This window comes from Thalassospira sp. ABL2_045 (assembly GCF_056161285.1).
On record NZ_JBSWYV010000001.1, the window covers coordinates 57672 to 115342 of the forward strand.

The 57671-nt window shown below is 51.8% G+C and carries 53 protein-coding genes (2 of these 53 cut by a window edge); 19 read left to right on the forward strand and 34 right to left on the reverse strand.

The window, feature by feature from the left end; genetic code table 11:
- From ACXAIA_RS00255 to ACXAIA_RS00275, 5 genes are all read right to left on the reverse strand, one after another.
- Positions 1-207, reverse strand: partial view of an ABC transporter ATP-binding protein gene (locus tag ACXAIA_RS00255; RefSeq protein WP_475347571.1) — the start only. It extends 1413 nt beyond the left edge of the window; only the first 207 of its 1620 coding nucleotides appear in the window; it begins with the start codon at positions 205-207; its stop codon lies beyond the left edge, outside the window.
- A complete protein-coding gene (locus ACXAIA_RS00260; protein WP_475343605.1) occupies positions 204-1037 on the reverse strand; it encodes an ABC transporter permease in 834 nt (277 codons plus the stop codon). Before ACXAIA_RS00260 ends, ACXAIA_RS00255 begins: the two co-directional genes overlap by 4 nt.
- A 1-nt stretch (position 1038) precedes the next feature.
- Positions 1039-2016: an ABC transporter permease gene (locus ACXAIA_RS00265; protein ID WP_475347572.1), complete on the reverse strand. Its 978-nt coding sequence runs from the start codon at positions 2014-2016 to the stop codon at positions 1039-1041.
- 88 nt (positions 2017-2104) lie between these two features.
- A complete protein-coding gene (locus ACXAIA_RS00270; RefSeq protein ID WP_475347573.1) occupies positions 2105-3658 on the reverse strand; it encodes an ABC transporter substrate-binding protein in 1554 nt (517 codons plus the stop codon).
- 108 nt (positions 3659-3766) lie between these two features.
- Positions 3767-4537 (reverse strand): class II aldolase/adducin family protein, encoded by a 771-nt coding sequence (locus ACXAIA_RS00275; protein WP_475347574.1) that lies wholly within the window; start codon positions 4535-4537, stop codon positions 3767-3769.
- 191 nt (positions 4538-4728) lie between these two features.
- Between ACXAIA_RS00275 and ACXAIA_RS00280 the strand changes: the two genes are divergently transcribed.
- The 3 genes from ACXAIA_RS00280 to ACXAIA_RS00290 all read left to right on the forward strand — a co-directional run bounded on the left by ACXAIA_RS00280 (position 4729) and on the right by ACXAIA_RS00290 (position 7965).
- Positions 4729-5433 carry a GntR family transcriptional regulator gene (locus ACXAIA_RS00280; RefSeq protein ID WP_475347575.1) on the forward strand — a complete coding sequence of 235 codons (705 nt, stop codon included), beginning with the start codon at positions 4729-4731 and terminating at the stop codon, positions 5431-5433.
- A complete protein-coding gene (locus ACXAIA_RS00285; RefSeq protein ID WP_475347576.1) occupies positions 5430-6476 on the forward strand; it encodes a histone deacetylase family protein in 1047 nt (348 codons plus the stop codon). Before ACXAIA_RS00280 ends, ACXAIA_RS00285 begins: the two co-directional genes overlap by 4 nt.
- Positions 6477-6585: 109 nt before the next feature.
- Positions 6586-7965, forward strand: coding sequence for an aspartate aminotransferase family protein (locus ACXAIA_RS00290; RefSeq protein ID WP_475347577.1), 1380 nt, complete (start codon positions 6586-6588; stop codon positions 7963-7965).
- A 102-nt stretch (positions 7966-8067) separates the two neighbouring features.
- On the opposite strand, the gene ACXAIA_RS00295 is transcribed toward ACXAIA_RS00290, so the two are convergent.
- From ACXAIA_RS00295 to ACXAIA_RS00380, 18 genes are all read right to left on the reverse strand, one after another.
- Positions 8068-8343, reverse strand: a complete 276-nt coding sequence (locus tag ACXAIA_RS00295) for an amphi-Trp domain-containing protein (protein ID WP_475343580.1) — start codon at positions 8341-8343, stop codon at positions 8068-8070.
- Entirely contained in the window at positions 8340-9752 is a 1413-nt protein-coding gene (locus ACXAIA_RS00300; RefSeq protein ID WP_475347578.1) for a metallophosphoesterase family protein, read from the reverse strand. The genes ACXAIA_RS00295 and ACXAIA_RS00300 overlap by 4 nt, the downstream gene beginning before the upstream one ends.
- Before the next feature lie 10 nt (positions 9753-9762).
- Positions 9763-10458, reverse strand: a complete 696-nt coding sequence (locus ACXAIA_RS00305) for a histidine phosphatase family protein (protein ID WP_475347579.1) — start codon at positions 10456-10458, stop codon at positions 9763-9765.
- 2 nt (positions 10459-10460) lie between these two features.
- A complete protein-coding gene (locus ACXAIA_RS00310) occupies positions 10461-11444 on the reverse strand; it encodes a histidine phosphatase family protein (protein WP_475347580.1) in 984 nt (327 codons plus the stop codon).
- On the reverse strand, positions 11441-12574 hold the full coding sequence (locus ACXAIA_RS00315) for an HprK-related kinase B (RefSeq protein WP_475347581.1): 1134 nt from the start codon (positions 12572-12574) through the stop codon (positions 11441-11443). Before ACXAIA_RS00315 ends, ACXAIA_RS00310 begins: the two co-directional genes overlap by 4 nt.
- Positions 12571-13458, reverse strand: coding sequence for a GAK system ATP-grasp enzyme (locus ACXAIA_RS00320; RefSeq protein ID WP_475347582.1), 888 nt, complete (start codon positions 13456-13458; stop codon positions 12571-12573). The genes ACXAIA_RS00315 and ACXAIA_RS00320 overlap by 4 nt, the downstream gene beginning before the upstream one ends.
- Entirely contained in the window at positions 13451-15097 is a 1647-nt protein-coding gene (locus ACXAIA_RS00325) for a PhoU domain-containing protein (protein WP_475347583.1), read from the reverse strand. Before ACXAIA_RS00325 ends, ACXAIA_RS00320 begins: the two co-directional genes overlap by 8 nt.
- Complete coding sequence (locus tag ACXAIA_RS00330; protein WP_475347584.1) at positions 15094-15564, reverse strand: NUDIX domain-containing protein; 471 nt, start codon at positions 15562-15564, stop codon at positions 15094-15096. The genes ACXAIA_RS00325 and ACXAIA_RS00330 overlap by 4 nt, the downstream gene beginning before the upstream one ends.
- A gap of 295 nt (positions 15565-15859) precedes the next feature.
- Positions 15860-16534 carry a DUF1028 domain-containing protein gene (locus ACXAIA_RS00335; RefSeq protein WP_475347585.1) on the reverse strand — a complete coding sequence of 225 codons (675 nt, stop codon included), beginning with the start codon at positions 16532-16534 and terminating at the stop codon, positions 15860-15862.
- A gap of 27 nt (positions 16535-16561) precedes the next feature.
- Complete coding sequence (locus ACXAIA_RS00340; protein WP_475347586.1) at positions 16562-16981, reverse strand: RidA family protein; 420 nt, start codon at positions 16979-16981, stop codon at positions 16562-16564.
- A gap of 21 nt (positions 16982-17002) precedes the next feature.
- Positions 17003-18250, reverse strand: coding sequence for a flavin-containing monooxygenase (locus ACXAIA_RS00345; protein ID WP_475347587.1), 1248 nt, complete (start codon positions 18248-18250; stop codon positions 17003-17005).
- Between the two features lie 113 nt (positions 18251-18363).
- Positions 18364-19764, reverse strand: coding sequence for an FGGY-family carbohydrate kinase (locus ACXAIA_RS00350; RefSeq protein ID WP_475347588.1), 1401 nt, complete (start codon positions 19762-19764; stop codon positions 18364-18366).
- Complete coding sequence (gene rhaM, locus ACXAIA_RS00355; protein WP_475343557.1) at positions 19761-20075, reverse strand: L-rhamnose mutarotase; 315 nt, start codon at positions 20073-20075, stop codon at positions 19761-19763. Before rhaM ends, ACXAIA_RS00350 begins: the two co-directional genes overlap by 4 nt.
- A 4-nt stretch (positions 20076-20079) precedes the next feature.
- Positions 20080-21096, reverse strand: coding sequence for an ABC transporter permease (locus ACXAIA_RS00360; protein WP_475347589.1), 1017 nt, complete (start codon positions 21094-21096; stop codon positions 20080-20082).
- A gap of 26 nt (positions 21097-21122) precedes the next feature.
- On the reverse strand, positions 21123-22115 hold the full coding sequence (locus ACXAIA_RS00365; RefSeq protein WP_475347590.1) for an ABC transporter permease: 993 nt from the start codon (positions 22113-22115) through the stop codon (positions 21123-21125).
- A gap of 1 nt (position 22116) precedes the next feature.
- Positions 22117-23604: a sugar ABC transporter ATP-binding protein gene (locus ACXAIA_RS00370; RefSeq protein WP_475347591.1), complete on the reverse strand. Its 1488-nt coding sequence runs from the start codon at positions 23602-23604 to the stop codon at positions 22117-22119.
- Between the two features lie 149 nt (positions 23605-23753).
- Complete coding sequence (gene rhaS, locus ACXAIA_RS00375; RefSeq protein WP_475347592.1) at positions 23754-24740, reverse strand: rhamnose ABC transporter substrate-binding protein; 987 nt, start codon at positions 24738-24740, stop codon at positions 23754-23756.
- A gap of 70 nt (positions 24741-24810) precedes the next feature.
- The gene (locus tag ACXAIA_RS00380; RefSeq protein WP_475347593.1) at positions 24811-25620 is read right to left on the reverse strand and encodes a DeoR/GlpR family DNA-binding transcription regulator; all 810 of its coding nucleotides are present in this window, start codon (positions 25618-25620) and stop codon (positions 24811-24813) included.
- Positions 25621-25834: 214 nt separating this feature from the next.
- Here ACXAIA_RS00380 and ACXAIA_RS00385 point away from each other — a divergent pair, with 214 nt between their 5' ends.
- Together ACXAIA_RS00385 and rhaI are read left to right on the forward strand one after the other, a co-directional pair.
- A complete protein-coding gene (locus ACXAIA_RS00385) occupies positions 25835-27937 on the forward strand; it encodes a bifunctional rhamnulose-1-phosphate aldolase/short-chain dehydrogenase (RefSeq protein WP_475347594.1) in 2103 nt (700 codons plus the stop codon).
- Between the two features lie 40 nt (positions 27938-27977).
- Positions 27978-29276 (forward strand): L-rhamnose catabolism isomerase, encoded by a 1299-nt coding sequence (gene rhaI / locus ACXAIA_RS00390; RefSeq protein WP_475347595.1) that lies wholly within the window; start codon positions 27978-27980, stop codon positions 29274-29276.
- A 249-nt stretch (positions 29277-29525) separates the two neighbouring features.
- Here rhaI and ACXAIA_RS00395 read toward each other — a convergent pair whose 3' ends face one another.
- Positions 29526-29798, reverse strand: a complete 273-nt coding sequence (locus ACXAIA_RS00395) for a hypothetical protein (RefSeq protein WP_475347596.1) — start codon at positions 29796-29798, stop codon at positions 29526-29528.
- 562 nt (positions 29799-30360) lie between these two features.
- Between ACXAIA_RS00395 and ACXAIA_RS00400 the strand changes: the two genes are divergently transcribed.
- The 8 genes from ACXAIA_RS00400 (at position 30361) to ACXAIA_RS00435 (ending at position 35755) form a co-directional block, all read left to right on the forward strand.
- Positions 30361-31041 (forward strand): hypothetical protein, encoded by a 681-nt coding sequence (locus ACXAIA_RS00400; RefSeq protein ID WP_475347597.1) that lies wholly within the window; start codon positions 30361-30363, stop codon positions 31039-31041.
- 1 nt (position 31042) lies between these two features.
- Positions 31043-31348, forward strand: coding sequence for a hypothetical protein (locus ACXAIA_RS00405; RefSeq protein ID WP_475347598.1), 306 nt, complete (start codon positions 31043-31045; stop codon positions 31346-31348).
- Positions 31349-31376: 28 nt separating this feature from the next.
- On the forward strand, positions 31377-32501 hold the full coding sequence (locus tag ACXAIA_RS00410) for a lipase family protein (protein WP_475347599.1): 1125 nt from the start codon (positions 31377-31379) through the stop codon (positions 32499-32501).
- A 36-nt stretch (positions 32502-32537) separates the two neighbouring features.
- The gene (locus ACXAIA_RS00415; protein WP_475347600.1) at positions 32538-33602 is read left to right on the forward strand and encodes a hypothetical protein; all 1065 of its coding nucleotides are present in this window, start codon (positions 32538-32540) and stop codon (positions 33600-33602) included.
- Positions 33599-34183, forward strand: coding sequence for a hypothetical protein (locus ACXAIA_RS00420; RefSeq protein ID WP_475347601.1), 585 nt, complete (start codon positions 33599-33601; stop codon positions 34181-34183). Before ACXAIA_RS00415 ends, ACXAIA_RS00420 begins: the two co-directional genes overlap by 4 nt.
- A gap of 345 nt (positions 34184-34528) precedes the next feature.
- Positions 34529-34744 (forward strand): type II toxin-antitoxin system Phd/YefM family antitoxin, encoded by a 216-nt coding sequence (locus ACXAIA_RS00425; RefSeq protein ID WP_475347602.1) that lies wholly within the window; start codon positions 34529-34531, stop codon positions 34742-34744.
- Positions 34745-34928: 184 nt separating this feature from the next.
- Entirely contained in the window at positions 34929-35078 is a 150-nt protein-coding gene (locus ACXAIA_RS00430) for a hypothetical protein (RefSeq protein ID WP_475347603.1), read from the forward strand.
- Between the two features lie 359 nt (positions 35079-35437).
- Entirely contained in the window at positions 35438-35755 is a 318-nt protein-coding gene (locus ACXAIA_RS00435; protein ID WP_475347604.1) for a hypothetical protein, read from the forward strand.
- Positions 35756-35866: 111 nt separating this feature from the next.
- Here ACXAIA_RS00435 and ACXAIA_RS00440 read toward each other — a convergent pair whose 3' ends face one another.
- Positions 35867-36691, reverse strand: a complete 825-nt coding sequence (locus ACXAIA_RS00440; protein ID WP_475347605.1) for a hypothetical protein — start codon at positions 36689-36691, stop codon at positions 35867-35869.
- A gap of 322 nt (positions 36692-37013) precedes the next feature.
- Here ACXAIA_RS00440 and ACXAIA_RS00445 point away from each other — a divergent pair, with 322 nt between their 5' ends.
- The 5 genes from ACXAIA_RS00445 (at position 37014) to ACXAIA_RS00465 (ending at position 42534) form a co-directional block, all read left to right on the forward strand.
- On the forward strand, positions 37014-38270 hold the full coding sequence (locus ACXAIA_RS00445) for a hypothetical protein (RefSeq protein WP_475347606.1): 1257 nt from the start codon (positions 37014-37016) through the stop codon (positions 38268-38270).
- Between the two features lie 40 nt (positions 38271-38310).
- Entirely contained in the window at positions 38311-39531 is a 1221-nt protein-coding gene (locus tag ACXAIA_RS00450; RefSeq protein ID WP_475347607.1) for a CHAT domain-containing protein, read from the forward strand.
- A gap of 63 nt (positions 39532-39594) precedes the next feature.
- Positions 39595-40647 carry a 50S ribosomal protein L29 gene (gene rpmC / locus ACXAIA_RS00455; protein WP_475347608.1) on the forward strand — a complete coding sequence of 351 codons (1053 nt, stop codon included), beginning with the start codon at positions 39595-39597 and terminating at the stop codon, positions 40645-40647.
- A 559-nt stretch (positions 40648-41206) separates the two neighbouring features.
- On the forward strand, positions 41207-41740 hold the full coding sequence (locus tag ACXAIA_RS00460; RefSeq protein ID WP_475347609.1) for an exonuclease/endonuclease/phosphatase family protein: 534 nt from the start codon (positions 41207-41209) through the stop codon (positions 41738-41740).
- A 188-nt stretch (positions 41741-41928) separates the two neighbouring features.
- Positions 41929-42534 carry a hypothetical protein gene (locus tag ACXAIA_RS00465; RefSeq protein ID WP_475347610.1) on the forward strand — a complete coding sequence of 202 codons (606 nt, stop codon included), beginning with the start codon at positions 41929-41931 and terminating at the stop codon, positions 42532-42534.
- Between the two features lie 768 nt (positions 42535-43302).
- Here the strand turns inward: ACXAIA_RS00465 and ACXAIA_RS00470 are convergent.
- From ACXAIA_RS00470 to ACXAIA_RS00485, 4 genes are read right to left on the reverse strand one after another with little or no spacing between them, the layout of a single operon-like run.
- A complete protein-coding gene (locus ACXAIA_RS00470) occupies positions 43303-45168 on the reverse strand; it encodes a helix-turn-helix domain-containing protein (protein ID WP_475347611.1) in 1866 nt (621 codons plus the stop codon).
- Positions 45169-45173: 5 nt separating this feature from the next.
- Complete coding sequence (locus tag ACXAIA_RS00475; protein WP_475347612.1) at positions 45174-46184, reverse strand: TniB family NTP-binding protein; 1011 nt, start codon at positions 46182-46184, stop codon at positions 45174-45176.
- Positions 46181-48184 (reverse strand): Mu transposase C-terminal domain-containing protein, encoded by a 2004-nt coding sequence (locus tag ACXAIA_RS00480; RefSeq protein ID WP_475347613.1) that lies wholly within the window; start codon positions 48182-48184, stop codon positions 46181-46183. The genes ACXAIA_RS00475 and ACXAIA_RS00480 overlap by 4 nt, the downstream gene beginning before the upstream one ends.
- Complete coding sequence (locus ACXAIA_RS00485; protein WP_475347614.1) at positions 48184-48831, reverse strand: TnsA endonuclease N-terminal domain-containing protein; 648 nt, start codon at positions 48829-48831, stop codon at positions 48184-48186. The genes ACXAIA_RS00480 and ACXAIA_RS00485 overlap by 1 nt, the downstream gene beginning before the upstream one ends.
- 114 nt (positions 48832-48945) lie before the next feature.
- Here ACXAIA_RS00485 and ACXAIA_RS00490 point away from each other — a divergent pair, with 114 nt between their 5' ends.
- Positions 48946-49923: a hypothetical protein gene (locus tag ACXAIA_RS00490; RefSeq protein WP_475347615.1), complete on the forward strand. Its 978-nt coding sequence runs from the start codon at positions 48946-48948 to the stop codon at positions 49921-49923.
- An 11-nt stretch (positions 49924-49934) separates the two neighbouring features.
- Here ACXAIA_RS00490 and ACXAIA_RS00495 read toward each other — a convergent pair whose 3' ends face one another.
- The 5 genes from ACXAIA_RS00495 to dnaA all read right to left on the reverse strand — a co-directional run.
- Positions 49935-51041 (reverse strand): Fic family protein, encoded by a 1107-nt coding sequence (locus tag ACXAIA_RS00495; protein ID WP_475347616.1) that lies wholly within the window; start codon positions 51039-51041, stop codon positions 49935-49937.
- A 357-nt stretch (positions 51042-51398) separates the two neighbouring features.
- Complete coding sequence (gene gyrB, locus ACXAIA_RS00500; protein WP_475347617.1) at positions 51399-53855, reverse strand: DNA topoisomerase (ATP-hydrolyzing) subunit B; 2457 nt, start codon at positions 53853-53855, stop codon at positions 51399-51401.
- A 19-nt stretch (positions 53856-53874) separates the two neighbouring features.
- The gene (recF, locus tag ACXAIA_RS00505; protein WP_475347618.1) at positions 53875-55035 is read right to left on the reverse strand and encodes a DNA replication/repair protein RecF; all 1161 of its coding nucleotides are present in this window, start codon (positions 55033-55035) and stop codon (positions 53875-53877) included.
- 63 nt (positions 55036-55098) lie between these two features.
- Complete coding sequence (gene dnaN, locus ACXAIA_RS00510; RefSeq protein WP_475347619.1) at positions 55099-56217, reverse strand: DNA polymerase III subunit beta; 1119 nt, start codon at positions 56215-56217, stop codon at positions 55099-55101.
- Positions 56218-56546: 329 nt separating this feature from the next.
- Positions 56547-57671 carry the 3' portion of a chromosomal replication initiator protein DnaA gene (gene dnaA / locus ACXAIA_RS00515; protein ID WP_475347620.1) on the reverse strand. Its footprint extends 438 nt past the window's final position, so 1125 of the gene's 1563 nt are visible here — the last part of the coding sequence; its start codon lies off the right edge, out of view; the stop codon is at positions 56547-56549.

The following is a 57671-nucleotide window of genomic DNA, read 5'->3' on the forward strand; positions in this document are numbered from 1 at the left end:
AGCGCGGCCGGATTTGACGTCAACACCCTGGGGCAAAAGCCCCATTAGGGCATTGGCCGTCATCGACTTGCCCGAGCCGGACTCCCCCACCACACAGAGGATTTCACCCTTGTTGATGGTCAGGCTGACATTTTCGACCGCGAAGGGACGATCGGCCCCTTCGGGCAGACCAATGGTCAGCCGTTCAACTGTCAGAGTCTCACTCATGCTTTGCCCTTTCGCGACAGATGCGGATTGAAGGCATCATTGAGCCCCTCACCAATCAGGTTGAGTGCAAGAACAGTGATGACGATGGCAATCCCCGGGAAGAAGCTGAGCCACCAGCTGGTCCGAATGACCGTCCGGGCCGCACCAATCATATAGCCCCACGACATGGCGTTGGGATCACCAAGCCCGAGGAACGAAAGCGAGCTTTCGAGCAGGATCGCGGTTGCGACCATCAGGGATGCCATGACGATGATCGGGGAGACCGTATTGGGCAGCACCTGACGGATCAGGATTCGCGGTTTGGACAGACCGGCAAGCCGCGCGGCATCAACGAATTCGCGGGTGCGGACTGACATCACCTCTGCCCTGACAAGGCGGGCGACTGGTGGCCAGCTGACGATTGCGATGGCCAGCGTGATCGAAAACAGGGTCGGTTCGAAAATCGCCACCAGCACGATGGCCAGTGCGAAGTTCGGAATGGTCTGGAAGAATTCGGTGAAGCGCATCGCACCTTCATCAACATGCCCCCCATAGAACCCGGCCAAGGCCCCGAGCGGCACACCGATCAGCAGTGCCACGAGTGTCGAGACCAGCCCGACGAGAAGGGAGACCTGCGCGCCATAAGCGAGCTGGGCGGCAACATTACGGCCCAGCGTGTCGGTGCCCAAGGGCAAACCATCAACGGCAAACGGGGCGAGGAACGGGCGCTGGACCATTTGCCACGGCCCATCGGGGAAGAGTAAAGGGGCGATCAGGGCGATGACGATCACGGCAATCAGCATGACCACGCCGACCATGGCGCCCATATTGCTTCTGAAACGTTTCCACATGTCAGCTACGGGCTCCGATACGGGGATCGACAATGCGATAGACAATGTCGGTCACAATGTTGAACAGGATCACCATGGCGGCAGAGACGAGGAACACGCCCAAAATCGTGTTGTAGTCACGTGCAGCCAAGCTTTCGAACATCAGACGCCCAATACCCGGCCAGGCAAAAACGGTTTCCGTCAGAACGGCCCCGCCGACCAACTGACCGGCCTGCAGGCCTGCCAGTGTCACCACCGGCAAAATGGCATTGCGCAGGATGTGGCGACGGCGAATGACCGCGGCCGACAGGCCCTTGGCCTTGGCGGTTTTGACGAAATCAAGTTGCGAAACTTCGAGCATGGAGGCACGCGCCATACGCATGTAAACGGCTGTGAAGAACAGACCCAGCGTCAGTGCCGGCAAAATCAGGTGCTGTGCAATATCGAGTGCGCGTTCAAAACCGGTGTAATTCGCACCCACGGTTTCATAGCCAAAGCCCGGCAACCATCCAAACCAGACGGAGAACACCAGAACGGCCATAAGCGCCAACCAGTAAAGCGGTGTTGCATAGAATAAAAGCGCCAATGTGGTCAGGACACTATCAGATGGCTTACCAACGCGGGCCGCAGCCGCCACGCCAAAAGCAATACCAAAGACAAGCGACACGACAAAGGCGGTCAGCGTCAGCAACAAGGTGGCGGGCAGTCGATCAGCAATCAGGTCAACGACAGGCGCGCCCTGGCGGAAGGAATAGCCAAGATCAAGTTGCACGATGCCAGCGACATATTTGCCAAGCTGGATATACATCGGCTGGTCGAGCCCGAAGCGTTCGCGCAGCTGTTCGATCATCTGCTCGTCGGCGGCACCGGCTTCACCCGCAAGCACGACAGCCGGATCACCGGGTGCGGCATGGATGAGGAAAAAGTTCAGAATCGCAATGGCCAACAAGGTCAGAATAGCCTTGGAGAGCCGCGATACGATCACAGCGAAAATGGTCATATGGCCCCGTGGAATCCCATATTTGAAAGCCCCGCGATCAGCGGGGTATCAGAAAAAGGGGCGGGCCGATGGTGGCCCGCCCGCAGACTCATTTTTCAATCCAGGCGTTACGCGGACCGTCATTGATACCGATGGCCGTGGTGACCAGGTCGTTGACGTTGCAACGGTAGATCGTCGGGAAGGTCAGCTCCTGCATCCAGGCAACGGGCACGTCATCGACGATTTCCTTCTGGATTTCGAGGTAAGCTGCTTCGCGCTCTTCAGGCGTGACCATGGTTGCGGCCGCGGCCCATTTTTCATCAAGCGACGGGTTTTCATACCCTTCGACATTGTTCCACGGGCTGCCTTTCTTGATGCGATCGGCCGTATAGTTGCGCGATACACCAAGGGCCGGATCACCGTACTGATAGAGATAGGTGAAGGCCATGTCATAATCCCACTGGGACGTTTTTTCGTTCCAGCCAGCAACGTCGGCACTGTCGATTTCGACATTGATGCCCACTTCGCTGAGGTTCTGACGGACGGCTTCGGCCCAGCGCTGCCAGGTTTCACCATAGGGCAGCGGCAGGATGCTGACCGGTTCGCCGTCATAGCCCATCTCGGCCAGGAGTTCCTTGGCCTTGTCCGGGTTGTGATCATAGATGGTCACATCATCGGAATAGAAGTTGGTGCTTGAGGCGATCGGACCGGTCGCGACCTTGCCATAGCCGTTCCAGACGACATCACGCATGAATTCGCGATCCATGGCGTACATGACAGCCTGACGGAACTTCTCGTTTGCGGTCGGACCTTCGCGGTTGTTCAGCCACATCCATGCCAGCGGTGCGAGGAATTCCCAGCCCTTTTCAGTGACACATACGCCGTCCATTTCGGCCAGACGCGGGATATCCCAGTTTTCAACCGAGCCACCCGGAAGAACATCAACTTCGCCGGTTTCAAACGCCACGGCACGCGCCGCAGCATCCGGAATCACGCGATAGAAGACTTCGTCAAGATAGGGCAGGCCATCAACATAGTAGTCCTCGTTTTTCACGAGGTGGATGTGGCTGCCTTTGACCCATTCGTCAAACTTGAACGGACCAGTGCCGATCGGGGTGGCGTTGGCCGGGTTGTTGGCGAAATCGGTGCCTTCATAGATGTGCTTGGGCACGATCGGCATGGTGCCGTTTTCAAAGGCGTTGATGAACGGACCAAACGGTTCTTTCAGCTTGAAGACAACCGTCATCGGATCCGGCGCGGTGATGCTTTCGACGTAAGCCAGCGACGCACGCAGACGTGCATGGGTTTCACGCAGGAAAACATCGGCCGAGAACACGACGTCTTCAGCCGTGAACGGCTCGCCGTCATGCCATTTGACACCTTCGGTCAGCTCAAAGGTGTAGGTCAGGCCGTCTTCGGAGATGTCCCAGCTTTTGGCCAGGCTCGGCATCGGGTTCAGGTCGCTGTCATAGCGCAGAAGGCTTTCATAGATGTCACCCGCGACAAGCTGGGTCGGGCCGTTCTGAACGAGACCCAGCATCAGTCCCGGCGGTTCGGGCTGAACAACGATGTCAAGACGACCGCCAGCTTCCTGGGCGGCCAAAGGCGACGCCAGGGTGGCAGCGATTAGGAACGTAGTCGCTTTCAGTTTTAGGTATTTCATAGCAATCCCTGATTGTTTTCTGGATTTCAGATTTTTGTTGTTTTTGTTTTCTATATTTAACCTTCGCCCAAAGCCGACACAGGTGGCCGTGGGATAAGGTGGAATGGATTACCCGAGGTAACCCGGTGCGCAGGCTTCCAGCCTGCGAATTTGGGCCGCCCATTCCGGGTCTGGTTTGCCCTTGTTTTCAAAAGAGTCGTACATCGATTGGTACTGGCCTGCGGTGTGTTCTGCAACCTCGTGGGAGAGCACAACCGGGGTCAGCCCCATGCCAAGAGCTGCGACCTGCGCCTTGCAGGACCGTTCAAGATTAAGCGCCAGTTTGACCGCCTCAGCCACCGAACGTCCCAGCAACAAGGTGCCGTGATTGCGCAGAAGCATGACCGACTTTTCACCCAGATCGGCAACGATGCGCGCACGTTCTTCAAGGTTAAGGGCGATGCCCTCGTAATCATGAAAAGCGATGCGGTCATAGAACTGTGCCGACCACTGATTAAGCGGCAACAGGCCTTCCTTGTTCGATGAAACAGCAACCCCGGCAACGGTGTGGGTATGGAGCACACAGGTCGCGTCGTGACGCGCCATGTGAACCGCCGAATGGATGGTAAAGCCCGCCGCATTGACACCCGCGCCATATGGATCGTCGATCACGGCACCGGTTTCATCAACGGTAACCAGATTGGCTGCGGTGACCTCGTCAAAGCGAAGCCCATAGGGATTGAGCAGGAAGCGCTGTTCGCCACCCGGCCCCGAGGGGAGCCGCGCCGAAATATGGGTATAGATCCCGTCATCCATGCCTTCGAGCGCAATCAGCCGATAGGCCGCCGCCAGGTCGCGTCGAATTTGAGAAACCGATTGCCCACTCGCACCATCACGCATTGATGCCGCCCTTTCGTATTCATGTTGTCTTTTTTGATTTGTTCAAGGCTGCGGGATGATCGGTGCGCAGTCAAGTAAATTGTCGACAATCTACAATTCATTCCCTAGACTGTTTTAAATCATACAAATTCGTTTGGCATGGCTAACGGCCTTATTACGTAAAACTCAGACACTTTTCTTCGGGCCCGTATATGACAGAAACACAGCCATCTTCCGGCTTCCAACAGCTTGATCGCGAGGGACTCGTACAGCGTGTCGCCAAACTGCTGAGCAAAGCGATCATCAGCGGAAAGCTTGCGCCAGGCGCGCGGTTATCGGAATCGGTTGTGGCGCGCGAACTCGGTGTCAGTCGTGCACCCGTCCGCGAAGCGGCACGGTTGCTGGAAAGCTCGGGGCTTGTGACATCGGAACCAAACCGCGGCTTTTTCGTGCGTCAGGTTTCGGCCAAGGCGCTTGATGATCTTTATGAGCTGCGGCTGGCGATCGAGACCGCCGTGATCGTCCGGCTTGTGCAAAACTGGTCTGAAGAAACCGACAAGGTTCTGAGTGCGCAGGTGCGCGAGCTGCATCGGGTTGCGACCGAAGACACAGACATCTTCACCCAGGTCGAAGCCGACATGCAGTTTCACCGGCTGATGTGTACGGGCAGCGGCAACCCGAAATTCCTGACCGTGTTTGAGCAGATCGCCATCGAGACCGAGTTCAGCATCATGCTGATCGGGCAGCTTTATGATGATCCGACCCGGATTGCCGAAACACATGAACCGATTCTTGAGGCCCTTCGTGCCCAGGATACCGACCAGGCCATTGAGGCCATCCGCTACCACCTTTCCGAGGCGCAACGCATCGTCACCAAACAGTTCCGCCTCCTCGAAGAAGGTAAGACTTCGATATGAAATGCTTCTACGCCCCCGAAACCGAAACGCATGATCCGCTGTTCCGCCTGACCCATGGCAAGATCCAGCGCAATGCCGAACAGGCCGAACGCGCAAGGCTTCTTCTTGCCGGACTGGATGCGCTTTCGCTTTCCGTAACTGCCCCGGCACCCGCCCCACGTGCCGCACTCGAAACCGTTCACACCAAACGGTTTCTTGATTTCCTGGAAACCGCCTGGGCCGAATGGCAAAAGCTGCCCGATGCCGGGCCGGAAGTCGTGCCCAATGTGTTCCCTCGCACCACCACCGCGTCCTATCCCGAAACCATCGTTGGCCGTGCCGGTTGGCATATGGGCGATACATCGGCCCCGATTGGCGAACATAGCTGGCGGGCGGCCTTGCGCGCAGCCGATTGCGCCGTTGCGGCAACAGATGCCGTGCTGGCGGGCGCACCCAACGCCTATGCGCTGTGTCGTCCGGCAGGGCATCACACCAGTGCGGAAATTGCCGCCGGTCATTGTCTTTTGAACAATTCGGCGATTGCCGCAGCACGGTTGCGCAGCAAGTATGATCGGGTTGCGACACTTGATATCGATGTCCATCACGGCAACGGCACGCAGGACATTTTCTATGACCGCGATGATGTCCTGACGGTTTCGATCCATGCCGATCCGACGGACTATTACCCGTTCTTTACCGGCTTTGCCGGGGAAACCGGCACGGGGGCCGGTGAGGGTTATAACCTCAATCTCCCCCTCCCTCGCACCACCACTGATGCAGTATGGCTTTCGGCCATCGACACCGCGTTAGCGCGCATTGATGCGTTCAAACCGGACGCATTGGTTCTGAGCCTTGGTCTTGATACCCACGAAGACGATCCGCTTAGGGGCATGAAAATATCCTGGGACGGGTTGCGCATTGCGGGTGAAAAGATCGCAGCAGCCGGCTATCCGACCGTGATCGTGCAGGAAGGCGGCTATTTGTCGCCGGCACTGACCACGTCACTGACTTCTTTCCTTTCGGGCTATCTCGGGGCAAAGATACCTGTCCTTGAGCCCAATTAAGCCCGCGCTATGTAAAGCCACCGATAGCGCGTTTCGCATTGAGCAAGTAACATGCACCACATAATGGCCGCCCCACATGCGGGCATCATCTTTTGAACGGGAGTTTCACATGAACCATCGGCCGAATTCGCTCCACATGTCGGACATTGCACATTCGATGCATCCCTATACCAACATGCGCCTGCATGAGGAAAAGGGCCCGATGATCATGACCGAGGGCAATGGCGCGCGCGTCACAGACAGCGAAGGCAAGGAATATATCGAAGGGTTGGCTGGCCTGTGGTCGGTTGCCGTCGGTTTTTCCGAAACCCGTCTGGCCGATGCCGCTTATGCGCAGCTCAAGCGTCTTCCGTATTATCACAGCTTTGCGCACAAGGCGCATGAGCCGTCGATCCGTCTGGCCGAAAAGCTGGTTGAAATGACGCCTGAAGGCCTGAACCGTGTGTTCTTTACCAACTCGGGCTCGGAAGCCAATGACACCGTCGTCAAGATGGCCTGGTTCCTCAATAACGGCCTCGGTCGCCCGAAGAAGAAGAAGTTCCTATCGCGCACCAAGGCCTATCACGGGATTACCATTGCATCGGGTTCGCTGACCGGTCTTGCCGGCAACCAGAAGGACTTTGACCTGCCGGCCATTCCGGTGACGCACCTGACCTGCCCGCATTACTGGCGCTATGGCGAAGAAGGCGAAACGGAAGCGGACTTCACCGCGCGTCTTCTGAAAGAACTTGAAGACACCATTCTGGCCGAAGAACCGGACACCATTGCAGGCTTCATCGGCGAACCTGTCATGGGGGCTGGCGGTGTGATGACCCCGCCGGAAGGTTACTGGGCCGGTGTTGCCGAGATCTGCCGCAAGTATGACATCCTGCTGGTCTCGGACGAGGTGATTAACGGCTTTGGCCGGACCGGGGAGCGTTTTGGTTGCGAGAAATATGGCTTCACGCCAGACATTCTTGTCACCTCCAAACAGCTGACCTCATCCTATATGCCGCTGGCAGCGATTGTGGTGAATGACAAGGTCTATAACGCGATTGCCGATAACACCGCCAAGCTTGGCAATTTCGGCCATGGCTTTACCGGCACCGGCCATCCGGTTTCCTGCGCGGTCGGGTTGGAAAACCTCAAGATCATTGAAGAACGCGATCTGATGGGCAATGCCAAACGTCTGGAGCCGATGTTCCAGGATGGCTTGCGTGCCTTTGCCGATCATCCGCTGATTGGTGAAATTCGCGGTGTCGGTTTGATTGCAGGCCTTGAGATGGCGGACAAGAAAACCAAACAGCCGTTTGGCAAACCGGGTGCTGTTGCCGCCAAGGTCGTGGCGCTTGCAGCTGAAGAAGGGCTTATTGTACGCAATGTCTACGACACGGTCGCCCTTTGCCCGCCGCTGATCATCACCGAAGACGATGTGCGTGAAATTCACGCCCGCCTTGGCCGTGCGCTTGATCGTGCACTTGAATGGGCCAAGTCCGAAAGCATGCTGTGATCTGATATCCGCAGTCACGCGAAAGCCGGAGATGAGGAAAACCTCTTCTCCGGCTTTTTTATTTCCGGCAGCACAATTTGATGATGAAAAAGCGTGTTGTCGTTATTTGCCATCGCCAACGACCAGTTTGCTTTTCTTTGACACATCACGGTCGGCATGCCAGCTGATGCGCAGTGTCAGGCTGCTGCGGTCTTCGTCCTGTGAGGCGGAGACTTTGAGGTTCAGAAGGCCTTCGGGTTCGAGGATGATGTTGTCCTGATCGTCGCTGAGTACGACTTTGCCTTTGCCGACGCCGTTTGTGATGGCCTTGAGGATGGCCTTGATCGAGTCGGCGTCTTGGAGCGAATCATGGCTGAACTGTTTTTTGATCTGTTTCATTTGTCTGTTTTTCCGCCTTTGTCATCAAGCGTGATCGCAGAGCTGAGTGCGGTCAGGGTGCGTTTGGGCTCAAAGGCCTTGGCATAGGGAAAGTCGGTACTGATGCCGAGAATATGGCCTTCGGGATGGACGATGGTGACAGCCGCCCCGGATCCTTTGAGGCCCTCCTTATGGCGGGAATGCTGATCGATGGTGGCATCACATTCAAAATTGATCAGGCCCCGGCGCAGCATGATGCGTTGCCCATCCAGCAGATTGCGATGGCCATGGATGATGGCGTGAATGCCGCTGTCATGAAGCTTTTTCGCACCCTTGGGGCTCAGATCATTATCAATGGTGCGATATTTGGTGCGCACCGTATTGGCGATCGACCCATAATAAAGATCAAACGGTTCGCCAAACAGGGCATCGCGGAATTGCCGGTTTAAGGCCTTCACGCCATCGGCATTGAGAAGATCGGCCATCGCGTCATCAAAGCCGGCATGGACAAACATGAAGGATCCGACGTGATAGCCAAGGCGCATGCGCTTGAAGAACCAGTGAAACTCGCCGTCGGGCTGCAAGAACAATTCGCGCCATTTCAGCACCGCCGCATAGACCTGACGCATGGATAGCCCGGCCTCGGCACAGGCGGGCTCGAAGCTGACCATTTTCTTTTTGATCCGCTTGAGTTCGACATCGATCTGTTTTTTCGGCAGATGATCGGCGGCGATTTTGGGAAACTTGTCAAACCAGGCCGGATCGGGGAACAGGCGCCGACGACATTCCTCCTCATCCGGCATATCGGCAAGCGCCTTTCGCCCGCGAAGGTAGGTATCGCGAATTTCAACCAAAAGCGGCACCACCTTCGGCCCAAGGCGCAGGAAGAAATGATCGTTGCGATGATCGACGGTTTTGCCATCACTAACCGCCTGCATGCCCAGAAGATTACGGACATCATGATTGCCCGCAAGAATGCGCACCCGTGCATCGAGCTCGATCAGGCGGCGCACCGCGCGCAGGAGTTTGAGGTTATGCGGCCCCTTGTCAAAACAGTCGCCCCCAATGATGAAGGTCGCCTGTTTACCGAGTTTGGTCAGATGGAAATTCATCACCCCCGGACCAGTGCGGCGCACCCCGCCCGATGCAACCAGCGATGCCACAAACGCCTTTCGATCCGCATGCAGATCGGAAAAGAACAGGATCGGGCGTTTGGGCCATGTCCAGAGCTTGCGCTTGGTCAGACGATCAAGCTCGCTGAGCAGCAATTTGCGATCGCCATTTTCCTCGCCAAACGACTTGTCACCGCCAAAGGTCCAGTCGCGGGCTTCGCGCGGCAATTCCGGATACAGCCAGGATGGCCACGGCCCCTTGTAATGGGGCAGGGCCACGTCGATCTCGACATTTTGATGTTTGAGTGCTTCTGTCATCGCTTAGGCCCTAATCCAATAGCGGGTCCGCTTTGGCGCGGAGTTTCCAATCGCCTGCCACATGATGCCAGGTGTCGTCGCCGCGATATTCCAGCACGACCGGACGGGCGTGATACATGCTGAGCTTCGCGATCTCGTCAAAGGCCAACACACCCAAATGATGGGCAGCATGACGAAACGATGCGCCGTGCCCGACAAAGACCTTAAGAGTGTCGGTTGCAGTTGCGGATGCGGATACGTTTTTCATCTGCATCGCCAGATGGGCGGCCACCCGTTCGCCCGATTGCATCAGCGATTCCGCGCCTTGAAACGGCAGGCGGAAATGGCTGTCGGATTTCCAGTTTTCGGGCAGCGGATCGAACCTCGGATCGGCATCAACGACCCGGTTGATTTCCGAAATGGTCATGTTGGCCAGCGCCCCGACACTGCGTTCGGCCAGCGCGTCATGGCAGGAAACCGAGAAATCCCCAGAAAGCACATTTGCAATATGATCGGCCGTGGCCCAGGCACGCAGCATGTGCGAGCTGTCGATCACGCGATCAATTTCCGTCCCCAGATCAGTGGCCAGTGCAGCAAGCATTCTGGCAGCATCGCGCGCCTGTTCTTCGCCGCGCGTGGTCAGGGCAAAGGGCTGATGCGCGCTTGGCGCATTTGCGCGTTGATGATAATCGCCGTGGCGCACGAGGGCGGCAAATTGTCGGGCCATGGTTATCGGGCCTCCTTGCCATGGGCGGCGGCAAAATCAAGAATGATCGCCTTTAGCGCATCTTCCTTGATGTGTTGGGCCGCGATGTCGGGCGCAACCCAGCGACGGTGCCGGTGGCTTTCTTCCCAGACGGTATCTGAAAGTTCCTCGGTCACGGCCATCGGGTAAACCGCAACGTTGCAGGTCGATCCCCATTTTTCATAGGCATAGCTGCCGACAGCCGTTTCATGCACGGTGCCGCGCACGCCTGCCTCTTCCTCGGCCTCGATCGCAGCAGATTCTTGGGCGCTCAGGCCCGGTTCGTGGATGCCCTTGGGCACGACCCAATGGTTTTTCTTGCTTGATGTGATCACAAGGATTTCAAGCACCCCGTCCCTGATGCGATAGGGGATGACCGCAGATTGGGTATAGTAGTAGGCCGGACGATCGCGCCATTCCCGGCCATTGGCGGTTTCAAAGGGAAATCCCTCCGGCAGGCTATTTAGCCGGATGTAATTGATTATTTTTGCGCAATTACCGGATAAGTTTCGCCAATTATCGGGCATTTCCAGATGAACAAGCGTTCCGGTTTTCAAAAGCTGATGATCATCCGTCACCGGCAGAGATGACGGCGCAAGCGTGCGCACAAGGCTTTCCAGCCCCGGATTGTGACCAACGATCATCACCCGGTTCGGGCCATCGGAATATGTCGCAAGCACATCAAAAAGCGCCTGAATTGAAGCGTTATAAACCCGGTCATCCTGCACGATATCATGGGCGTGTGTGCCGGCTGCCTTGAGCAGCTTTTGCGCCGTGACAAAAGCCCGTTCAGCCGGGGAGGCCACGGTGACATCGGGCAATAGTAACTGATCTTGGAGCCAGGCGCCGATACGCTGTGCCTGTCGCTTGCCCCTGGTTTTAAGCGGGCGATCACGATCCGATATGCCGGATATGCCCGGTGGATCCTTGGCCTTGCCGTGGCGCATGATGAGCAGTTCACGGGTCATGGGCGCGGACCTGTGTGCTGCGGGTCTTGGTCAAAAAGCTTATCGGAACTTTGTTTGGCGATTGCGTCAAAATCGACGCGACCGGTGACCTCATAGATCGGCACACCTTCAAGGGCGGCGAGATAGGCCGCTTCATCAAGGGTCTCGTCACTGCCATGCATGCTGCTATCTGCGCGTTGATAAAACGGACCGGGTGATTTCATGACGGCGGCCAAAAGATCACGCCGTTCGTTCAGATCGATCTGCGTGATCTGTGCGGGTGCATCGGCCTCATGCGACCAGTTCAGAATAAGAAAACCGCATAGTGGCGCCCGCGCGCTGATGCGATCCTGGCCATAGATCTTTTCAATATCGACATCGTATTTTTCTTCGATGTCCCAGAGTTCTGCCGTCGGCAGGGCGGCCAGTTCGGCCCGACGTGCCGGCGAGACGATGGTATCCAAACGCGGATTATGAAGCGCCGTGCCGGGATTGATCCGGGGCAGCTTCGGGATTCCTGCCGCCCAGACATCGCCGTTATGACGGCGGACAAACAAACGGTCATTGGAAAGGAATGCGGTGCCATCTTGATCCAGCATATGGAGCATCAGGGTCGATTTGCCGCCGCCGGAAAATCCCGCCAGACCAAGGGCGCGACCATTGCGCACAAGACCGGCGGCATGACAGATCGCCCAGCCATCCTGTTGCAGCATGTTCATATATTGGGCGTTAATGAAATTGATCACCTGATTGTCGTTTTCCAGACACGGCCCGGCAGCAATTACGCGATCACGGCTTTGCAGTAACACCATGCCGGTGCGGACCTTTTTGACGATGCGCCCGTCAGGCAGATCGACATAAGCATCCTTGCGCCCGCTTTTGCCCGCCTCACGCGGCCAGTCGGTATAACTAACGGCCAGATCGGGTGGCGGGCATTCAAACGCGTCAATTTCAAGGGTCGGCTTCGCATCAGAAACGACGATATGTTTGAAATAGGCGCGCAGATTGTCGAGAAGCGGGGCGGAGTTCGAGCGGACCTTGATCGTCATATCGGGCAAGGACAGCAAAAGCCCGCCCGGCTGCAGCTTCATGGTCCCTGCCAATTGCGCGGCAATATCGCGGGCCTTTATTGCGGTCGCGGTGTTGGTCATGACAGCGCATCCAGAACGTAATCGGCATAAAGGCCGGCGGCATCGATACCGATGCCTTCCTTGGCGCCACGGAAACCGCCAAAGGCGGAGACTTCGAACACGATCGGGCCCTGATCGGTCAGGGCGACATCAACGGTGGTGAAGTCCATGTCAAACAGGTCCTGGGCGCGCCTGGCCATTTCAATGACATCGGGATCGCATTCAAACGCGGCGTATTTGCCGCCACTATGGATTGTCGTGTTCCAGGCATCCCCCTTGGCCACCCGGGCATAGGCGCCGTGATATTCGCCGCCGAGAAAAACAAGACCAAGATCCTGCCCCGGCAGGTCGAGTTTGCGCTGGATATACATCATCGGGTTTTCGGCCTGAAACGCCGCGACGGCCTTGCGGATGTCTTCATCGGGCTGATCGGCATCAATGATCGTCATGCCGCGTGCCTTGGTCGAATAAAGCGGTTTGAACACTGCCGCCCCGAAGTTTTTGACGGCATCAACAGCGATATCGACATTTTCGGTAACCTGCGTTTCGGGCATCGGAATACCGCCATTGCGCAAGGTCACCGTGCAGGCGAGCCGATCAATCAGGCGCAAGATATTCACAGCCGGGCTAAACACCCGTACCCCGGCAGCCTCGACAAGACGCAAAAGCTCAAGGCGATCCAACGAGTTCGGGCTGTACACCTCGGTGATCTTTTTGACCACCACCCCGTCCAGTTTGCAAAGATCAACGCCCCGCGCCGTGACCTGCCCGGTGGCAAGATCGGCCGCAACATCAGCCATATCGATCACAAGCCGGAAACCGGTTTTGTGTTCAAGGGCGTCGGCAAGGGCCTCGGTCGACCATTTTCCGGGAATGCCAACAACGGCGATTTTTTTATCAGTCAATGAACAGGTCCTTGATCGGGGCGATGAAGTCTTCGGGTTTGCGCGGGTCCGAGGCAACAACGCGTTCCATCAGGTAGCGCGCGCGCGCCATCATGTTACGCGATAGCGACGGATCGAGGATGAAGCGCGTCGATGTCGCAAATGACCGCGCCAAACCAAGTGCAAGACGCAGCTCAAAGGTATCATCCCCGGCCTTTTGCGCGAAACGCCGGGCAAAGCCATAAAAGTCCGCCGTTACCTGATGCACACGTCTGCGCCGTTCCCCGTCCAATGCCTGCAGGCGATAGCCCGACACCATGAAGACCGAGACATCCTGGAGGAAATCCATATCTGTGGAGCGGTGCAGATCGATAAACCGGATCGCGCGCGTGTCGGCATCATAGATGATGTTATCAAAATTGAAGTCGCCATGGATATGGACGGTGTAGGGATTTTTAAGCTTGGCCTCGCGCGCGGCACAGGCCTTGATCAGATCATCAAATGACAGAACCGCATGACCATTGATCGCGCAGCCATCATCCTTGAAGGCCGCGTGAATGTCATAAACCGCGTCCATGCGCTTGGCCAATTGCGCCATATAAAGGGCTGGCACCGGCTTCTTGACATGCGTTTTGCGCCAGACGGCGCGCAACGTTTTCTTGAGCGCCTTGAAGGCCTCGTCGAGCAAAGCCGGGTCTTCCTGCAGCAGGATTTGCTCAAATGTCAGGCCGGGCAGATGTTCGATCAAAAGCGCTGCCTGATCCTGCTTTTTATAAAAAGACAGGATCTTTGGCGCGAGGCCGGGATAGATCGCATTCCAGCGGTCGACTTTTTGGCGTTCTTCCTTGAGCTTGCGGCGTTTGCCATCCTTGAAGACGGCGATGTAGCTGTCATCATCCGCACCGACATCCGCGACCCCGGAAATGGCACTGCCCGATCGGGTATGGGCCAGCGGTTCGATGGTCAGATCATCGGCCTTGCGGTTGCCACTGAGCTGTTTGATGGTGGCGGACAAGGAGCGATAGCGATCAGCCGTCAGCTGCTGACCCATATTGGCCGAAATGATCGCATCGCCCATATCCTGAACGATGGTGCCCATTTCCTCGATCCGCTGGGCCATGAAGATCGCGACAATCACCACCGCCGGATCCTTGCCCTTTTTCAGATCGGCATTACAGGTGCGAATAAGCTTTTTATAGTCTTCATCGATCCTGCTTTTTACCTTGATCGCCTTGACTGCGGTCGAGGTATCGCTGTCATCAATCGCCTGTTCGATCAGCTCAAGCCCGTGTTCGACATGGGCCAGAAGTGCGGCGTGACGTCGACGTTTTCGCCGTGGCGTGCCATCAAGTTTTTCATACTGGCGAACGCAATCGCGACAGAGCCGGGTCAAACGTTCAAGATCGATCGCCACCGATTCCACTGCACGCAACATCAAGGCATCGGGACTGGATTTCGGGGTTTGCATGATCGCAGCGATACAGCCATCACGGACCCGCATTTTCAGATTGTCGGCATAGCCGCTGCGGTCGAGAACCTTGCGCGCCAGATCAAGCGATCCCTGATCGAGCGCATCGCGCAACTCAGCGACTTGCGCACTGGCCTCGATCCAGAGAAACCGGAAATTGTCGCGTACCGGGGCGGACAGGGCTGTGGTCATGTGATCAACCCCAGATAGCCCGGATGTTTCTGCGCCGGTGCCGTCAGTAACGCGCGCAAATCATTCGGGAAAAGCGGCGCGCTTGGCAAATCCGCCAGCGGCAGCCACACAACATCTGTCTGGTTCTTGTCCGGTGCGGGTCCGTTGGCAGCGACATATCCGTCGGATACGGAACAAGCGAAAAGAAACTCAACAGCGTGTTTTTTTATTTCAGGGTCGCAGCTACGTGGCTTGAAATAATCCGCCACATACATCAAATCCCCCACTGTGACAGTGGTGCCGAGCTCTTCTTCGCACTCGCGGATCAGGGCGGCCTGCAAGGTTTCGCTTTCTTCCTGTGCACCACCGGGCAACGCATAACGCGTTCCGTAAGCCGGGTTTCGTTTACACAGCAGCAAAATCGCGCCGTCGCGAACGATCATCGCGCGGGCGCAGTTCCGGATCGTTGGCGCCAGATTTTCCTTCATTGCCGCATTTCTCCACGCAATAGGCCAGTGATGAGAAATATCATCCCGGCGCCGCCCGAAAAAGGACGGAACCGGCTGTCACATAATTATAACACACGGAACCCGGCCGCAGATTTGCACTCCATCACACCTGGGTCCGCGAATAGAAAAGCCGGAGATGAGGATTTCCCATCGCCGGCTTTAGTTATTGGCGCAATTTTACAAATCAACGACAGCATAATATCAAAAGCAAATCTGATAATTTGACTTCACGTTTACGCGCCACTTTTATGAGACCCTCGCATATCAGTCTGTGTTACTGGTCACCCGGCACGCCGTAGCTAGGTGCGGCCGTCGGGTCGATGGCGCGCGTCACATAATCCTGAAGCTGGGGCTTATAGAGCTGCCAGATGGAGCTCAGTTCAGCAATCGGATCCCCATCGGTCCAGTCCACGCGAAGGTCGGCAACCGGCCAGCTAACATCGCGCACAAGATAAAGACCCGCAGAATGCACCGGGCCGGCTTCGCCGCCGCTTTCCTGTCCGGCCTTCATCGCCGCAAGCAACCGATCCCCCAAATCGCCACCGGCGGCTTCGAACGCCGCAACCATCGCGGCAGGAACGCCATCATTGGCCAGAAGATTGCCCGCAGCAGCGCAATCCTTGCCCTGGCTTACGGCATTAACACCAAGGGTTTCAGCCCCCGAAAAAACAGCCGACTTTCCGGTTTGATCCAGAAGAACGATCTGGCGCCAGGGGGCGGTCGCATAATCGCGCAGCAGTTCGGAAAGTGCTTCTTCTGCGCCCAGCTTACCTTGCATCAAATCCAGTCCTTTCGGACCAAGCGACGGGTCGGTGATGTTTTGGGATGCCACCACACCGACACCGGCCCGCGCATGGGCACATCGGGCGGCAACCGCCGGGGAGGACGAAGAAATTGCGATACCCATGGTACCGGTTTCAGGACAGCGCGCAGAAATGGAAAAGGTCATTGGAAACTCTTTGGTTCGGGAAAAACGTTATTCACCGTCGGGAATGACAGCGATGGCATCGATTTCAACAAGCCATTCCGGGCGCGCCAAAGCGGACACCACAATGCCGGTCGAAACCGGAAAAACGCCCTTGAGCCATTTTCCAACCACGCGATAGACGTCTTCGCGGTATCTTGGATCAATCAGATAGATCGTAATCTTGGTGATATGGTCCAGTTGGCCACCGGCTTCTTCGACCAGCATCTTGATGTTTGCCATCGCCTTTTCTGCCTGACCGGCAGCATCACCGATGGCCACATTTTCCGACGTGTCGAGATCCTGACCAATCTGTCCCCGCACAAAGATCATGGTTCCTTTGGCGGCGACTACCTGACAGAGATCATTGTCGAGATTCTGTTCAGGATAGGTTTCCTTGGTATTGAATTTGCGAATACGGGTATGGGCCATGGGGCTTTTTCCTTCCACCGTTTAGGGTCGTGGGGCAAATGTCATGTAGTTTTGCTGCTTGGACATGTGATCGGCCAGATATTTTGCGTCATACCACACACCCCAGATAAAGGATGATCCCCGGCGGGTCTGCCACGGCAGTCCCAGGAAATAGATTCCCGGTTCCTTTGAAATGCCGCGCGTGTGAATGGGGGCACCAGCTTCGTCAAAAATATCGAACTTCAACCAATCGTAATCGCGCCCGAACCCGGTTGCCCAGATGACGGTCGTAATCCCGGCATCGCGCACATCAAGCTCCGTCATTGGATCGGAAATGCATTCGGGGTCTGGCCTGATCATCCGTGCTTCGGGTTCTTCGGGCAGATCCAGTCCGTTCTGGGCGATAAAGGCGTCGGCCTCGTCAAGCAGGGCAAGATAGTTCGCGTCGCCAGCGGCGATATTTTTTGCCAGATCGGATGCGATTTTGAGTTTCCCGTCCTCGTAGCTCTCGGTGCGGCCCAGAAGGGTTATGCCCTGCTCAGCCAAGGATCGGAAATCGACCGTATGGCCGCCATTCGCACCGCTGACGGCAATCGTGACGTGATCATCCTGTGGGGTGGCCTCTGCATCCCATTTGTTGAGCACGCCAAGCCACCAGACAAAATCACGGCCCCGGTAGCTGCGCGGGGGACGGTCATGCGGACCGACAGACAGATAGACCTTGCGCCCGGACTTCATCAGTTCTTCGGCAATCTGGGTCCCGGAAGAACCAGCCCCGACCACCAGAACTGCGCCATCGGGGAGTTGACCCGGATTGCGATAAGCCGATGAGTGAATTTGTTTGATACCCGTTTGGGCCGGAATAAGGTCCGGGACAATCGGGGTCTGGAAAGCACCGGTTGCCGCGACGACAAAGCCTGCCTCATAGACACCGTCTGTCGTCTCCACGCGGAAACCGAATTTGCCGTCAAGGCGCGTGACGGATGTGACTTCGATGCCGCAGCGGACCGGTGCCTTTATCTTTTCGACATACTCGACAAAGTAATCGGCAACTTCTTCCTTGGCCGGGAAACCGTTCGGATCACCGGCGAATGTCAGGCCCGGAAAACGGTCGTGCCATGCCGGACCGTTGGCAACAAGGGAGTCCCACCTTTCGGACCGCCAGCGTTCCGCGATCCTGCCGCGTTCAAGCACAACATGAGACAAGCCGTTGGCACTGAGGTGTTCGCTCATGGCGACACCGGCCTGCCCCCCGCCAACAACAACGACGTCTAGTTTTTCAACCGCCATTCACTGCTCGTTCTAATTTTATGTGTCACAGATTCCAAATTTTGGTTTTCAGGCCCCTGCGGCCAATTTGTCGAAGGGTGTTCAAACCCGTCCATATTGATACGACCCATCTCTCAATGCTCATGATTTTTATCGATCAACAAAAGTTTGTGCCGCCACAAATTCTTGTAGGCAAGAATACCCATATCCGCCATCGGGTATATTCGGGCTGCAGCATGTGATTGATGCTGATGCATCCGACCTGTCAGGATTGCCGCGCCATAGCTGGTTCCAGAGCCGTCGCTTGAAGCTAAAATCTGCTGATCTTTCCGGAGACTGGCAAGCAACTGACACATGGCCGTGTTGGTCGCAAAGGGCCCCTCAAAAATCACCGGCCCTTCACTGCTGATCATTTCCAGGCCGTAATCAATCATCAATGCGCAGTAAATTGTCGCAAGAGCAACCTTTTCGCGCTCAGTTCGCAGTGCAGCTTTGTTGATCAGATGCCCCGAGTGATGACCAAAAGGTCCCCCTGCTTCAGCAAATGAAGGTATCGCCAAGCATTCTGATGCGATCAAACGTTTGATATCAGAGATATCCGGATTATCTGTATGACCTTCAGCCAGGAACGCATATTCACGCCCGCCCATGAACCTTGCACTGGGTACGGCATTGCCATTCAGATCGACATTGCACAGGGTATCGCGATACTCGTCAAGCTGTGGTCGTGCGTCTCCACCAACCGAGAAACAAATTGTCCAAGTACCAGATGATACAAGCGAAAACGGTTGCTTAACCCTGGTAATCAAGGGCACTAGCGACGCATTGCTGTCATGAATGCCGCAATGGATCTCGCAATCGGGTGGCAGGCCGGTTTCGGCAGCGATTTCAGGCAGAATATTGCCCAAGACATCACTTGCCCCACGCATCGGGGCGAATTTTCCGGCCCATCCTCGGGTTTTGGCGAGCTGGCTCCAATCGGCCTGATGCGGGTTCCATAGATCGGAATGACAGCCAAGCGACGTGACCTCGCAGGCTTTTATGCCAGACAACCGCCATGCCCAATATTGCGGATAGGGTAGAAAATCTGTGGCACGCGCCATTTCTTCGGGAAAGGTTTGTTCAAGTGCAAATATCTGCCGCCCGAAATTCAGCCCGGCAGGTAAGCAGGGGCTTTGACTATCGGCGAAATCATCACGGGCGCTGTCATAAGCATGATTGATTTCCGGGGCATATGTGTTTTCGTAATCCACCACTGGAAGAGCAAGCTCATCCCCCGCAAGGACCGCAACCGTGGCACCATGGGTCGTTACAACGACCCGTCCGATCACGGTCTCGCGTGCCGCATCTTTCAATGCGGTTTTATAGAAGTCCCACAGGCCTTCAACATCAAGATGGCGATAAGGCGGACCATCAATTGAACGATTTGGACAGCTCGTTTCAAACAGGATTGCATGGGTATTGGTGTCCCACACCACCAGCTTTGCATTGGTTTTGCCGATATCAATGACGGCAATGGCGCGCTTATCTGTCATGGCAGATAGAACACTTCTTTCAACGGAACAACTACGGGGCTGCCATCATCGTTGGTGGCCATGATATCACCCATGAAAGCCCACCAGCGCTGCATGATCTCTTGTTCGGGCAACTCATCCATACCGTGGTCCTTGGTACGGCGTAGAACAGCAAAAAGGATGTTGGTTTCTTCATCAAGAAAGATGCTGTAATCCGAAATACCTGCTTTGCGCAGAAGCTCGGACAGATCGGGCCAGATTTCGTCGTGGCGTTTTTTGTACTCGTCTGCCCAACCCGGATTCAGCAGCATTTTGAAGGCAATCTTTTCCATGATGCTAGCCCTGCTTTTGTGATCGCAATTTGCGTGCACTCAAAATGCGGCGCCAGATGATCGGTGTACCAATCACAAGGATGAGCAGCAGCCCGGTGAAGATCGACATTACAATGCCCGGCACATTCATCAGGCCCATGCCAAAGGTGACAAGCCCCATCAGTAAAACAGCGATAAACACACCAACAATGCTGCCTGCTCCTCCCATGATGTTGACCCCGCCGAGAACCACCATCGTTATGACTTCCAATTCCCAGCCCATTGCGATTGACGGGCGGGTTGAACCGATGCGCGATGTCAGAAGAACGGCTGCAACCCCGGCAAAAAGCCCAACAAGGGTAAACAGGAACAACCGATGGCGTTTGACATTGATCCCGGAAAAGAGGGCAGCTGTCGGATTGTTACCAATCGCGTAAACCCGTCGCCCGAAGGTGGTTTTATGCAGCAGAACTCCAAACACAACGGCAAGGCACAGGAACAGAACGAATTCAAACGACAGCACCCCCCAGACATAGCCCTGACCAAAAAAGGCAAAATCGGATGGGTAGCTGCGATATACATCATCGCCCAGAACGATATAGGCAATGCCGCGATACAGGCTCATGGTTCCAATGGTCACAACAATTGCCGGAATATCGAATTTCGTAATGATCCAGCCATTTACAAAGCCGGCAACTGCCCCAACCGCCATGCCGATCATGGCAAGTTCGATCGGACCAGCACCCATGCTATTGGCAAAGCCCATCGTCACCGATGCAAGTGCAATGGTCGATGCAACCGACAAATCAATATCGCGGGCGATGATCAGCAGTGCCATAGGCAGTGCAATGATCGCCTTTTCGGTAAAGTTGAATGTCGCGTCCGACAAGCTCCACGGATCAAGGAAATACGGGGATAGCTGAGTGTTGGTGAAAAACGCAATCGCGACAAACACCATTAAAAGGGTTTCCCAGCGCATCAATTTGCTTCGTAAATCGCCATTGAGGCTGTCAGGCAGCTCTCGTGATACTTCTTTGGTCATGGGTTGTTTCAAGGTTTCTTCATTGATCATTGGTGGGCCTCTCGGAGGATGCGTCGGCCACCACGCTTTTCACTACGTGAATTGATGATCACGGCCAGAACAATCACCAGGCCGGAAATCGCAAGTTGCCAGAAAGGTGAAATACCGATCACGGGTAGTGCATTCTTGATCAGGCCAAGGAAAATGGCACCAAGTGCCGCACCCCATATCGAGCCGATCCCCCCTGCGATACTGATCCCACCGATGACACAGGCGGCAACGACCTGAAGCTCAAAGGCCAGAGCAACTTCCACATAGGCAACCGCGTAGCGCGAAACCCAAAGATATCCGCACATGCCCGCAACCGCACCGGAAATGCAAAAGGTAATGAACTGGTGTTTGCCAACATCAAGGCCGCTATAGACAGCAGCCTTCGGGTTCCCGCCAACCGCAAAGATCGAAAGGCCGGTCTTGGTAAAACGTGTAAAGACAAACATCACCAATGTCAGCGCGATAGCAATCCAGGACAGGACGGTCAGATCAAGGAAAGTGGCGCGTGGCAAGGCAAGGAATTGCGGGGTCATTTCATGGGCGTTCACCCACTCCCCGTCGCTGAGCAAAAAGACAAAGCCGCGATAGACGCTCATGGTGCCAAGGGTAACAACGATCGACGGAATGCCGACCAGCCAGACCAATAGACCGTTGAAGGCGCCAAGTATCAGCCCGATGCCAATCGACATGACAAGCGTCACAAAAGCGGACGTTTCCGGAAAGGCGACATTGAACAGAGCCACGCACATGCCGGTAAATGCCAGGTTCGATGCGACCGACAGATCGATACATCGTGTGAGGATTACAAGCATCTGCGCACAGGCAAGCATGATAAGAATGGCTGTATCGTCGAACACCTCGGCCAGGTTCGCTGCACCGACAAAGAACGGGGCTGCTGACCCCACGCCAACCAGCATCATGATGATCAGAGCGCCAAGCAGCCATTCACGATGCGAGATCAGTTTGCCGCTCATGGAAGTACTTTTCATCTCAGGCTCCTGTCGCCGCAGTAACGATGGCTTCGGCTGTCATTTCGTTGCGATCAAATCGTGCGGCGATCCGGCCTTCATGCATGACAATAATGCGATCTGACATGCCCATCACTTCCGGAAGTTCCGAGGACACCATAATCACTGACAATCCTTGTGCGACCAATTCGCCCATGAATTTGTGAACCGCAGCTTTCGACCCGATATCGATGCCTTTGGTCGGCTCATCAACAATGATCACATTCGGATTGGTGGCCAGCCATTTGCTGATGACGACCTTTTGCTGATTGCCACCCGATAGGTTTTCAACATTTTCCGACAGGCTTGCCGCTTTGAGCTGAAGACGCGAGGCATATTGGCGCGCGACATCAAACTCACCGGCCATGTCAATAAAGCCGGATCGCGACAGACCGCCCAGTTGCGGAAGTGTGATGTTTTGAAAGATTGGCAGACTCAAGATCGCGCCCTGATGCTGGCGGTCTTCGGGGACATAAACCAGCCCCTGATCGACAGCATCACCGGGTGCGCGCGGGTTGAACAGTTTGTCATTAAGCATAATCGATCCGGCCGAGGTCGGGGTCAGCCCGAACAGGGCTTGCATGACTTCACTGCGTCCAGCCCCGACGAGGCCATAAAATCCAAGGATCTCACCCCGGCGCAGTTGAAAGTCAATGTCGGCAAACTCTGTCGGATGGCACAGGCCTTCGACCGACATGACCGGTTCGCCGATTTCGGCTGCGATCTTTGGATAGATTTGTTTGACGGTTCGACCGACCATCATTGCAACCAGGTCATCTTGGCTCACATCATCGATTTCGCCGGAGCCAACAAACTGGCCGTCGCGAAATACCGTGTAACGATCGCAGATTTCAAAGATTTCGTCGAACTTGTGGCTGATAAACAAAATCGCTTTGCCTTCGTCGCGCAGACGACGGACCAACCGATAGAGTTCCTGAATTTCATGATGGGACAGCGATGCTGTTGGCTCATCCATGATGACGATATTGGAATTGATCGACAGCGCGCTGGCAAAGGACACCAGATGCTTGTGTGCGACACTTAGTTCACGCAGCGGAAGGTCCGGATCGATATTGACATCAAGGTATTCCAGAAGTGTCTTGGCGCGTTTGCGCATAAGCGGCCAATCCAACAGACCAAACCTGTTCCGGTTCTGGTTGTTGATGAAGATATTCTGAGTGACAGTGAGTTCGTCAAACATCACTGCTTCCTGATGGATGGCCGAAATGCCGTGGCGCCTCGCATCGGTAGCGGCCTGCATCTTGACCGGTTTGTCGTCAATCAGGATATTGCCATCATCAGGTGCATAGATGCCGGTAAGCACCTTTACCAAAGTGGACTTTCCTGCGCCATTTTCACCGATCAGGGCGGTGACCTGTCCGGGATAGAGTTGCAGCTCGACGCCATCAAGCGCTTTAACCCCGGGGAATGTCTTGGAAATATTGCGCAGTTCAAGAACAGGCCTGTCCATGCTTCTCAAGCCTTCACATCTAAGTCTGGAAATTCTGGCTCAGGCCGCAAGCTTTCGATGCAGATGCCTGAAGCGTCACAATCTTGGGAAAAAGAGTGGCGGAAACCGGTCCAGGGAGCAAAGGGTTTCCGCCAGTTCCGTGGTATCTCTTAGAAGATGTCGGCGAACTTGTGGACGTTCGACGCGTCATAAACAAACGGGTCAGACATTGCGCCGTTACCGTCCTTGTCAAACACGATGGTGCCCATGCGACCGGCTTCGATCATCATATGCTCGTCGCCCTGGGTCAGTTGATAGGCAATCATCATCGCCGAGTAGCCAAGATCAATAGGGTTCCAGATCGCAAAGCTCTTGACCGATCCGGCATCCACATGACCGGCAAGTTCGGATGGCAAGCCAAGACCGGTGACATAAACTTCGCCGATTTTTCCCTGATCAGCGACAGCTTGAGCTGCTGCCACAATGCCAACAGAAGTTGGCGCAACGATCACTTTAAGATCCGGATATTTTTTGAGCAGTGCGACGGTTTCACGATAGGATTTATCTGCGAGGTCATCGCCATAAACAGTATCAACGAGTTTCAACTGGCTGTATTCAGGCAGCACTTTTTTCATCTCGTCGATCCAGATGTTCTGGTTGGTCGAGGTCGGGGTCGCAGACAGAATTGCCATTTCACCACCAGCGTCACCAACGACATCTGCGGCCAGTTTGACGCACATTGCACCAATCAAGGCGTTGCTTGACGGATTAAGGTGAACAATGCGGGCATCTTCGGCAACACCACTGTCCCAGGAAATCACTTTGATACCACGGTCCATCGCGCGTTTGAGGATCGGAGCAAGTGCATCAGGATCGTTTGCGGACACCGCAATTGCATCGACGCGCTGCGCCATCAGGGAGTTGATGCTTTCGATCTGACCTTCGGCAGTGGTCGAGGTCGGCCCGGTATAAATGACTTCGGCATTGCCGACTTCCTTGGCAGCTTCCATTGCGCCATCACGGGCCGCTTCAAAGAAGCCATTGCCAAGCGATTTAACAACAAGTCCGACACGAACCGGATCAGCGGCCTGTGCTGTTGCGGATGCCATGCCCATGGCAAAAATGGCGGCGGCCATCAGAGACTTCTTGAATTTCATAACGTTCCTCCATGATTGATTTTATTGGTTATTGTCTGACAGGCGCCGGGCTCTTTTTGTCCCTTTTGGGCTATGCGCTTGCCGTATTTAGATCCTCTTGTTCCCTGGCCTGCACAATGACAAGTTTGATGCCGGCGCGCTCAAGCATGGCGCGGTCTTCGTCACCAATTCCGTCGTCTGTGATCAGGGTATCGATATTGTCGAGCTTGCACAGGAACATGTTGCTGCGCTGGCTGAATTTGGTGCTGTCGATCATAACCACCAGCTTCTCGGCCTGTGCGATCAGGCGCTGTTCTGACTGGATGATCATCGGATCGCTTTCCATCAGTCCCATCGAATTGATGCCCTGTGCACCCACGAATGCCTTCGAAGCATAAAAGTTGTGGATCACATCGCTTTCAAACGGGCTAAGGATAATGTTTTGTTCGCGATAGATGGTGCCACCTGGCACGACCACACTGTTTTGGCTGTGCTCGATCAGGTAATCGGCCAGCGGAAAGGAATTGGTCAGAACCTGCATCTTCTTGGACTTGAGAAGCGGGGCCATCTGATAGGTGGTCGAACCACCATGAATGATGATGGAGTCGCCTGGTTCGCACATCTCGACAGCGCGTTCCGCAATCGCCGCCTTCTGCGCAACATTGAGCGTTTTTGTCACAAAGAACGGACGTCCCAGCAATTGTTTGCTGGTGACTGGATTGATGGCCTCTGCCCCGCCGCGAATGCGACGAAGCTTGTTATCTTCGTCGAGTGCAGCGATGTCACGGCGAATGGTGGCCTCGGAAACGTCCAGCATATCCACGAGCTGGGCGACCGTGACAACAGGGTGTTCCCCGACCGCACGCAAAATCAATCTATGTCGTTCACGTTCATGCATCATTGGCTCTCCATTCGCCAGATATTCGCGCAATTTCGATCATTGTCAAACATAAAATGTCATAATTGATCATATTGCAGCGCAATATTGAAAGAATATGATCGTTTATGATTGACTGTGATTGAAATCCGGTTTAGTTGCTTGAAAAAATGGGAGGCGGCAATCGCATTCATAGCAGACCGCCATGTGTAACGTCCAAGTGATAGGCTATCGGATCATGTCATCTGTTGCTTCTGAAATTCTTCTTCCAAACAAATGGAACGCGGATCACGCTGCAGGCTTGAGTGAGCCTGAGCGTTTGCTGTACCGGTCCAACCTGCTTGGTTCTGATTTACGCATCACCAATTTCGGTGGTGGAAACACATCCGCCAAGGTTTGGCAAAAGGATCCGCTTGGTGGCGATGAAGTCGAAGTGCTTTGGGTCAAGGGATCAGGTGGTGATGTCGGCAGCATGAAGCTTGATGGTTTCTCGACCCTTTATATGGACAAGCTGCGCGCGCTTAAGGGGCTGTATCGCGGTGAAGAGTTCGAAGATGAAATGGTGGCCTATCTGCCGCACTGCACCTTTAACCTCAACCCGCGTGCGGCAAGCATCGATACACCGCTTCATGCCTATATCAATAAGCCACATGTCGATCACATGCACCCTGATGCCGTGATTGCGATTGCCGCCTCAAAAGACAGCCGGGCGATCACGCAGGAAATCTATGGTGATGATATCGGTTGGTTACCTTGGAAACGTCCGGGCTATCAGCTTGGCCTGATGCTAGAGGAATATTTCAACAACAACCCGACCAGTAAGGGCGTTGTTCTTGAAAGCCATGGCCTGTTTACCTGGGGCGACAGTGCTGAGGAATGTTACAACACCACAGTCGAAATCATTAACAAGGCCATTACTTGGTTCGATGGTAAAACAGCCGAGGCGGAAATCTTCGGCGGTGTGCGCCATCAAAGCCTTGATGCAGATACGCGTCGTTCAATAGCATCAACCCTGATGCCACGCATCCGAAGTTTTATTGACGCCGGTGAACGCAAGATTGGTCATTTCAACGACAGCGATGCGGTGCTCGAATTCGTGAATTCCAACAAGCTTGAACAGCTTGCAGCGCTTGGCACATCCTGCCCGGATCATTTTCTCCGCACCAAAATCCGCCCCATCATCATCGATCTTGATCCGGCCAAACCCGACCTTGATGCGGTGATCGCAGGTTTAGGCGACGCCTTTGCGGCCTATCGTGAGGATTACAAGGGGTACTACGAACGCTGCAAACGGGATAACAGTCCTGCCATGCGCGACCCCAATCCGGTGATTTACCTGATTCCGGGTGTCGGAATGCTGGCCTTTGCCAAGGACAAGGCAACCGCGCGAATTGCTGGCGAATTTTACGTCAATGCGATTAATGTGATGCGTGGCTCTGACACGGTCAGCACCTATATGGGACTTGATGAACAGGAAGCGTTCGATATCGAATACTGGCTTTTGGAAGAAGCCAAATTACAGCGCATGCCCAAACCCAAAAGTCTGGCGGGCCGCGTCGCGGTTGTCACAGGCGGGGCCGGTGGCATCGGCAAGGCAACGTGCGGACGTCTGTTGCAGGAGGGTGCCTGTATTGTCGCCTGCGATATTGATGAAGAAGCACTGAGCGGGGCGGTCTCGGACCTGCAATCCGTCTTTGGCAAGGATCAGGTACGTGGACTTCCCGTCAATGTGACCCGTGAAGACTCAGTTATCAAACTGATGCACGATAGCTGTGCCGAGTTTGGCGGAATCGATATCTTGGTCTCGAATGCGGGCATTTCGTCTGCTGCACCGATTGATGAAACCAGCCTTGAAGTCTGGCAGCGCAACATGGATATCCTCTCAACCGGTTATTTCCTGGTTGCGCGTGAAGCCTTCAAGATCATGAAACTGCAAAAGCGCCCAGCCAGCATGGTGTTTGTTGCCTCCAAAAACGGTTTGGTTGCATCGCCGGGCGCATCGGCATATTGCACAGCCAAGGCTTCGGAAATTCAGTTGGCCCGTTGTCTCGCGCTGGAAGGCGCTCCGTTTGGCATTCGCGTCAATGTTGTTAACCCGGACGCGGTTCTACGCGGATCAAAAATCTGGTCTGGTGAGTGGCGAGAACAACGCGCCAAGGCCTATGACATGGCGCCCGATCAGCTTGAAGAGCATTACCGTCAGCGCAGTATGCTCAAGCTCAATGTCCTGCCGGAAGATATTGCAGAGGCGATCTATTTCCTGGCCTCGGACAATGCGGCAAAATCAACGGGTAACGTGGTTAATGTCGATGCCGGTCACGCTCCGTCATTCACCCGCTAAACACATCAAGGGTCGACTATAACGACCCGGGGAGGAACCCATGGCTTCACAAACTCCGATCTCGGCAGAACTGATTGCCGAACATAACGACGCGCATCGTTCTGCATTGGATTCAGATTATACCGCACTGGGTGAACAACTTGCCCGTCGTGGCCTTGATATCGAAAAACTGACTACGGCAGCCCGGGACTTTTCGGTCGCAATCCCGTCCTGGGGTGTCGGGACCGGGGGGACGCGTTTTGCGCGTTTCCCCGGTGTGGGCGAACCGCGCAATATCTTTGAAAAGCTTGCCGATTGTGCCGTCATTCAGCAGTTGGGCCGCGCGACGCCGACGGTGTCGCTACATATCCCGTGGGACAAGGTCGATGATTTCGGTGAGCTGCGCGATGTCGCGACGGGATATGGCCTTGGTTTTGATGCGATGAATTCCAACACGTTTCAGGACCAGGATGATCAAAACCATTCATACAAGTTTGGGAGCCTCAGTCATTCTGAAGCTTCGGTCCGTGAACAGGCAGTTGCCCATAACCTTGAATGTATTGAAATTGGTCAGAAACTTGGATCAAACGCGCTAACTGTCTGGGTTGGGGATGGAACGAACTTCCCGGGACAGCAAAGTTTTACGCGCAGCTTTGAGCGCTACCTTGATGCGATGAAGACGGTCTATGCGGGCGTGCCCGATGACTGGAAGCTGTTCATCGAACACAAGATTTTTGAGCCGGCTTTCTACTCAACCGTCATTCAGGACTGGGGGAGCAACTATCTTGCCGCAATCGAACTCGGTCCAAAGGCATCTTGCCTTGTCGATCTTGGTCATCATGCGCCTAATGTGAATATCGAAATGATCGTGGCCCGCCTTTTCCAATTTGGCAAATTGGGTGGTTTCCATTTCAATGATAGCAAATATGGCGATGATGATCTCGATAGCGGATCGATCAATCCTTATCAGCTGTTCCTTGTTTTCAATGAACTGGTCGAGACAGAGCGCCGTGCACCGGAAAAATTCGATCCCGCCTACATGCTTGATCAATCCCACAATGTGACGGACCCGATCGAAAGCCTGATTTCGAGTGCGGTTGAAGTGCAGCGGGCTTATGTGCAGGCATTGCTCGTCGACCGTGCTGCGCTTGAAGGCTATCAGGACGAAAATGATGTGATGATGGCAAACCGTACGCTCAAGACAGCATACAATACCGATGTGTCACCAATACTCGCCATGGCGCGTCAGCGTGCTGGCGGGGCAATTGACCCGGTTATCGCCTATCGTAAAGCCGGTTATCGAAACGCTGTTGGCAAACAACGCCCGGCCAGTCGCAGCAGTGGTGGTGGAATAGTTTAAGCGACCGGTAATTCACCGAAAAAACTGGAGAAGCCGAAGGCAATGCCTTCGGCTTCTTATTTTACGCGTCACACATTCTAGATTTATGCGTCGCGTTTCCAGTTTTATGAGTCAATTCACAAATGTTGTGAAGTGACGCATAAAACGAGATTCAAAATCAACCACGACGGTGGAAACCAGCCACTTAATGACACATAAAATTCCGTGCAAATGACACATTAAATCGCTATTTTTTCGGCACTGATAAAGTCATTTAATCTCAATCATTTGACGGATGCTTCTGCTTTGATACCCTGCTGAAATTCTAGATTTTCTTGTCGTTTTTTCAACGTATACATTGCTCGCGAGACCTCTTACTTGAGCTACAGGGGCATGAGTTTTACGGGCCATCATAGTCTTAGAAAGGTTCTGTTTTTCCATCTCCTGACGCAGTTGACAGACCAGAACGCGTTTGACCGCTTCGTTCTGCACCTCTTCGCAGATACCTTCGCCCTCGAGGAAGTCGTCAAAAAGATGATCCAATATGTTTGTTCATTTTCAAGCTCCTTTTCCGCCTTCGGCGTCTTTTAGGTATTCTTGATGAAGCATGCAACTGAAGCATCGAGGCAAAGGAAATGGAGAAAATCACGCGCACAAATGTTGATGTTGAACAACTGTCTGTTAAAGCTCAAATCTATTGGCGTCATAAGTTCATGTATGACATCAACATTCTTCAGAAACGAGAACACTCTGTCGCGTTGTACTCTCTATGGAATCTGAAGAGAAACAAGCAGATACCTACAGACAATTTTGTCAGCTCATGGGTACAGACGTCGATAACCTGACAGCAGAAATCGATATCGAGGTAGGGTAAAGTTGACGACGCATTGCGGTTTCTCGATTGGCAATCTTTGACCCTAGAGACCAGTCCAATACAGCGACTGCAATTTTCGTCTGAATTTTCAAAACACCCGATCTCCAACCACAGCAAATTTTCTTGAACCTCAAACCTGCCTTATATTTCAAAATTTGAATTAAACTGTTCGCAAATTTTTAGTTTCGTGATTTAATGATCTCAACCTTGGGGTGTTTAGGTCACAGATAAATGAATATCAATAGAAGCAGTCGAGTAGCTATACTATTACTAACGGTTATAATTGCAGGATGTGCACAGGTTCCGAGAGAGTCTGTTGAGATTTCTGATGCATTAAGCCGGGATCTCGAAGAAATGCATCTAGCCCATCGGGCACTGGCAGATTTGTATTACGACGAAAAGCTCGCAGCTATCGACCAAATCGTTGACCAGAAATTTACTCCGTACATTATCCAACCTCTTGCCGAAGTTTTCGAGAAACGTATTCCCGAGGTCGCTTCGAACAATCCAGAAATCCTTTTGCCTTATCTTCAGGCGTCTATTCAGAAGGTTGTGTCCGAGATTGAAGCTGAGCGCCTACGCGCAAAAGCACCAATCCAGAAACAGAAATCTGAGTTTATATCGTCACTAGATCAGTCGTATGGGCAATTATTGCGAGCACAACTGACCTTATCTTCTCTTTTGAAATCGATAGCAGATATCCATGAAGAGCAAAGCAAGGCCTTATCTGCAGTTGGCCTTGAAGACGTTCGGGTAAAAATGGCCGAAGTAACAAGCTCTCTATCCGATAAAATTGAAGAGCTGAATGAATACGGGTCGGATACAGAAATTAAAATAGAAGATGTAAAGAAAAAAATAGATTCATTTAAGGAAGAAATTGAGGAATACACAAACTCATTGAGGAATAGATAAAATGTCAGGGTTAACACTTGATGCGCTTAATGACGAAGTTAACAGGAAAGTTAATGACGCAATAGCAACATGGCATGGATCGTATTCACAAATATATCGTGAGTTACGCAACCTATCACCAGAAGAAATAGATGACATTACACCTGATATTACCGATCAACAAGAATATGAAAGATTGATCGCGATTGTTCAGGAAGCTTCAAAAAGAAACATGTCCCAAGCAGAACTTGCCGAAAGAATCAGGTCTTTGTCTGAAACTGCCCAAAAAATCGTGAAGATGGTTCCTTCGCTGGCCATGCTTCTTTAACGAAGATCAAAACCGGCCGGAGAGATCAATGCTAAATGATGACCTAACAAATGATTTTTCGCGCTTTACCAAGCTTCCGGCTCCGGTAAAAAGAGCCGCGTACAGTGATAGAACTGCTTGGCTCATGGCGATAATGTCGGAACTCGCCTATACAAAATTCGATGAAGAAGATGACGCCACTCTGGCAGCGTTGGCAACACAGTTGGCAACCGAACTCGCCAGCTTATCCGACGAGTCCCCCCCCATAAACAAGATCAAATTGATCCGAAAAGTTCTTTTAAACAATACGGAAGGCGAGAACAAAGTCCTTCGCGCAATACTTGATGCCGGCGGCCTCAAACTGAAAGGAATTGTTTACGATCCCGGTACAGATACACAAGGTTTCGTTGCCTACCGTGAGCCTGATGAAGATGGCTTGGGCTTTGCGATAATCGCTTTCCGGGGCACCCAGCAACTCAAAGACTGGTTATCCAACGTCGACGCAACCAAGATTCCTATAAAATCCCCCCGCGCTCAACAAGGCAGAGAACTAGGCAAGGTACATAGAGGGTTCCACAATGCCTATCAGTCCGTGCACCCACAAATCTTGAGGCATTTGGAAGGGCTGGAAGCTCTCCCTGTATACATTACAGGCCATTCTCTTGGTGGAGCTTTAGCAACCCTAGCAACGTGGTACCTTAGCGGCGATAAATTAGCTGCTTGTTACACCTTTGGGGCACCTCGAGTAGGAGACAAAGGGCTCGCCGACCTTTATCACACCCCGATTTACAGGATAAATAACGGTGCTGATCCTGTCCCGTTCGTTCCTGCCTCTGACATTTTAGTCGATGGTATCAAGTTTCTTGTGCGCGCAATTGGCATAGTAATCACGCCGGTAAATAGGCTGCTCCCGATTGTCATTAAATGGCAAGGCTTTCAACATTACGGCTCGCAGCGCTATCTATCAATTTGCGAGCAAGGTGAAGACGGTACTTATCCCAAACTTCGAAACGAATATGGAGTGAGTTCTCTGGAACGTATTTGGCGTTACGCAAATCGCTTGCTTGCCGGGGAATTCAGCTTTCATAAGCGAATAGACAAGTATCATGACATGGCTCAGTACCGTACCAAGCTCAGAGAATATGCAATCCGCCGGAATCATCAGAAACTGTGAGGTACCGTTATGATTTTATATCATCACATGAGATCAGTGCTGATCGGAACCGGAATAATATTTTATTGCCCTCAAGCAGGTCTCGCCGGTCAAGAATTAGCCCCGGTCAACTCGTCGATATATCTGTCGTCACAGGATTTGGCGCAGGTCGGAAAAACCATCAGCTTTCCTGGACTTAACGAGCCCATGCTATTGCAGGAAATAAACGGACGTAATAGGCCGGTTCGCAATAAAGAAACTGGGATCGCTGTCATTGAGCATTCCGTCGCATCAGGAGAAAATGTTTGGAACATACTGGAAAAGGGAAACATCCGGCCCAATGCAGATCTAATTGGTGTTGTTCGAAGCCTTAATCCAGAAATTGCGAGCCTGTCAGATATTCAACCGGGTCAAAGTATATATTTGCCCGCTATCAGCCAAAGCGGAGCGATTCCTGAGACTGATCGTTATATTATTGTCGATAGTACATTCAGAACGGGTCTCAATGAAGACTTCTTAGAATTCTGGGGAGCAGAAGAAGCCGCCTCACTAGATGAAGAAACTTCTACAGTAATCAATTCTATTCAACAGTTAGCAGAAATTCAGAGCGAATTGCCCGCTGACTTTATTGGGACGATCAACCAAGATTTAAGCCACTATGCAATGATTGCGCAGGATATTGAGCGTATCGAAGATGGGGTAGCACCCATTAATTTCAAGGGAAAAGAAATAGAAACCCTCTTAAGTGCTAAGTCTCACATTGCACCAGAAATAAATACAATGTCTTATAGTGCATATAATCGAAATAAATTTTTAAGGAAAATCAGCGTGAAAACAATACACAAGCAAAGTAAAAATGAAATTTGTGATTTATTTATTTACTATACAGGACTTGCATATACAGAATTATACAAAGATGATTTAAATGCGCTGAAATATCTATCGAAAAGATTTCAAAACCCAAGTTCTCCGAGTTTTGCTATTGTAAACATGAGGAGACTATCAATCTGGGCTTTGTGGAACGGCGAAGTTGTTTCAGATTTTAACTCGATAAATGTCGAAAGTATTGATTCTTCAATGGACTATGTCATATCCGTGGATGACGGAGGGAAGTGTAATTGAAAGTTAATATCAAAGGAATTCTTGAAACATCAGGTATATTATTTACTGCGGGCGGCGGTTTTCTGGTCTCTGCAGCTCCACCTACTGATCTTGATACAAAACTCGGATATTCTGGATTAGGCATACTATTCTCATTTCTAATATTTTTATTATCAAAGTATGCTGTTCAAACTATCGCAAATAGAAAATTCGTGGTTTTGCATATTGCAATTATAATATTATTATTTGTTTCTATATTTTTTTCATCTACTTTTTACTTGGAAGAACTAGAAAAATTTACCTTCACTAATCCAATCAACACAGAGCAAAAGTCAATTGTATCCGAAACCTACACTGATGATGTTTCAAGGTGGCTGGCAATGCATCCAGAATATGAGGGCAACCATCAGGTCATTTTTGAATATTTTGGGGACAATCCGAACAATATATGGACCGCCACTTCGATTCAGGACGTCCGCAGCTATTTGTTGAAATTATATTTACTCGTTGTTGTTTTACTGAGTGTCTCGCTTGCCTTTTGCATTGAACTCGTATCAAAGTTTGTCTCTCCTCAAGAAGGCACTTCCCCTAACAATAATTGAGTCCCAAGAGAGCTTCCCTGATTTTCATATTTTTGTCTGGAAACAGTCATTAACGGACAAAGAACGCTCGCGAAACGATCCCACTAAGGCCCACACCTCACAAATGCGATGGACGTATTTGAGTTTCTATATTGAACAGGTTTACCAAATGAGCTGGGGCATAATTGGCTCTTTTAGCAATGAACACCATTTGGCTGACTTTTCTTAATAACGCTTTTCGGGTCGAACCATGCTGCCCGCCAAAATGGCGTCTCAAACAGTCAGCAGATTTGTAGAAAAGCCGGTAAAGCATCTCCAAAACTATACTACCGAGATAGAACCTCAGAGGTTTAAGGGGGAATTAACATGATCGAAACCATTCTTTCCAATCAACAAGTCGCACAGAATCTTGCTGAAGCTGCGCACAAAGCCAAGGCCGGGCCGGTGATCATTACAACCGATAACGAGCAATCACATGCCTTGCTGACAATTGACACTTACAAACGCCTGATCTCCAAACAGCTTACCATTTCTGAGCTTTTTCACTATCCTGGCGCAGCAGAAATTACATTTGACCCATAGGAGTTGAGATCAAATTCAAAGAAGACTACAACAAGCTGGATGGCATTAAGCAGGATTGACCAACACTTGAGCGATAATATATTTTATATTATGCAACCATAAGACTTCACATCACAGCCTCTTCCCTGGCCACATGCTCTCCTGAGCAGGGCAATGTGCCCGATATCTCGAAGGAGGGAAGACAATGCGTGAAGACCAATCTCTCGAAACATTGTTGAAACTTGCACTGCAACAGGCATTAAGAGACAGGAAACATTTCTATGTCTCCTGCTATATCAAGCCTGCACTTGAGACATTAGAGGAACAAAAAGAGGCTAGCAAAGCTTCCCGTTAACACTTTCTGGCGTCGAGCAAACACCGCTCCTATCCGGTTTGCCGGGTAGGAGCATTCCTAAATTTCCTGCATCCACTGGAACACGAACCTTATTATTGTTAGAGTTGACTTTGCCAAGCAAATAGCGCCCGCAAAGCTTCTTTGGGCGCAGAGGATCCGTCCAGCGCCTGAAAAAAACTCGTCCACCTTATCGAGCTTCACAACAAAGGCCTTGCGACCTGCCAGGTCTACTCTCGCCTGGATCAGGGCAGACCGTATGAGAAACTCGAATTAGGCGGCGTTCATCTGTGACGTGTCGGGGTCGAGAAACAATTTTTCAATTATAGCTTGCAGTTAACCTTCACACAGGTAGGCGCTGGATGAGAAAGGTCGGTTCAAACAGCCGGATTACACTGTCAAAGGACGCGCTGTTCCGGATATCTGCTGTGCTTGGTATTCACAAACTTCTTACAAAACTATTTGTAGAAGCTCGCGAGGCTGCGACTCGGCTTAAAGGAACACACAATGGCATCGTGTTTGCCAGACAATCTCCGTTGAGCCTGATGTTGAACGGAACGCAGGACGATCTTCTTGTGGTGAGTCGCTATCTTGAGGTCTGGCCGTCTGGCGCCAGCGCTGCTTCAGCTATTTCTATTTCATATAGCACCGTGAAACCACAGGACATCGCCTTTCTCTGAGGACCACTTCTGGTTCTCAACTTAAACACTCCAGGAAACTCACTAAACGCAAAATTAAAGAGGAATCGCCCTGACGAGCGTAAAAATGTGGCTCTCACTAAAAATTAGGCATTAGCACCTAGGTTCTGGGTAAGCAAAAATACCTTCTTCCAGAATAAACTCGTTGTCCGGTTCGCCTTCGCCGTCACCTTCAACACCTCTCACCAGCAATGGCTTCTGTAACGCCTTTAAGATAGCTGTCGTATCGTCCTTCTTCCTTAGTAACTCAACAGCTTTAAATCCAATCACCATTGGCGCATCTGCCCTCTTGAATGAAATCGAATTAGCTTCTTCATCGCGAAGGCTCGCTTCAAGCTTCGTCTTGCCAACAGACTCCACTTTAGCCAGAAGCTTAACAAGTGCGCTACTGTCTTTGCTTCCTTTGATTATGGCTTCGATAGCAGTAACTGTCTCATAAACAATGTAGATTCTTGCGCCTTCTGAGAAAAGCTCAATCGCATAATCTTGCAGTTGTCCCTCTCTCACAGCTTTCTGGATTTCATAAATTGGGATGTATGTTCTGTTTGCTTGGTCAAGCCCCAATGACAACGTGGAACTTTGGGACCTCGCAAGTTCAGCACCAAGTTCTGCAGCACCCTCCGGAGTTACGCCCGGAATTTGAGATAAGTGGCCCAGCACTTCAGCACTAACCTCACCCGTATGATTGATTTCTGCAAACACTTGCTGAACCTGACCAGCCCCACCACCCAATTTATCTTTGAATATATCTATCCAAGGACAGCAGTAGGTAAGGGATTTCGGACTTGGAGGTGTAACCACTATGCACATCCCGGGACTTAGCTCATCGGGTGACCGTGCTGTTCCGACCAAGCATAAATCATAAGTATTCAATAACTCCTTTGCTAAAGCATTGGTAGTGTCGCGCTTGCAGAACATCACATCTTCCTTCTTGAACTAATGAGATGACATGGAAACATCAGACTAAGACATAAGCTCGCCTGAAAACAACCTTAAGATTACATATTGAGAGATAAAACAACCTTGGCGGCCCTTGCAGACACGAACCTACAAAACCCGACAGAAATTTAACTGTTCAGACTATGTAAAAACCAAAGATGGAATTTCGGAATTGCGTGCATCATCCAATAGGAGCATCATAGTCAGCGCAGCTTACACTGAACAACAATAGCTCGGTGAGATTTATCGCAAGTCATAAGGTTCTAGTTTTCAAACACCATAGAGGGGATTGGTACGTCGAATGACATATCAATATTCGCTTCCGTTGGGATTTGACGTTGATCCACGCCATCAAAGAATTTGGATTCTTGCGCCTCAGGAGGAGGAACTATCCTCCGTAAAAGATACGATTACAAACAACAAAAGCGTATTTCTTATTGATGGGGAAAACGGTTCAGTAGCTGTCAATCCTAACGATATCGTCATCCTCGCCTCTTCTCGTGAGGCGCTCTTATTTGCACCCCGAAGTAATATCTACTCGCCAGAGACAATCCTTTCTTTAAAGACATCGATATCGAAAGCGATAACTGGGACAGAGTATACAGCTACTCCAAGAACCATCCTCCAGCTGTCAATGGCCGGCAATGGACTACCTATCAACAAGAAAAAAATGAGTCATTATGAGGACTTGAGCTTCTATCTTGGACGTATCCAGTGCTTAGAAGCAACACGACAGCCAGAACTTAGAGATAGCTTGTCTGAAATACTGTTATCCCACTTCGAAGACTCAATGGCACTGGCTTTAGCTGCACTTCTTTTCCGAATTCGCGCTCAGGCAAAAGAAGCAATTGCGCTGAGCACTTCCTGTAACACCGACCAAATCATGCAGGAAGCTACAGTGTCTTACAAAAAAGCCAGCCAGCTACTTAAATTACTCAAGTTGCGACACCAGCACCAGTCAATTGACCGACATATAGAAGAGTTGGAGCAGACTTTCAATTTAGCTCAACGACGCAGACAGCCACTCCTTCCTGGACTAGACCTGCCTAACAAACCAGAATTTGTAAGCCAACCAGCGTTTTCACTTAAGGAATTTCCCAGCGCGCTAATAACGCCGAATGATTCAAAATTCTTCCTCTCTCGCGATCAAAAATTAGACCTCGTTTATTTAGGAAAAATGGAGCTTGATAGAAGAAAGTTAGCGACTACACTTTCGACAACAACATGGAACCGGACGGACGTGAGAGTAGAAGCTCGCAATCAGAAAGCTGGAGAGACTTCCTTACAAGTTGTCATCGGAGAAGATTTTCCAACGCGCCTATGTCTATTAAAAAACAAAGAAAATCAGGAAAATTTACCTGTGACAATCAGGTTGTCTGGCCCAAACGGCTTCAAATCTCCATACTACCGCACAGTGCACGGCGAACCGATAGAAGTTAAGTTAAGCTACCTTGAGTTCAAAGCACTAGCAAGAAAACACCTTTGTATTTCTGTTTTCGACACAGAAGGGAACGTGCAGAAATTTCAACGAAGGGTTGCGCACATGCTCGATTGCTGATTTAATTTTCTTTATAGTTGAAAATATAGCGGATATTGCAATGACGGACGACGATACAAGCTCAGCTATGAAGATAGTTTCTTCCTATTCATTCACAGAAAAAAATACACACAATACTGCAACAATTATTATTGATCATATACCTGAAAGTAAGAGGTATCTGACGACTGTTCTGCACGTCACCTCGGGGGCGATGATTGAGTTTACGTCTGCTTTCGATCAATTTGTTGATCAAGAACTCAAGGCCATTCAGAACGACTTGTATAATTTTGCCTGTTCACTCCAGCGCAGAGGAATTCAGATAGAAAAATACACGCAATCTGAACAAGACGCGCATCAAATAAGCGTTGCTAACCTCAGAACTAAGCTGTTTTCCTTAACCCAATCGCTGCTTGGACAAAATAGCAGAGATTTGATCGATTTTATTAAGACTCACAAAATCGAGCGCCTCAAGGCTACTGAACTAGATCCGCTAACCGACGCTCCTTGGAACCTCCTGTGTTTTGACCAATCTAAAGACGAATATCTTGGAGATCTAGTTCATGTTGGATTGGCTCAAAAACCCAAAAGAAAACAAATGCCGGTTGATTCATTTAACCAAGGCAGGTCAACCACGATCGCTTTTGCAGAGTATAATGGCCTAAATTCTGCACAGTTATCAGGAAGATCTATTGAGCAGAGAAGCGCTTTGGAGGAAGCTTGGCTGGTTGAACAGCACTTTGGGCAACACATGATTAACAAACTGCCTAGCCTCCCGACTAAAGAAAACCTCACTCGCGAAGAAGCTGCCCCGCTTAGAACTTGGTTGTCGGCATACGCTGACTTATATCACTTTAATTGCCACCTCAAATATTACCCCGAGCCGTCCGACTATTCTCATCGCGTATACTTTTCGCAAGACGCAACTGTCTCACATCGCATCATGAAACCGGAAAATACCCTTGGCCTGTCAGCTATTTTCCTAAATATGTGCAATTCAGCCATATCCCCAGCGAAAAGCACAGCTTGTTTAGCTGGAGAATTTTTAAGATGGGGAGCTGGCGCTGTCTGCGGGACAACAGGACCGATAGCAGATGTATTCGGACGAGCGTTCACCGAAGAATTGTATAAAGCGCTCACAAACGGCCCAGGCGAACTGAGAGATGCGGTAATGACCGCAAGAAAGAATCTACGCAAACGAACTGGGTGCCCATCGTCCTTGCTCTACATTTTTGCTGGTTGGGATGACTACCATGTTTTCACTCAAGATGATGCAGCCTAACCCCATGTACGCAGACCCCATCAAAAAGAGGTAGAAATGCACCTTTTAGCTTACGATCTAAGTATGATGAAGAAAGCTGAAGCTAAGAAGCACATAAGAGAGCTTAACTTATACGAACTACTCGCACTTAAACAAGATTGCAGAAAGCAACTACTTAACTTTAGGTTCCAACTTGCACTTGGAACATTGACCAACACTGCTTTAATACGAGCAGTCCGCAGAAACTGTGCGCGAATAAAAACGCAGATAACTTATTTGGTTAAAGAAGCCGTTCAGAATGATAACAGCAAAGTTAAGCACATCAGGCTAGCTCACTCTTCAGAACGTCCATCTCAAGCAAATACTTTAAAAGATAATCTATCAGTAACGGTTGATCATGTAAGGTCAACCGAAAAGCACGAAAATCTGTTAAGGAGCACAAACGAATTGGCTTCGGCAATCAATGCGATACAGAAAGGCTTGCATAACAGCGCTAGAGACGCTGCCCTTAGTTACGTCAAAATAAAAAATGACATAGTCGAACACCCAGAAAATAGTCAATATAAAAACAGAAGCATTCGAATGCTCGAAAATCTTCCTTCCATTTTATATGACGCATTTTTCTGCAATGATAAACAATTTGCTGAGGAAGCGGCTAAAAGTTTGGTTTTCATCAGCCAGAAACATGGGCACATGTTCTCTGATTCAATATTTGAAGAAATTGACGAAGAAACTGCAATAAAAATACGTGACTGCCTACTGGAAATTCTATCCGATGCCGGAATAGAAAGACTTTGGTATTTTAAGACAAAATCGACAGAAAACGAAGACACTATATTTTCAAGTTCTTGCATATCAATCTCACAGAGACTTCCGTTTAGTATTTCCGACATACCAGTTATTATAAATGGAGATAACATAAAAAACAGAACTGAACCGAGACTAGTATTCTCGAGCGACCCTGGAATGAAAATCGTTAGAAAACCTAAAATAAAAGAAACTGAACAAGAAACAATAGAGATATATTTCTCATTTGAAATACCCAAGTTAAGCAATGACAAAGTATGGAAAATGTTTTTTGCGATACCAGAACTGGATGAACACTACTTCCACTTCTCTCAGTCTGAATTACTGTAGCAACGAATGTATCGTTTCATTGAAAACGACAGATTGTTTTCCATTTTGATTTTAAGGATAACTGACATTAGAATTCAGTTTAATAGATAAAGATACCTCTAAGAACTGCGTAAACCACTCTATGCAGGAGGGGGAACGAGTGATGAAACTTTCGAAAATTTGCCTAATCCTCATTGCGAGCTCTTTATCTTACGCATCAATTAGCCAAGCGGATACACTCGACATCTCGTCTTTTAATATTCAATTTCTTGGCTAATTCAAAAAACGTGATGATGTAGCGCTTGCCAAGATCTTAGCGCCTTACGACGTGGTTGTTGTTCAGGAACTCGTCGCCCCTCCCGTTGCCGGTACATATCCGGATGGCTCACCTTACAAAGCTGACAAAGAGGCGAAAGAGTTCACTGACGCCATGGCTACTCAAGGGTTTTCGTTTGTGTTGTCTCCTGAAGACACCTGAACCGGCGATCGCATTCATACAGCCGGTACTGGCACAGAATGGTTCATCGCATTCTACAAGCCAGATCGTGTAACCCCGGATGCAGAATTACCAAACGGATTCTTGGCTGACGACCGTAGCAATCACCCGGATTATGAAAGGGTTCCGTATGCGGCCAGCTTCAGAACAAATAACGGACCCGACTTTGTGCTGATTTCAGTACATCTAATGCCCGGTGCGCGCGAAAACGAACGTAGAGCTCATGAACTTGCAACTATCGCGAATTGGATCGATCTCCAAAACGGCCCTGAGAAAGATTTCATAATATTAGGCGATATGAACATCGAGGATTGTGAAGAGCTGGCGCGGGTTACTCCGGTCGGGTTTATGTCACTCAACGACAGCTGCCTCCCAACAAACACAAACCTTAATGGTCCTAAACCATACGATCACGTACTGTATCGCCCGGCAAACTCGTTAGAAATCCTACCGGAGTTTTCTGTACTCGACTTGATTGCTGCTACTGAACCGCTTTGGGACAGCAGCATTGGTGTGTTTCCAGGAATCCCTTACGACCACAATACCTTTCGACAGTATTTTTCCGATCATCATCCAGTGGTGTTTAAGCTCTCCATTGATCACGCGGATGACGATTGAACATGTGCCGCTCGGGAGAAAGTCACAATTACGTTAACTCAAATCATGGATTCTTGAGAAGAAAAAAGAAAAACAACACGTCAGTAAAACAACAACCATCACAACGTATTTATAAACAAACGTCATACGCGACATCATTTTGATGAAAATACATTCCACCTCGAATTCTTCCTATTCCAGGAAATAAAATGCTACCTGTATCGATTCGAAGGACTGCAGAGCGAATCGCACGCCATGAACTAGGGCACTTTGTGTGCGCTCTGACGCAAGGATTTGAATCTACTGCGATATCATTATCTATTGAAACAACTTATTCTCATCATGGGGCGTCAAGTATTAGTCCATCGATTGTACTGTATGACCTACAGGAATTAGAACATTACTTGAAGAGGCGTATTGTTGTTCTCAACGGCGGTTCAATAGCCGAGTCTATTGAACAAATCGGAGACAACGAATTTAGGGTTAATTCGGAGGAGGCTGTAAAAATATTTGAAGACCCGAACTCGGGAGCCAGTAATGATCGTGCGAAAGCAAGAGAACTTCTACAAATTCTTGTTAATTTGAAAGCAACGAAAGAAACTCAAACACAGGAGGATTGGGCTATTATCCTCCAAAAAACGTGTCAGGAAAATTGGTCAAGTTCGATGGATTTAATTCAAACATACACTACCGAAATTGGTATTTTATCTCGGTTCTTTGTTTCTAAAATGACCGATGTTGGCGAGACCTATAGTATGTCAAAAGATGAACTTCTAGATCATCCCGCTGCCAAGAAATTAACTCGCTTTATTTAATCTCATCTTCATGAGTAGACGATCCGGTTTGTCTCTACTGCCTTTACAGGCACGGCGAACAAATCTCTAGATCATGGAGTCTCCCCCAAGCCTCGCCACCCAGTTCTTCGAACTCTGATTGTAGAACGATTGTCAAATGTAGAGGGAAAATTGTAGCAATAAGTAACAGTGCTCGGCCCAGACAATCGCAATCCTTTGGCTCTCTTGTTACGAGTAGAATGTCAACATCCGCCCACCCAGCCCCACCAACCAGCACGGAGCCGAATACGAACGCTTTAAATGGTTGTAGTGTCCGAGTTTGTTCAGCAAGTACGACGCATACGTTTCGCAGAATAGCACTAGCCTGTCTATCCACCCCGTCTGGCAAGATAGCCAAGAAAGTCACCCCATTTCAGTGTATTGAATCTCAGCCGCTTCACGTTCTCAGCTCCGCTTGAAGTGATTCACCCGCTCGGGTTCGTCTTTAAAAGAACATCGAATTCACCCAGAACATTCGCAGCATCGCGAGCAACGCTCATCGTGATGTCATAAGCGTCCTCCAACCCAAAGGTGATCACTACGCCATTTTGAAGGAGCAACTTAGCCTTCTTACTATCAATACACCGATTAAATCGGCAAATGAAACGCGAAAGCCCGCGACATGCGCGGACTTCGGGAGATGGGCAACAGCGTTGTCGTTGTGTCACAACGATTGGATTGGTGGGGAACTGACATTTAGTCAATCACCGCGAAGATAGTTTGTATCCGAAATATACTCTACAGCATCTACTATGCTGTCTCAGATCTTCTGAAAAAATATTGACGACTCCCATCAATACCTGGCCCGGTAACAGGGTTGGTTCCTAATTCCTGCAACTGGGCAACGACTGATCTCGCTGAAGTATTCTGACGCGCTGCCAATCTAGAAGCCGAAACGTAAGTCGCTTTAAACCTCTCGATCGCATCCAATGAAACCTGTCTGCGAAGACGCCCATCTACCGGGACAGAGATTGTTTCAAGAAACCCCTTATGCACGAGATGACGTGTTGCTTCTTCATTTAGCCCAAGCATGCTTGACGCTTCACGAATGGTAACTGCCCATTTGATCGTCCGCTTTTCATTGTAAAGAAACGCTCGGAAGTCTGCGTCATTGAAGAACAGATCTTTGAGATTGGTCACTTTTGTCGAACGCTTCAGCGCTTTCAACTCGCCACCGAGCAAACCCTGGATCAGGTCAACGATACAAAGTCCCTTGGCGGTGCAGCGACGCAGCGCTTTAGCAAAAGTCACAGGTTCATCTGCGAACAGACGGTAGGTCGCCTGCTTTGTCACAGATGCAATGAACTCCTCTATATCCTGCTTCTTGAAAGCCCAGTGCAGGGAACCATCAACCTTCGGCCCATTGACGGCTTTAATCAGGCCAGCATTCACCAATTTCATTAAGGGGTGCTTTGAAACGCCTAGTAGCTCTTGCGCATCAAAGGTACTCAGCAGGTTCTCACGCGCGTTTCGGTACCGCTCGACCTCCGAGACTTCTATGACGCGAAGGCACCTGCTTTGCATCTGTCTCGTGGTAGCAGCCAAACTCCCCTCGGCGATATCACGTCTCAAGATACTTGGATGAATACCAAGGCGTCGTGCCGCTTCGGCAACTGTGACAAACGATTGATCCTGGGACCACTCATCTGACAATCGTTTACTGGTTGGCACGACAAACCCAGCAAACCACTTGCCTTCAATGTACTTGGCAAATTCGGCCCGGATGAGATGCAGATGCTCAACTTCCTGCTGCTTGCGAAACAGATTGGTGTAGAGCGATCGAAATTCTGCCTCGAGCCCGACGTGTTTTTCAACATCCTGTTCGGTGAATTGCCGCACCTCATCAAGCAGTAGGTGAAACCCGTTCGGCCAATCAGCAAGAATCACAGAAACCCGGTCAAACACCTCGCGCAATGCATCGGCAGTAAGATTGTAAAACAATTGTCGGCCGGTTCCTCGCCCTCGACCTGAAATATAGGCAGCCAGGAACATCGTGTGATTCAGAAGATCTGTGAAACTCAACTTCTGAAATGCCGGATGCAATGCGCAACTTTCGTCTGCTGGCTGACCGTGAAAGCGCTTCTCCAGCAACCTGCAGAAATCTAGTGTTTTATCGGGTGCTGAGCGCGGCCGAAACGACCTCAAATCCGCACCACAGGAGCATTCCAGAAGGTTTTCACGTGCCCAGCCAACGCGGCGATAACATTTACTGCAGCTCTCAAGCAGATAGGTCCCGTGTTTTGGGCAGGCACTCATAGGCTTGAACTCCCACAAGGCACGATGGTACGGATCTTCGCTCAAGCATTGCGGGCAGTAGCGAAAAGAACGCCTTTCCTGTGCACAGATGTGAACTTCATGAGAGCCCACACGAACCCATCGGGGTCCCACAATTCGGCTCTGGATATTTGAAAGCTCGTGGTCTGCAAGGTTTAGCACGCCCGCCAATTTTGCAACGTCGTCACGCGGCAAATATGCGCGTGGATGAATACCGAGCTGCCTCAGCATCCAGTTCGGATTGTGATAACCATTTTCCGTCGAAACCCTGAGCAGATATCCCCGGAAGCTCTCTGCCTTCTCCGGCTTAGGACGTACCAATAGTGACAGATCACCTGACATGTGTCTCACCTTGCTGAGAGGACTTCGTTGACGTTTTGAGAACGTGATGTCGCGCTAATCGACGGGATGCATCCCGCCACCGACATATGCCTGCTCTCGGGAAGCGTGTCGATTGCTTGTCCATCCCAACTATCGAGAAATGGATTGAGAACTGCTTTGTCTGGTACAAGGCGCTCCCTGAACGATTTGGCCAGATGCTGCCGGGTTATCGACGAAGCATTGCATTTGGCTGCGTCATATGCAGCACCATGGACCAGCTTGATCAGAAGAGAAATCAGTCCTTTTGTTGCAGCATGGCAGCGGACCGCTTGACCCTTCAAATCGCTTTTGCCTCCCAGAATTTCCGCAAGCTTTCCGTCTACCGCGTCAAGAATCCTAGTGAACTCTGCACGCTCTGCATTGTCATCCCAAGCAAAGGGTGAAAGTTCAGTCTGATAACTAAAGCGCCGCATGAGCTGTTCATTTGCTGACAACACATTTCTCGAATACGGAAGCCCAACCAAAGCCACCGGAATCGATGTGTTGGAAATGAGGTTCTTAAGCCAGTCAGAAACATCGAGGATGACCCGCTCGCTCTTGCGATCGATAAAGTGCTGAAACTCATCAAGAATGATGAGTTTCGTGCCGCACTCTCTAAGCAGCTTGCGAAGTCTTTTGGTTCTTTGCTCAAGTGTGCCCCGATCAGAAAGAGGGTCGCCAAGCTTATCGAGAAGCTCGGACGCCATATTCTTCATCGTTGCCGGCACCGGAATTACCGCGCTCAGAACCGGAACCAGTTTACGGTCCCGGGTTTCGACAGGCTGGTTATCGACGAGAAAAGCCTTTGTAAGCGTCGACTTCCCAACACCTGAGGGACCATACAGAAGCATACACACCGGTTCTCCATAACCCGTGTAGGACTGCATGCATTCATCAAGCCGTGCCAAACCGGTTTTGAAAGAACGATGGCGGATCAGAACATCACCCATCACCTGATTGATGTCAGAAAGCTTGTCTGGATTAACAGCAATGCTCATACGTCGTCCTTTCCGACAGCCTGAATACGCTGCATGCCATCAGCAAGAAAATCGTCATCTTCAACTAGGTCGTCACGATAATCTTCCTCCTCGGCCGTTGGTGCAGCATCAAATGAGATCTCATAAGAGGTGTTCTGCTCGACAATCCGATCTTCATTCGAGGGTGCTTGACTGGAGGACTCACGAAACCGTCCAATCCGTGCATTGGTTGTGCGTTTTCGCTTCTTGGTCTTGGCCGTTTCCTGAATAAGGTCGTGAATCTGTTCTTTGACTTTTGCAAGTTCAGTTGGATCGATCTTGCGCGCCCCCATTTTCCGAAGGCACTTACGAACGATCTTGTGAGGCCACAGCCCGAGCCCTTCTGCGTATTCGGGATTCAATGCCGGGACATCGAAATAGGTATTGGTTCTTGGATCACGGACATGAATGCGCCCCATATTGGTCGGGTCGAACTTCATATCTACTTGGAAGTCCTTGTTAGAGCTGTTGCGGAGCTCGGTCAGCTTTCTTGAGCTGTACCAAATGCCCTCTATCACAATCCCTTTGGGATGAATTTTCCGAACTTCCTTGAAGCAGGAAAGAAGAACATTGAGGTCCTCCTGATCGGAAATAAGCCGAGGTGGAAACGTCTCCACACCTTCAGTCCATCTCTCAAGCGGTATTGCTTGTATACCCTCGTGCATCTTCCTGGCATGAATTTCGACAATCCATTTACACAAGACATGCTCAAGAAGTGCGATAGGAACACTGGCCTCTCCAACCGCATCATTTTCTGAGCGTGCATCCTTGTTGTGAAAGGTTTTCCCCGGCGCATCACAAAGCAGAGATCGGTTGATCTCACCAAAAATCCTCTCCACAACACCTTTGGTCCACGGCGACTTCACTTTGTTATGCTGAATGGTGATACCAAGTTGGGCACACGCGATTTCCAGATCTTTGGAATGGAATTCAGGCCCATTATCCGTAACAAGAACCTCCGGCACGCCATAACAAGGCCATGTGCCTTCAATGTCTGGGTAACGCTCGTTAACCCATTCCTTGGTGCCAATCGCATTGCGCAGCGCCATCATTACACTCGCTGAACCTGGCGCTTCAAAGCCGAGATAAAAGCCCAGAGGCATCCGTGAAAAATGGTCAATGATCAATGTGAGTGTTGGCCGCCCTAGTGGAATGTCGAGATCCTCATCGTAGGCGATGATATCGAGAAGACTGTGGTCGATTTCTACCCGCTCAAGCGGTCGAGAGGAGAATGCACCTTTTCCCACGTGTCGTGTTTCCTTGTCGGCAATGTGTTTCCCGTATCGGCCCCTTAAAAAGGTGTAGGGCTCGAGTTTCTCGATTTCGCGATAGAGAGTTCTAAGCGTCGGCACTGCCAGTTGATCAAATGTTGGTCTGTATGCATTCAATCGTTCGATCTCGACGACGACAGCGGAGTAAACATCCGTCGGCCTGGGCCTGGACGTAACCAGAAATCGCTCATTAATTACGGCCTGAAGGATTTCGAGTACCTCTGGAGAAAATCGTCGCTGTCGGTTCCCGCGGCGCTTTGTTTGCGGCACCAAAGCCGCAGGATCGCCGCCAGCCTGACGGTAAAGTTTGCACCAGTTATAGAGCGTTGCCACTGACGGTGGTTTAAGGTCGTTAAGTTGTGCCGCACCAATTTCGATGCTGGCTTTGACCAAAGCTGCGCCGCTCTCTGCAACCCTTGGCTTCTCGACCAATTTTACGTAGGTAAGCCTGCGGCGAAGCTCATCGCGATCTTTCTCGGGAAGGATACTCAAGTCCTGGCGTTCTAAAACTTGGTGCTTCCGGTCACCAACGATGATGGAAGCTTCACCGTTGGCCACGGAAAACGCCAACTCAGGTCTTGGGATTTTCACCAATTGACCGTCATCTTCTGACTCAAGCTGAAGAATATCCCCTGCAAGGCAACGACGAACGGCATAGATGGTTTCACCAACAGACACCTCAGTTCCCATACCGATGCGAACAGCAACCATTACGAAGCCCTCCGCAAACAAACAGATGTATCGTCGTTGTCGATCGGTTGATTAATATCGACGCCAAGAATGCCTTGAGCAATGAGTGCATAGACCTGCGAGAACGGAACACCATGCTCTTTCAAACGTTCGAACAACCCTTCAAGGGTCAGAACACCGCTATCAATGAGATTGATAACAACCTGTTTGCTGGCGGGATTTACGATTTCGCGCTGATAGCGCAAGAGTTTGGTGATGTTTGAAAGGCGCGGTTCTTTTCGGATTTCGCGCTCGGTCATTACGAGGAAATTTATGCCTTGCGCCGCGTAATGCTCCCGGAATGCCACAAGTCTCTCTTTCAAGGAGCTTGTTATGGACTGTTCGTAAGGCTTCACTTCAAAGACAGTTACGCCAGTCGTCATCTGCGCGATAAAATCGGGTGTGTATTTCCGCCTTTTTCCGCTCTCGAAATACGTAATAGGTTCTGGTTGCTCTCGATATGATAACACCGCCGGATCAAACTCCAACAAACGTATCATGTCGCGCTCGAGCTGGGACTCCCAGTGGACGACCCGGCTGGATTTCAAGCTTGGAAAACGACCAACAACGCGATGCGTTGTCCGCCGAACAACCTTCCTGCTTCTTTGTGCATGGGGATCAAACATCATTCACAATCCACGTTATGATTCGTGGCATATTATGATTCAAATCACCTTTGCACAATCGAAAAATTCTGCTATGGGTAATTGAAAGATGTTTTAACGCAAGGAAATCTCCCCAAGATGAACGCGCAATCCTTTGATGAACTGCTTGCAAAATTGGACGACGCACGGGGCCGGCGGATGCCCTGGACACAAATTGCGTCGATCATCAACGAGATCGAAAAAACGCCAGCGGGTAAGCAATACTCTGCAAATAAAGAACATTTCTGGGAGATGCTTGCTCAGAAATCCGGGTATACACGCAACGCGTTGCAACGGATGCGCTCAACACTCATCCGCGGCAATGCCATCGCAGATCGCGAAAAAACGAAACTGCAAGAAATTCTCGGACAGCGTTCACTCGAACCAAATGCCCTATTTGACGTACTGGGCCACTTTCATACTGCTGAGCTGTTCGCACGTATTTACAGCGCTGATCCGGATGCTGCATTCAATCTCCTGACTCAAATGCGCGACGAGAGGGTCCCGGTGGTGCGTATCAAGGAAATCCTCAGTGAAGTAACGAACCGAAAGCACTCTTCGTCGGCGAAGCCAACGTTCTTGACGCGCAAAGACGCACTTCATAGAGAACAAGCTCTCGCTTTAATTGATGAGCACAAGTCTCTTCTGTACGGAGGTGACGATGTCAGTATCTATTTCAAGAGGTATGAGTTTGAATTCGTCAGCATTGACGCTGTTGGCATTCGCTGTGGCGATGATGGTGCCTTGCAGCTGGTTGACGGGTTCATGTTCATGACCAGTATTCCCGCAAGACACAAACTGGCTTTCCAGAACCTGCTGTCTGATATCGATTATCGCTCGAGTTTTTTCCGCCACGTATGGCTTTGCAGAAACAGCTCGTTCCGATGGCCATCAGAAGAAATTAATGCTGCGATTGACGCTCTGGACATTCATCAAGTTGGGATCATCGAATTTGACGAAGAGGGCGGCGAGATGAAGATTGTTCGTCGTCCAAAAGGAGACGCACGACCCTCGCGCTATTCTCTAACCCTTCGCGAAATCATGCGTCAGGGCATACCAGATTTTGGCATGGTGTAATGCCTGATCAATTATTTGCCAGACAACCGGTACTTCGTCGAACGACCGCGTCCTACGCAAACGGATAGATAGCCTTTGTCGACCAAGTCAGTAAGGTGGCGCGTTGCTGTCGCCTTACTAACGCTATTAATCGCAGCATATTGTGATGCGCTTATGACATTTTGCTCCGCATCATCGTGGAGCATTACAAGAATTCTGACTTGTTGCGTCAAAAGTCGATTTTCTGGCTGTATCGTCACGAGACTGTTCGCTTCAACACTCCAGCTTAATCTCGTTATCGCGCCGTCGAGTGCATTTTCCAAAGTTTTGAAAAACCAAACCATCCATTCCGTTATGTCCAAACCGGAAGACTGAGTTTGCTCCAACACTCGGAAATAGATTTCACGGTCGGCTAAAATGTATGGCGCCATTGGGTACACGACAGCATTTTTGTCTGACTGGAATAGTGCCAGGTCAGCGACCGCGCGTGCGCTCCTGCCATTGCCATCTTCGAATGGATGCACGGTCGCGAACCACAGATGTGCCAAAGCAGCTCTCGAAATCGGATCTATTTCTTTGGCTTCTCGGCTAGAAGCGAACCAGGTAAGGAATGTTTCCATCTCAATTGCGACGCGTGACGGGCTAGGGGCTTCGAAATGAATCCTCCGGTCGCCGCTTCCACCAGAAACCACGTTGATATCTTCGGTTCGCCATGTTGCAGGCTGCCCGATTTGAGCTGGCGAGTATGTCCTCTCGAACATGCAGCGCTGCCACATTCCTAATCGATGCAGAGTAAGGTCTTGAGAGGACTTGCCAAAAACGTTTGATATCAAAGCAGCGGCGTTTCCCTCCAGGAGACCAACACTCTTGGCGTCATCGCAAGAGGAAGGTCGGCCAAAACCGCGCTCGATTTCATCGGATATAACAGTTGCGTCGAGGTGCTCGCCCTCAATTGCAAAAGAAGCAACAATGTTCTCAGTAAGTGCTTTGGTGGTTAACGCTCGGGTGCCGTTCAGCGAGTTGACCAATCCGGCCACGTATCCCTGTTTATGATAAACAGGAGGTAAGTAGGCTTGGATTTGCTGGCTATCCCAAGTGAAGTTGGGCCAATCGCTGTGCTGCCAGTTCCATTTGCCCATCACAATACTCCCTCGTGAGCCGATTAATCACCATATTCGGCTCACATTATGACGTGAATAAATTTCACGGAAGAGGCAAAACCTACAACAACTCGCGATTTTGGCAAAAAATAAGCCCCCAAGAGGCGCATCACTGAGCTCTTAAGAACTGCAGGCTAAGCGTGGGGGGTGTTGTTAGGGAAATTTTACTTAACCAGACGCCCAGATGCAACAAATCTCAACGGTTAGATACGAGCAAAGCGAATTCATAGCATTCACTTGAACTTGCTCTGCTCGTTCTAATTTTATGCGTCACAGATTCTAGAATTATGTGTCGCGTTTCCAGTTTTATGAGTCAATTCACAAATGTGCGACGGCTTAGACGTCGAGGTTTGCGACCTTGAGCGCGTTGGACTGAATGAAGTCGCGGCGGGGTTCAACCACGTCGCCCATCAGGGTGGAGAAGACTTCTTCGGCCTCATCGGCGTGGCTGACTTTGACCTGCAGCAGGGATCGGACATTCGGATCAAGCGTGGTTTCCCAAAGCTGATCCGGGTTCATTTCGCCCAGACCCTTATAGCGCTGGACTGAAATGCCGCGGCGACCGAATTCCATCACCGCATTGACCAGATCGACCGGGCCATTGATTTTCCAGGTCTTTTCCTTGGCAACGAATTGCGCGCCCTTTTCAAACAGTTCGCGCAGATCCCCAAGGATGCCGGCAATTGCACGGGCTTCGGCCGAGCGCAGAATATTGCCGTCAATCACATGGCGCTGTTCAACACCACGCAGCATGCGCCACAGGACAATTTCATCCATCGGCGCTTCGCCGTGCCAGCCACGATCATAGTCCTCTTCGAGGCTGTCGAGATGTTTGGCGAGCGTTTCGGCAGCTTCGAGACGTTTGCCATCATCATCGAGAAGTGCCGGGTTCAGCGCCCCGGCAAGGGAAGCCTGTTCGAGGACCGAAATCGGCAGCTTGATGGAAAGCGGTTCAAGGAAGCCTTTGGCCTTACGCGCGAGTTCCACAACACGGACCAGATCCGGACCGGCCAGCTGCTGACCATCGGCAAGGGTGAGAACCGCGTCCTCGGTCCCCTGTGCGGTCAGGTATTGCTCCATCTCGCGGTCGTCCTTGAGATACTGGACCGAGTTCCCGCGCTTGGCACGATAGAGCGGCGGCTGGGCAATATAGAGATAGCCGCGTTCAACCAGTTCGGGCATCTGACGATAGAAGAAGGTCAGAAGCAGGGTTCGGATATGCGCACCATCGACGTCAGCATCGGTCATGATGATGATTTTGTGGTAGCGGGCCTTTTCGATGTCAAAGTCATCGCGGCCAATCCCGGTGCCCATTGCGGTAATCAGGGTGCCGATTTCCTGACTTGAAAGCATCTTGTCAAAACGCGCACGCTCAACGTTCAGGATCTTACCGCGCAGCGGCAGGATCGCCTGGAACCCACGTTCGCGGCCCTGTTTGGCCGATCCACCTGCGGAATCACCCTCCACGATGAAGAGTTCGGCTTTGGACGCATCGCGTTCCTGACAGTCAGCCAATTTGCCCGGCAGGGACGAGATATCAAGCGCGCCCTTACGGCGGGTCAGTTCGCGGGCCTTGCGTGCGGCTTCACGCGCGGATGCCGCTTCAACCACCTTGGTGACGATCTTGCGCGCGTCCTGCGGATGTTCTTCAAGCCATTGCGCGAGCTTGTCATTAAGGATGTTTTCGACCACCGGACGGACTTCGGATGAAACCAGTTTGTCCTTGGTCTGGGATGAGAATTTCGGATCCGGCACCTTGACCGAGATCACGCAAGACAGGCCTTCACGGGCGTCATCACCGGAAAGGGCAACCTTTTCCTTTTTGGCGATGCCGCTTTCCTGTGCATAGGCGTTGATCTGACGGGTCAGGGCCGCACGGAAGCCAGCCATGTGTGTGCCGCCATCGCGCTGCGGGATGTTGTTGGTAAAGCAGAGCGTGGTTTCGTGATAGCTGTCATTCCACTGAAGCGCCACTTCGACGGTGATGCCGTCTTTTTCGCCTTCGATGCTGATGGCTTCTTCGATCTGACGGGTCTTGTTGCGGTCGAGATATTCGACAAAGGCCCGAATACCACCTTCGTAATGCAGCTTGGTTTCGACCGGCTCGCCGCCACGTTCGTCCCGCAGGGTCAGGATCACGCCCGAGTTCAGAAACGCCAGCTCACGCAGGCGATGTTCAAGCGTCGGCAGGTCGAATTCCGTCATCGTGAAGATTTCGGCATCCGGGTAGAAAGTTACCTCGGTGCCCGAAAGCGGGGTGCCGTCCTCGGTGATCGGGGCGTCGCCAACAACCTCAAGCGGCTTGATGGCATCGCCACCGGAGAACTCCATGTAGTGTTCTTTGCCGTTGCGCCAAACGCGGAGTTTCAGCAGCGTCGACAGCGCATTCACCACCGACACACCCACGCCGTGCAGACCACCGGACACCTTGTAGGAGTTCTGGTCGAACTTACCGCCGGCGTGGAGCTGGGTCATGATGACCTCGGCCGCAGACACGCCTTCTTCCTTGTGCATGTCGGTCGGAATGCCACGCCCGTTATCGCGGATGGTGGCAGAGCCGTCGCCATTGAGCTGCACCCAGACGGTGTCACAGTGACCGGCCAGCGCTTCGTCGATCGCGTTATCGACGACTTCGTAGATCATATGGTGCAAGCCGGTGCCGTCATCGGTATCACCGATATACATACCCGGGCGTTTGCGCACCGCCTCGAGGCCTTTGAGAACCTTGATCGATTCTGCACCATACTCCGGCGACGTTTCACCAGTGTTCGGCGTTTCTGTTTCGTTGGTCATAGGGTCACAACCTCGGCATTCACGGAGTGGTTTCCAGGGTCAGTGTGGCATCTTCCACGCGGAAGAATTGCGCACGACCGTCCAAACCTTCAAACAGCGCCCGGTCCGTGCCTGTCATCCAGGCCTGGACGCCAAGCGCCACGATTTCATCAAATAAATGGTTGCGGCGTTCTGCATCCAGATGCGCAACCACCTCGTCAAGTAACAGTAGCGGGCCAGCCCCGCGCGCCTTTGTCTGCAGGCGGGTATTGGCCATAATGATCGACAGCAACAACGCTTTCTGTTCCCCGGTGGAACATTGATCTGCCGACTGGCCCTTTGCATCGTGCCAGACCAGCAAATCACTGCGTTGCGGGCCGACCACCGCCCCGCCATAGGTCGCATCACGCGCACGTCCGTCGCGCAATGCAGCCCGCATTTTGTCTTCGACCTCGACCGCGGGCAGGTTTTCCAGCCAGTCTTCGAGATCGCCAGTCAGTGCCAGACGGGCTGCCGGGAACGGCCCGATGGCCATGGTTCCCGCACGGCGCAACCGTTCCAGCAATTCCCCACGTGCGACGGCAACGGCAATGCCATGGCGGACCATCGAATCCTCGATCGAGGCCAGCCATTTGTCATCGCCCTTGCCTTCCTTGAGCAGCTTGGCGCGTGAACGCAAAGAATGCTCATAGGCCGCGACACGGCTGCTGTGATCGGGATCGAGGCCGTAAACCAGCCGATCCAAAAAGCGCCTGCGTGCGGACGGACCATCAAGGAACAGTCGATCCATTTGTGGCGTCAGCCAAACTGCGGCACATACCCGGCCCAAGGCCGCCTGCCCACGCTGGGCCTGGCCATCAATCCGGACCGCCCGGCGTTCACGCCCCTGTTCAAGGGCGGTCGGATCAAGTCCGGTGCCAAGTTGAAACACCCCGTCAGGCGTTTCCATATCAGCCGACACCGCCCAGGCGCGGGGCGCCCCGGTCTCCGTTGGTGGCACGCTGCGCGCGATTTCACCCAGTTTGGCGCGGCGCAATCCACCGCCCGGGGCCAGAAGCGACACGGCTTCGAGCAGGTTGGTCTTGCCAGCCCCGTTTGGCCCGGTCAGCACAACCGGCGAGCTGTCAAGCGACAGGCGCAGGCCTTCGTAGCAGCGAAACTCGCTCAGCTGGATACGGGAAACGGCAAGACGGTTTGTCATCGACACCCCGTCTTTTGGCATGAGATTATTGGCAAGAGCAGCCACAGCGTATCGTGCTTACCGTCAAACACGCATCGGCATCAGAACATACAATGCCGAAAGGTCGTCGGTATCACGCAGGATGGTCGGGCTGGACCCGTCCGACATCAGAAGGTTAAGCGTATCGCCCTTAACCTGCTTGGCGATGTCGAGCAGATAGCGCGAATTAAAGCCGATTTCGATATCCTCGGCATCGTAATTGATTTCGAGTTCCTCGGACGCGGTGCCGTGTTCGGGGCTTGAAGCCGACAGCGTCAGGGTATTGCCCGACAGAACAACCTTTACCGCGCGCGATTTTTCAATCGAGATGGCCGACACACGGTCGACGGCATCCGCAAAGGGTTTGCATTCGATATCAAGCGTCTTGTCGTTTCCCGACGGAATAACGCGTTCGTAATCCGGGAAGGTGCCATCAATCAGCTTGGAGGTCAGAACCGCATCGCCAAAGCCAAAGCGGATTTTGGTATCCGAAAGCGCGATATCGACCGCTTCGCCGGTTTCCTCGATCAGCTTGCGCAGCTCGCCAACGGTTTTGCGCGGGACGATGACGCCCGGCATGTTTTCCGCACCGTCGGGCAGCGGCGCCTCGACACGGGCGAGACGGTGACCGTCGGTTGCCACTGCGCGCAGGATCTTGGTGCCTTCGGCGTCGGTGGCATGGAAGTAAATCCCGTTGAGGTAATAACGGGTTTCCTCGGTCGAGATGGCGAACTCGGCACGGTCAATCAGGCCGCGCAGCTCAGCCGCAGCCAGACCGAAGCTGACCGGAAGATCGCCACCCGACATGACCGGGAAATCATCAACCGGCAGAACAGCCAGGTTAAATTTCGAACGCCCCGCCGACAGGGTCAGGCGACCCGCGCCCGGCTCAAGCGCGATCTGCACCTGGGAGCCTTCTGGCAGCTTGCGCACGATTTCATAAAGCGTATGCGCAGGGGTCGTGGTCGCGCCCGGTTCGGATACCTCAGCCGTCGTTGTTTCGATGACTTCGAGGTCCATATCGGTCGCAGTCAGCGAGAGACGATCATTCTCTGCCCGCAGCAAAATATTGGACAGAATCGGAATGGTGTTACGTCGTTCAACAACGCTTTGAACATGGGTCAGCGATTTCAACAGCGCCGCGCGTTCGATGGTCAGCTTCATGCCCGTCCTATCCGTCTGTCAGTATTTGTTTAACAAATTGATTTTTAATCAGTTTTCCTACCTGACCCACACCCTTTCGGCTGCGGAAGGCGCATTATAACATGCATACTCGGAAATCGAAGGATTTTTACGGCTTAAACCCAAGCAAATAAAAGGAGTCGGCGGACAAAAATACACCCCGAACGCGCAAAGCGGCGCAAACCGCCCGACTCGCAGTTTTGATGAGTAAAATCAGGGATAAAATCCACCGGATTCAAAAACAAAATCCGCCGAAATTTACGGCGGATTTCATCAAGATTCACATCGATTTGCAGCTGGCCGGTGCCCGATCAGCTTTCAAGCATGCGACGCAGAAGATCGATATCTTCGCACAGCGACAGATCGGTACCGTGCAGCTCTTCGATCTTGCGCACGGCATGCATCACCGTGGTGTGGTCGCGTCCGCCAAACTTGCGGCCGATTTCCGGCAGGGAGTGCGTGGTAAGCTGTTTGGACAGATACATCGCCACCTGACGCGGACGGGCCACAGCGCGCGCACGGCGGGCGGAATGCATGTCGGAAACCTTGATGTTGAAATGCTCAGCCACGCGTTTCTGGATTTCCTCGATCGAAACCCGGCGCTCGGACGCGCGCAGAACGTCATGCAGGACGTCCTGAACCATCTCAAGCCCGATCTCGCGCCCGACCAGCTGGGAATGGGCGATCACGCGATTCAGCGCGCCTTCGAGCTCACGCACGTTGGCGGTAATCTTGTGGGCGAGGAATTCCATGACCCGCTGGGGCAGTTCGACACCCTGACGTTCGGCCTTGGCTTCGAGAATGCCCAGACGCAGCTCATAGGTGGTTGCGTGAATGTCAGCCACAAGGCCGGACCCCAGACGCGAACGCAGGCGCTCCTCGATGTCTTCGAGATCGGACGGCGACTTGTCGGCCGAGACAATGATCTGACGGCCCTGATCGACCAGCGCGTTGAAGGTGTGGAAGAATTCTTCCTGGGTCGAATCCTTGCCCGAGATGAACTGAACATCATCGACCATCAGCACATCGACCGAGCGGAACTGGTCCTTGAAATCGACCGTGTTCTTGTCACGCAGCGCCCGAATGAAGCGATACATGAATTTCTCGGCCGAAAGGTAGATCACCGTGCGATGCGGCTGGGTACGGCGAATATGCCATGCAATCGCATGCATCAGGTGGGTTTTACCAAGACCAACCCCGCCATAGAGGAACAGCGGGTTGAACGGCACCGATTCGGCCTCTGCCAGGCGGCGGGCGGCGGCATATGCGAACTCGTTGGGTTTACCCAAAACGAAATTGTCAAAGGTGTAGCGCGGATCAAGGGCGGCCGAGATGCCATCATCAGACATGCTGGCAATTGCGGTGCGGCCGGCAGCACTTGGCTGACATGGCGCATCCGCAACAGTGCCGGCGTCTTGCGCGTCTGAAGTTCGCGT

What these genes read in the sequence shown, in the direction of transcription:
- ACXAIA_RS00260 (WP_475343605.1), bottom strand. Translation starts at nt 1,037, where the DNA reads ATGTGGAAACGTTTCAGAAGCAATATGGGCGCCATGGTCGGCGTGGTC.
- ACXAIA_RS00265 (WP_475347572.1), bottom strand. Translation starts at nt 2,016, where the DNA reads ATGACCATTTTCGCTGTGATCGTATCGCGGCTCTCCAAGGCTATTCTG.
- ACXAIA_RS00270 (WP_475347573.1), bottom strand. Translation starts at nt 3,658, where the DNA reads ATGAAATACCTAAAACTGAAAGCGACTACGTTCCTAATCGCTGCCACC.
- ACXAIA_RS00275 (WP_475347574.1), bottom strand. Translation starts at nt 4,537, where the DNA reads ATGCGTGATGGTGCGAGTGGGCAATCGGTTTCTCAAATTCGACGCGAC.
- ACXAIA_RS00280 (WP_475347575.1), top strand. Translation starts at nt 4,729, where the DNA reads ATGACAGAAACACAGCCATCTTCCGGCTTCCAACAGCTTGATCGCGAG.
- ACXAIA_RS00285 (WP_475347576.1), top strand. Translation starts at nt 5,430, where the DNA reads ATGAAATGCTTCTACGCCCCCGAAACCGAAACGCATGATCCGCTGTTC.
- ACXAIA_RS00290 (WP_475347577.1), top strand. Translation starts at nt 6,586, where the DNA reads ATGAACCATCGGCCGAATTCGCTCCACATGTCGGACATTGCACATTCG.
- ACXAIA_RS00295 (WP_475343580.1), bottom strand. Translation starts at nt 8,343, where the DNA reads ATGAAACAGATCAAAAAACAGTTCAGCCATGATTCGCTCCAAGACGCC.
- ACXAIA_RS00300 (WP_475347578.1), bottom strand. Translation starts at nt 9,752, where the DNA reads ATGACAGAAGCACTCAAACATCAAAATGTCGAGATCGACGTGGCCCTG.
- ACXAIA_RS00305 (WP_475347579.1), bottom strand. Translation starts at nt 10,458, where the DNA reads ATGGCCCGACAATTTGCCGCCCTCGTGCGCCACGGCGATTATCATCAA.
- ACXAIA_RS00310 (WP_475347580.1), bottom strand. Translation starts at nt 11,444, where the DNA reads ATGACCCGTGAACTGCTCATCATGCGCCACGGCAAGGCCAAGGATCCA.
- ACXAIA_RS00315 (WP_475347581.1), bottom strand. Translation starts at nt 12,574, where the DNA reads ATGACCAACACCGCGACCGCAATAAAGGCCCGCGATATTGCCGCGCAA.
- ACXAIA_RS00325 (WP_475347583.1), bottom strand. Translation starts at nt 15,097, where the DNA reads ATGACCACAGCCCTGTCCGCCCCGGTACGCGACAATTTCCGGTTTCTC.
- ACXAIA_RS00330 (WP_475347584.1), bottom strand. Translation starts at nt 15,564, where the DNA reads ATGAAGGAAAATCTGGCGCCAACGATCCGGAACTGCGCCCGCGCGATG.
- ACXAIA_RS00335 (WP_475347585.1), bottom strand. Translation starts at nt 16,534, where the DNA reads ATGACCTTTTCCATTTCTGCGCGCTGTCCTGAAACCGGTACCATGGGT.
- ACXAIA_RS00340 (WP_475347586.1), bottom strand. Translation starts at nt 16,981, where the DNA reads ATGGCCCATACCCGTATTCGCAAATTCAATACCAAGGAAACCTATCCT.
- ACXAIA_RS00345 (WP_475347587.1), bottom strand. Translation starts at nt 18,250, where the DNA reads ATGGCGGTTGAAAAACTAGACGTCGTTGTTGTTGGCGGGGGGCAGGCC.
- ACXAIA_RS00350 (WP_475347588.1), bottom strand. Translation starts at nt 19,764, where the DNA reads ATGACAGATAAGCGCGCCATTGCCGTCATTGATATCGGCAAAACCAAT.
- rhaM (WP_475343557.1), bottom strand. Translation starts at nt 20,075, where the DNA reads ATGGAAAAGATTGCCTTCAAAATGCTGCTGAATCCGGGTTGGGCAGAC.
- ACXAIA_RS00360 (WP_475347589.1), bottom strand. Translation starts at nt 21,096, where the DNA reads ATGACCAAAGAAGTATCACGAGAGCTGCCTGACAGCCTCAATGGCGAT.
- ACXAIA_RS00365 (WP_475347590.1), bottom strand. Translation starts at nt 22,115, where the DNA reads ATGAAAAGTACTTCCATGAGCGGCAAACTGATCTCGCATCGTGAATGG.
- ACXAIA_RS00370 (WP_475347591.1), bottom strand. Translation starts at nt 23,604, where the DNA reads ATGGACAGGCCTGTTCTTGAACTGCGCAATATTTCCAAGACATTCCCC.
- rhaS (WP_475347592.1), bottom strand. Translation starts at nt 24,740, where the DNA reads ATGAAATTCAAGAAGTCTCTGATGGCCGCCGCCATTTTTGCCATGGGC.
- ACXAIA_RS00380 (WP_475347593.1), bottom strand. Translation starts at nt 25,620, where the DNA reads ATGATGCATGAACGTGAACGACATAGATTGATTTTGCGTGCGGTCGGG.
- ACXAIA_RS00385 (WP_475347594.1), top strand. Translation starts at nt 25,835, where the DNA reads ATGTCATCTGTTGCTTCTGAAATTCTTCTTCCAAACAAATGGAACGCG.
- rhaI (WP_475347595.1), top strand. Translation starts at nt 27,978, where the DNA reads ATGGCTTCACAAACTCCGATCTCGGCAGAACTGATTGCCGAACATAAC.
- ACXAIA_RS00400 (WP_475347597.1), top strand. Translation starts at nt 30,361, where the DNA reads ATGAATATCAATAGAAGCAGTCGAGTAGCTATACTATTACTAACGGTT.
- ACXAIA_RS00405 (WP_475347598.1), top strand. Translation starts at nt 31,043, where the DNA reads ATGTCAGGGTTAACACTTGATGCGCTTAATGACGAAGTTAACAGGAAA.
- ACXAIA_RS00410 (WP_475347599.1), top strand. Translation starts at nt 31,377, where the DNA reads ATGCTAAATGATGACCTAACAAATGATTTTTCGCGCTTTACCAAGCTT.
- ACXAIA_RS00425 (WP_475347602.1), top strand. Translation starts at nt 34,529, where the DNA reads ATGATCGAAACCATTCTTTCCAATCAACAAGTCGCACAGAATCTTGCT.
- ACXAIA_RS00430 (WP_475347603.1), top strand. Translation starts at nt 34,929, where the DNA reads ATGCGTGAAGACCAATCTCTCGAAACATTGTTGAAACTTGCACTGCAA.
- ACXAIA_RS00435 (WP_475347604.1), top strand. Translation starts at nt 35,438, where the DNA reads ATGAGAAAGGTCGGTTCAAACAGCCGGATTACACTGTCAAAGGACGCG.
- ACXAIA_RS00440 (WP_475347605.1), bottom strand. Translation starts at nt 36,691, where the DNA reads ATGTTCTGCAAGCGCGACACTACCAATGCTTTAGCAAAGGAGTTATTG.
- ACXAIA_RS00445 (WP_475347606.1), top strand. Translation starts at nt 37,014, where the DNA reads ATGACATATCAATATTCGCTTCCGTTGGGATTTGACGTTGATCCACGC.
- ACXAIA_RS00450 (WP_475347607.1), top strand. Translation starts at nt 38,311, where the DNA reads ATGACGGACGACGATACAAGCTCAGCTATGAAGATAGTTTCTTCCTAT.
- rpmC (WP_475347608.1), top strand. Translation starts at nt 39,595, where the DNA reads ATGATGAAGAAAGCTGAAGCTAAGAAGCACATAAGAGAGCTTAACTTA.
- ACXAIA_RS00465 (WP_475347610.1), top strand. Translation starts at nt 41,929, where the DNA reads ATGCTACCTGTATCGATTCGAAGGACTGCAGAGCGAATCGCACGCCAT.
- ACXAIA_RS00470 (WP_475347611.1), bottom strand. Translation starts at nt 45,168, where the DNA reads ATGTCAGGTGATCTGTCACTATTGGTACGTCCTAAGCCGGAGAAGGCA.
- ACXAIA_RS00475 (WP_475347612.1), bottom strand. Translation starts at nt 46,184, where the DNA reads ATGAGCATTGCTGTTAATCCAGACAAGCTTTCTGACATCAATCAGGTG.
- ACXAIA_RS00480 (WP_475347613.1), bottom strand. Translation starts at nt 48,184, where the DNA reads ATGGTTGCTGTTCGCATCGGTATGGGAACTGAGGTGTCTGTTGGTGAA.
- ACXAIA_RS00485 (WP_475347614.1), bottom strand. Translation starts at nt 48,831, where the DNA reads ATGATGTTTGATCCCCATGCACAAAGAAGCAGGAAGGTTGTTCGGCGG.
- ACXAIA_RS00490 (WP_475347615.1), top strand. Translation starts at nt 48,946, where the DNA reads ATGAACGCGCAATCCTTTGATGAACTGCTTGCAAAATTGGACGACGCA.
- ACXAIA_RS00495 (WP_475347616.1), bottom strand. Translation starts at nt 51,041, where the DNA reads ATGGGCAAATGGAACTGGCAGCACAGCGATTGGCCCAACTTCACTTGG.
- gyrB (WP_475347617.1), bottom strand. Translation starts at nt 53,855, where the DNA reads ATGACCAACGAAACAGAAACGCCGAACACTGGTGAAACGTCGCCGGAG.
- recF (WP_475347618.1), bottom strand. Translation starts at nt 55,035, where the DNA reads ATGACAAACCGTCTTGCCGTTTCCCGTATCCAGCTGAGCGAGTTTCGC.
- dnaN (WP_475347619.1), bottom strand. Translation starts at nt 56,217, where the DNA reads ATGAAGCTGACCATCGAACGCGCGGCGCTGTTGAAATCGCTGACCCAT.